The sequence below is a fragment of the Butyrivibrio sp. LB2008 genome, assembly GCF_000621565.1.
Lineage (GTDB): Bacteria > Bacillota > Clostridia > Lachnospirales > Lachnospiraceae > Butyrivibrio.
This window is the reverse complement of record NZ_KK211308.1, coordinates 1-57,671: the sequence shown is the minus strand read 5'-3', so window position 1 is coordinate 57,671 and position 57,671 is coordinate 1. Positions and strand designations below refer to the sequence as shown.

41 protein-coding genes (1 of these 41 running past the window's edge) are annotated in these 57,671 nt (G+C 41.0%); 35 read left to right on the top strand and 6 right to left on the bottom strand.

Annotated features, from left to right (window positions below):
• The 13 genes from scfB to T356_RS0116620 all read left to right on the top strand — a co-directional run.
• A protein-coding gene (gene scfB / locus T356_RS0116680) for a thioether cross-link-forming SCIFF peptide maturase (protein ID WP_026515485.1) crosses the window boundary here: on the top strand, positions 1–521 show its end. Its footprint begins 910 nt before the window's first position; only the last 521 of its 1,431 coding nucleotides appear in the window; its start codon lies off the left edge, out of view; it ends in the stop codon at positions 519–521.
• Positions 522–548: 27 nt separating this feature from the next.
• On the top strand, positions 549–2,843 hold the full coding sequence (gene secD / locus T356_RS0116675; RefSeq protein WP_026515484.1) for a protein translocase subunit SecD: 2,295 nt from the start codon (positions 549–551) through the stop codon (positions 2,841–2,843).
• A gap of 136 nt (positions 2,844–2,979) precedes the next feature.
• Complete coding sequence (recJ, locus tag T356_RS0116670; protein WP_026515483.1) at positions 2,980–4,803, top strand: single-stranded-DNA-specific exonuclease RecJ; 1,824 nt, start codon at positions 2,980–2,982, stop codon at positions 4,801–4,803.
• Between the two features lie 258 nt (positions 4,804–5,061).
• Positions 5,062–6,546 (top strand): UDP-N-acetylmuramoyl-L-alanyl-D-glutamate--2,6-diaminopimelate ligase, encoded by a 1,485-nt coding sequence (locus T356_RS0116665; protein WP_026515482.1) that lies wholly within the window; start codon positions 5,062–5,064, stop codon positions 6,544–6,546.
• 75 nt (positions 6,547–6,621) lie between these two features.
• Positions 6,622–8,880, top strand: a complete 2,259-nt coding sequence (gene priA / locus T356_RS0116660; protein ID WP_242846633.1) for a replication restart helicase PriA — start codon at positions 6,622–6,624, stop codon at positions 8,878–8,880.
• Between the two features lie 915 nt (positions 8,881–9,795).
• Positions 9,796–10,593 (top strand): hypothetical protein, encoded by a 798-nt coding sequence (locus T356_RS20650; protein WP_051563519.1) that lies wholly within the window; start codon positions 9,796–9,798, stop codon positions 10,591–10,593.
• 209 nt (positions 10,594–10,802) lie between these two features.
• Positions 10,803–11,297, top strand: a complete 495-nt coding sequence (gene def / locus T356_RS0116650) for a peptide deformylase (protein ID WP_026515480.1) — start codon at positions 10,803–10,805, stop codon at positions 11,295–11,297.
• Positions 11,298–11,299: 2 nt separating this feature from the next.
• Positions 11,300–12,265, top strand: a complete 966-nt coding sequence (gene fmt, locus T356_RS0116645) for a methionyl-tRNA formyltransferase (RefSeq protein ID WP_026515479.1) — start codon at positions 11,300–11,302, stop codon at positions 12,263–12,265.
• A gap of 87 nt (positions 12,266–12,352) precedes the next feature.
• Positions 12,353–13,066, top strand: coding sequence for a zinc metallopeptidase (locus T356_RS0116640; protein ID WP_026515478.1), 714 nt, complete (start codon positions 12,353–12,355; stop codon positions 13,064–13,066).
• 131 nt (positions 13,067–13,197) lie between these two features.
• A complete protein-coding gene (locus tag T356_RS0116635; protein WP_026515477.1) occupies positions 13,198–13,452 on the top strand; it encodes a TIGR04076 family protein in 255 nt (84 codons plus the stop codon).
• Positions 13,453–13,609: 157 nt separating this feature from the next.
• Positions 13,610–14,383, top strand: coding sequence for an EFR1 family ferrodoxin (locus tag T356_RS0116630; RefSeq protein WP_026515476.1), 774 nt, complete (start codon positions 13,610–13,612; stop codon positions 14,381–14,383).
• A 147-nt stretch (positions 14,384–14,530) separates the two neighbouring features.
• Positions 14,531–15,340: a helix-turn-helix domain-containing protein gene (locus T356_RS0116625; protein ID WP_026515475.1), complete on the top strand. Its 810-nt coding sequence runs from the start codon at positions 14,531–14,533 to the stop codon at positions 15,338–15,340.
• A 19-nt stretch (positions 15,341–15,359) separates the two neighbouring features.
• Positions 15,360–16,274 carry a tetratricopeptide repeat protein gene (locus tag T356_RS0116620; protein WP_026515474.1) on the top strand — a complete coding sequence of 305 codons (915 nt, stop codon included), beginning with the start codon at positions 15,360–15,362 and terminating at the stop codon, positions 16,272–16,274.
• A gap of 105 nt (positions 16,275–16,379) precedes the next feature.
• On the opposite strand, the gene T356_RS21665 is transcribed toward T356_RS0116620, so the two are convergent.
• On the bottom strand, positions 16,380–16,511 hold the full coding sequence (locus T356_RS21665) for a hypothetical protein (protein WP_255346985.1): 132 nt from the start codon (positions 16,509–16,511) through the stop codon (positions 16,380–16,382).
• A 192-nt stretch (positions 16,512–16,703) separates the two neighbouring features.
• Between T356_RS21665 and accA the strand changes: the two genes are divergently transcribed.
• From accA to T356_RS0116530, 17 genes are all read left to right on the top strand, one after another.
• On the top strand, positions 16,704–18,320 hold the full coding sequence (gene accA, locus T356_RS19875) for an acetyl-CoA carboxylase carboxyl transferase subunit alpha (RefSeq protein WP_081777899.1): 1,617 nt from the start codon (positions 16,704–16,706) through the stop codon (positions 18,318–18,320).
• Between the two features lie 41 nt (positions 18,321–18,361).
• Positions 18,362–19,096 (top strand): thioesterase II family protein, encoded by a 735-nt coding sequence (locus tag T356_RS0116605; RefSeq protein WP_197020936.1) that lies wholly within the window; start codon positions 18,362–18,364, stop codon positions 19,094–19,096.
• A 52-nt stretch (positions 19,097–19,148) separates the two neighbouring features.
• Positions 19,149–19,379 (top strand): acyl carrier protein, encoded by a 231-nt coding sequence (locus T356_RS0116600; protein WP_026515472.1) that lies wholly within the window; start codon positions 19,149–19,151, stop codon positions 19,377–19,379.
• A 185-nt stretch (positions 19,380–19,564) separates the two neighbouring features.
• A complete protein-coding gene (locus T356_RS0116595; protein ID WP_026515471.1) occupies positions 19,565–22,795 on the top strand; it encodes a non-ribosomal peptide synthetase in 3,231 nt (1,076 codons plus the stop codon).
• A gap of 14 nt (positions 22,796–22,809) precedes the next feature.
• A complete protein-coding gene (locus tag T356_RS0116590; RefSeq protein WP_026515470.1) occupies positions 22,810–25,770 on the top strand; it encodes a type I polyketide synthase in 2,961 nt (986 codons plus the stop codon).
• A gap of 16 nt (positions 25,771–25,786) precedes the next feature.
• Positions 25,787–32,245: a non-ribosomal peptide synthetase gene (locus T356_RS0116585; RefSeq protein ID WP_197020935.1), complete on the top strand. Its 6,459-nt coding sequence runs from the start codon at positions 25,787–25,789 to the stop codon at positions 32,243–32,245.
• 12 nt (positions 32,246–32,257) lie between these two features.
• Positions 32,258–34,384, top strand: a complete 2,127-nt coding sequence (locus T356_RS0116580; protein ID WP_026515468.1) for a type I polyketide synthase — start codon at positions 32,258–32,260, stop codon at positions 34,382–34,384.
• Positions 34,374–40,061, top strand: coding sequence for a non-ribosomal peptide synthetase (locus tag T356_RS0116575; protein WP_026515467.1), 5,688 nt, complete (start codon positions 34,374–34,376; stop codon positions 40,059–40,061). Before T356_RS0116580 ends, T356_RS0116575 begins: the two co-directional genes overlap by 11 nt.
• Positions 40,061–41,371, top strand: coding sequence for an MFS transporter (locus T356_RS0116570; RefSeq protein ID WP_026515466.1), 1,311 nt, complete (start codon positions 40,061–40,063; stop codon positions 41,369–41,371). Before T356_RS0116575 ends, T356_RS0116570 begins: the two co-directional genes overlap by 1 nt.
• A gap of 1 nt (position 41,372) precedes the next feature.
• Positions 41,373–42,110 carry a 3-oxoacyl-ACP reductase FabG gene (gene fabG / locus T356_RS0116565; protein ID WP_026515465.1) on the top strand — a complete coding sequence of 246 codons (738 nt, stop codon included), beginning with the start codon at positions 41,373–41,375 and terminating at the stop codon, positions 42,108–42,110.
• Positions 42,111–42,128: 18 nt separating this feature from the next.
• On the top strand, positions 42,129–43,352 hold the full coding sequence (locus tag T356_RS0116560) for a beta-ketoacyl-[acyl-carrier-protein] synthase family protein (protein WP_026515464.1): 1,224 nt from the start codon (positions 42,129–42,131) through the stop codon (positions 43,350–43,352).
• Between the two features lies 1 nt (position 43,353).
• Positions 43,354–44,361, top strand: a complete 1,008-nt coding sequence (locus T356_RS0116555) for a beta-ketoacyl synthase N-terminal-like domain-containing protein (protein ID WP_026515463.1) — start codon at positions 43,354–43,356, stop codon at positions 44,359–44,361.
• A 12-nt stretch (positions 44,362–44,373) separates the two neighbouring features.
• Positions 44,374–44,814: a 3-hydroxyacyl-ACP dehydratase FabZ gene (gene fabZ, locus T356_RS0116550; protein WP_035781541.1), complete on the top strand. Its 441-nt coding sequence runs from the start codon at positions 44,374–44,376 to the stop codon at positions 44,812–44,814.
• A gap of 11 nt (positions 44,815–44,825) precedes the next feature.
• Positions 44,826–45,476, top strand: coding sequence for a DUF4386 family protein (locus tag T356_RS0116545; protein WP_026515461.1), 651 nt, complete (start codon positions 44,826–44,828; stop codon positions 45,474–45,476).
• A gap of 175 nt (positions 45,477–45,651) precedes the next feature.
• Complete coding sequence (locus tag T356_RS0116540) at positions 45,652–46,374, top strand: ABC transporter ATP-binding protein (RefSeq protein ID WP_026515460.1); 723 nt, start codon at positions 45,652–45,654, stop codon at positions 46,372–46,374.
• A 61-nt stretch (positions 46,375–46,435) separates the two neighbouring features.
• Complete coding sequence (locus tag T356_RS0116535) at positions 46,436–48,148, top strand: FtsX-like permease family protein (RefSeq protein ID WP_026515459.1); 1,713 nt, start codon at positions 46,436–46,438, stop codon at positions 48,146–48,148.
• Between the two features lie 6 nt (positions 48,149–48,154).
• A complete protein-coding gene (locus tag T356_RS0116530) occupies positions 48,155–48,856 on the top strand; it encodes a 4'-phosphopantetheinyl transferase family protein (RefSeq protein WP_051563517.1) in 702 nt (233 codons plus the stop codon).
• 49 nt (positions 48,857–48,905) lie between these two features.
• On the opposite strand, the gene T356_RS0116525 is transcribed toward T356_RS0116530, so the two are convergent.
• The 3 genes from T356_RS0116525 to T356_RS0116515 are packed head-to-tail and all read right to left on the bottom strand — an operon-like array spanning position 48,906 to position 51,224.
• The gene (locus T356_RS0116525) at positions 48,906–50,516 is read right to left on the bottom strand and encodes a DUF4153 domain-containing protein (protein ID WP_026515457.1); all 1,611 of its coding nucleotides are present in this window, start codon (positions 50,514–50,516) and stop codon (positions 48,906–48,908) included.
• Between the two features lie 2 nt (positions 50,517–50,518).
• Positions 50,519–50,731 (bottom strand): helix-turn-helix domain-containing protein, encoded by a 213-nt coding sequence (locus tag T356_RS0116520; RefSeq protein WP_026515456.1) that lies wholly within the window; start codon positions 50,729–50,731, stop codon positions 50,519–50,521.
• 16 nt (positions 50,732–50,747) lie between these two features.
• Positions 50,748–51,224, bottom strand: coding sequence for a DUF2975 domain-containing protein (locus tag T356_RS0116515; RefSeq protein ID WP_026515455.1), 477 nt, complete (start codon positions 51,222–51,224; stop codon positions 50,748–50,750).
• Positions 51,225–51,463: 239 nt separating this feature from the next.
• Here T356_RS0116515 and T356_RS0116510 point away from each other — a divergent pair, with 239 nt between their 5' ends.
• The 5 genes from T356_RS0116510 (at position 51,464) to rlmN (ending at position 56,264) form a co-directional block, all read left to right on the top strand.
• Positions 51,464–52,246, top strand: a complete 783-nt coding sequence (locus T356_RS0116510) for a histidine phosphatase family protein (RefSeq protein WP_026515454.1) — start codon at positions 51,464–51,466, stop codon at positions 52,244–52,246.
• A gap of 3 nt (positions 52,247–52,249) precedes the next feature.
• Positions 52,250–53,665: a 16S rRNA (cytosine(967)-C(5))-methyltransferase RsmB gene (rsmB, locus tag T356_RS0116505; RefSeq protein ID WP_026515453.1), complete on the top strand. Its 1,416-nt coding sequence runs from the start codon at positions 52,250–52,252 to the stop codon at positions 53,663–53,665.
• 10 nt (positions 53,666–53,675) lie between these two features.
• A complete protein-coding gene (locus T356_RS21865; protein ID WP_081777898.1) occupies positions 53,676–53,825 on the top strand; it encodes a hypothetical protein in 150 nt (49 codons plus the stop codon).
• 28 nt (positions 53,826–53,853) lie between these two features.
• Entirely contained in the window at positions 53,854–54,669 is an 816-nt protein-coding gene (locus T356_RS0116495) for a CPBP family intramembrane glutamic endopeptidase (RefSeq protein ID WP_026515452.1), read from the top strand.
• Positions 54,670–55,175: 506 nt separating this feature from the next.
• The gene (gene rlmN, locus T356_RS0116490; protein ID WP_035781538.1) at positions 55,176–56,264 is read left to right on the top strand and encodes a 23S rRNA (adenine(2503)-C(2))-methyltransferase RlmN; all 1,089 of its coding nucleotides are present in this window, start codon (positions 55,176–55,178) and stop codon (positions 56,262–56,264) included.
• A gap of 15 nt (positions 56,265–56,279) precedes the next feature.
• Here the strand turns inward: rlmN and T356_RS0116485 are convergent, their stop codons facing one another.
• Entirely contained in the window at positions 56,280–57,155 is an 876-nt protein-coding gene (locus T356_RS0116485; RefSeq protein ID WP_051563515.1) for a DUF6033 family protein, read from the bottom strand.
• A 238-nt stretch (positions 57,156–57,393) separates the two neighbouring features.
• On the bottom strand, positions 57,394–57,671 hold a 278-nt coding region (tnpA, locus tag T356_RS19870), incomplete at its 5' end, for an IS200/IS605 family transposase (RefSeq protein ID WP_051563514.1).

Here is a 57,671-nt window from a genome sequence, read left to right as displayed (position 1 = left end):
CCGTAGAGCCTGTAGTTGCTTCACCTGAAGACTGGTATGCATTTAAGGATGAGGATATTCCGATCATCTGCGAAGAGTATGACAAGCTTGCCAAGTATTACATCGAGAAGCATAAGGAAGGAAAAGGATTCAATTTCTTCCATTTCAATATTGACCTTGAAGGCGGTCCATGTGTTGCCAAGAGGCTTTCAGGTTGCGGATCGGGATGTGAATATCTTGGTGTAACGCCTTGGGGGGACCTTTATCCTTGCCATCAGTTCGTTGGAAACGAAGACTTTATTATGGGTAATGTCTTCGATGGAATAACCAGAAATGACATAAGGGATATGTTCAAAAAGAGTAATGTTTACTCCAGACCCGAATGTGAGAAGTGTTTTGCAAGATATTATTGCAGCGGTGGTTGTGCTGCTAATGCATATAATTTCAACGGAGATATCAATGCGACATATAAGCATGGTTGCGAGCTCCAGAGAAAACGTATTGAATGTGCAATCATGATCAAAGCGGCGTTGGCCGAATAAGAAAAATTTCATGGGAGGAACTGTATAATGAAAAAGTTAAAGTGGATTCCTGCTCTGATTCTTATGCTTGCTCTTTTGGTTGGAATTGGTTACTCAGCAGCATTTGGATTGGGCGAAGACAACTCCGGATCATTATCAAGTGTTGATCTTGGACTTGATCTGGCCGGTGGTGTGAGCATCACCTATGAAGTCGTTGGCGATGAGAATCCCAGCAAGGAAGATATGAACGACACAATCTTCAAGCTTCAGCAACGTGTTGAGCAGTATAGCACAGAGGCACAGGTTTATCAGGAGGGAAGTAACAGAATCAATATTGAGATTCCCGGAGCTTCCGATGCGAACAAGATTCTTGAGGAACTTGGTCAGCCCGGTAACCTTTATTTCATCAGTCATCTTGATAAGGATGGAAATGAGAACTACACATATCACAGTGGTTTCACTACCGATGCTGACGGAAATGTAACTATGGAAGAGGACGGCGTTATCGGATGGCAGCTCAACAAATCTATTGAAGAGCTTCTTGCAGACGGATCGATCGTTCTTTCAGGTGATCAGGTTGCATCTTCTCAGGTTGTAGGTCAGGCTGATGAGTATGGCAAGCAGGAGCCTGTAGTATCACTTGAGTTTACTAAAGAAGGCGGAGAAGCTTTCGCAGAAGCAACAAAGAAAGCTTTTAACAATAACCAGGACACTATCGCAATCTACTATGACGGAAGATTCATAAGTGTTCCTTCTGTTAAGGCTGAAATTCTTGATGGAAAGAGTGTTATCAGCGGTGGATTTACATTTGAAGAGGCTGACAGAGTTGCTACAAATATCAGAGTCGGATCTCTTAAACTTCAGCTCCAGGAACTTCGTTCCAACGTTGTAGGAGCACAGCTTGGTTCAAATGCCATCAAGACAAGTTTGATCGCAGCTGCTGTTGGATTTGCACTTATTGCACTCTTTATGATCGTAATTTTCAGAGTGCTTGGTGTTTCAGCGACACTTGCTCTCGGATTCTATTGCGGACTTATTGTATTCCTGCTTTCAGCATTCGAGATGACACTTACACTTCCCGGAATTGCAGGTATCATTCTTTCAATCGGTATGGCGGTTGATGCGAACGTGCTTGTATTTGCGAGAATCAGAGAAGAGATTGCTGCGGGTAAAGCTGTTGATGAGGCAAGAAAGAGTGGTTATAACAAGGCTCTTTCATCAATCCTTGACGGAAATATCACAACACTTATTATTGCAATAGTTTTGAGAGTAGGCGGAACAGGATCTATCAAGGGATTCGCTGAGACACTTATTCTTGGTATCATTCTTTCAATGTTTACAGCACTTGTAGTAACAAGAGCGATTACTTCAATTTTCTACGGACTTGGAATTCAGAATCCTGTATTCTATGGAAAGGCTAAGACTGTTTCAACAAAGCCTTTCGTGCAGAAGAGAAAGATATTCTATTCTATATCTGCTGCCGTTGTTGCGGTTGGTATTGTATTTATGGCTGTCAATGCTTCACAGGGAAAGGGAGCATTCAACTACAGTCTTGATTTCGTAGGTGGTACATCTACAACAGTTACTTTTGACAAGGCTTATGACTTTGCTACCGTTGAATCAGAGATGATTCCTCAGATCAAAGAAGCTACTGGCGCCAAGGAAGTTCTTCCTCAGGCTGTAGAGGGAACAAATCAGATCATCTTCAAGACAGGAACACTTACTGTTCAGGAGAGAGAAGCATTTGATAAGTTGATGGAAGAAAAGTACGGCGTAACCAATGACAATATTGCTGCCGAGACGATCAGCTCGACCATCAGTGGTGAGATGAGAATAGATGCGGTTAAGTCACTTGTAGTTGCACTTGTACTTATGCTTATCTATATCTGGATCAGATTTAAGGATATCAAGTTCGGCGCTGCAGCTATTATCGCGCTTGCACATGACGCACTTGTAGTAGTTGTTGCTTATGCGATTTCAAGATATGCTGTCGGAACAACATTCATTGCTGTAATCCTTACGATCATCGGTTACTCTATCAACGATACAATCGTTACATTTGACCGTATTCGTGAGAATCAGCACAATGCAACCAATAAGAAAGAGTTTAGCGAACTTGTAAATAAGAGTGTATCTCAGACAATAACACGAAGCTTGTTTACATCAGCTACAACATTCTTCACTGTATTGGCACTTTATATCTTCGGTGTTGCCGATATCAAGGCATTTGCACTTCCTCTTATGGTTGGTGTAATCTGCGGTACATATTCTTCAATATGCATTGCATCACCTGTATGGTATGATCTGAAGATGAACATAAAAAAGTCAGAAAAAACTAATTGATGTTGTATTATAATAAATAAGGGCGCCGTCTTTGGTGTAGTTCTATACACCCAAGACGGCGCTTTTGCGTAGAGCAAGGTATAGCATTTATTACTAACTCATAAGCCTTTTTTAATATATATATACGGAGTTTGATATGGCAAAATGGATGATAGCAAATAAGAAGGCGGATTTTGACGGTTTGGCCCGAGAATTTCGCATAAAAAACATAACCGCAAGACTTATAGCCAACAGGCTTATTACGGACAGGACAAAAGAGAATATACAGTGCAATGAAGAAACTGTTAAGTCCTACATAAGCGGCGATATTTCAATCTTACATAATCCTTTTAAAATGCAGGACATGGAGAAGGGAGCGAGAATAATTCTTGATAAGATCGCTGACAATAAGAGTATAAGAGTTATCGGAGACTATGATGTTGACGGAATATGCTCTTCATACATATTGGTTTCGGGCTTAAAGCTCTTTGGAGCAAATGTTGACTGTGTTCTTCCGGATAGAGTTAAAGATGGCTACGGTCTGAGTGTTAAGCTGGTTGATGAGGCTTTTGACGCAGGAATTGATACAATAATAACCTGTGATAACGGAATTGCAGCGGCGGAGCAGATAGCACATGCCGAGGAAAAAGGGATGACGGTTGTTGTTACAGATCACCATGAAGTTCCTTTTGAACTGGGTGAAGATGAAACTAAAACTGAGATACTTCCTCCGGCTGATGCCGTTATAGATCCAAAGAGATCTGAAGGAGAGTATCCGTTTAAGGAAATCTGCGGCGCGGTGGTGGCATATAAGTTTCTTGAGGCTATGTCAGAGCTTAGTAAAGACAGCGGCCCGTCTGAAGAAGAGAGAGAAGAGTTTTTTTACCAGAAACTTATATTTGCCGGTATAGCCACTGTATGCGACGTAATGGAGCTGAAAGATGAAAACAGAGTTATTGTAAGAGAATCTCTGAAACGTATCCCTAAAACGGATAATAAGGGGCTTAAAGCACTCGTTGATGTAAACGGACTTGATGCTTATCATATGACCGGATATCATTACGGATTTGTCATAGGTCCTTGCCTTAATGCAACGGGAAGACTTGATCTGGCTACAAGGGCACTTTCTCTTTTTCTTGAAGAGGATGCCGCTGAGGCTGCCAAGATTGCAGGAGATCTAAAGAGCCTTAATGACAGCAGAAAGGATATGACTAAGAACGGAGTTGATGAAGCGGTGGCTTTTGTTGAGCAGGAGATTGAAAAGGACGGAATGCCCAAAGTGATCGTTTTGTATCTTCCTGAAGTTCACGAGTCGATTGCGGGAATTATTGCGGGAAAGATCAAAGAGAAGTATTACAGACCCACGATAGTTCTTACCAAGGCAGCAGACGGAGGAGCCAAGGGATCGGGACGTTCGATAGAGAGCTATGATATGTATGAGGAATTATCACGTTGCAAGGAGCTCTTTAGTAAATTCGGAGGCCACAAGATGGCAGCCGGACTTTCACTTCCCGAAGAGAATATAGAGATCCTCAGAACAAAGCTCAATGAGAACTGCGACCTTACCGAGGAGGACTTTGTTCCTGTATTACACCTTGATATGGTTATGCCTCTTAAATACATCGATATGGATCTTGTAAAAGAGTTTTCCATATTGGAGCCGTTCGGAACCGGAAATACGAAGCCTTTATTTGCACAAAGAGACGTATCTCTTCTATCGGGACGTATAATGGGCAAGAATAAAAATTGCGGAAAATACAGAGTCACCGATGAAGGCGGTAAGTTATATGATATGTTGTTCTTTGGTGATATGGATAGATGGCACAACTTCCTCAAAGATAAATATGGTGAGAATAATGTGGAAAATCTGTACAGCGGTACGACAGACGGGAATATGAAAGTCAGTATTGCGTATCAGCCTGATATAAATACTTATCAGGGAAGGGAAAGTATTCAGATAATTATGAGTGACTTTACTTAAAGTCTTGAAGTTCCGCATATGGGATATTTTCCGCTTAAACCACAAAAACACACGCGAAGCGTGTGTTTGCGGTTTCTTATGAGGGGGAGATAGTGAGTTGTGTTGCAACTCACTTCTATGTTATTAATCATATACTAAAATTATGAACAAATTGTGTCGAAAATATAAAAAATTAGAATTAATCTTTTTAGGTTAAAAACAATAATTAAACTTTCTTTTAATGAAGATAATTTTAGTAAAACAAACGGAGGATTGAATATGCGTTTAAGTGAGTTATTAGAGGGCTTATCATTTACTGTAACAGCCGGGAATACAGACAATACCGTTAATCCCGCAGATGTGGAGATCAAAGATGTTGTAAATGACAACAGAAAGATTGAGGAAGGATCGCTGTTTTTGTGCATTCAGGGAGCAAATTTCGACGGACATTCATGTGCTTTTGAAGCTTCTGAAAAGAAGGCAGGGGCAATAGTTGTTTGTCATGATGTTGAACTTCCCGACAATTGTGAGATGCCTGTAGTTCGTGTAGAGGATACAAGATATGCGATGGCATTTATTTCAGCGGCTTACTTCGGACATCCCGCAGAGAAGCTCAAAACTATAGGTATAACAGGAACAAAGGGAAAGACAACGACAACATATCTTATAAGAGATATGCTTCAGAATGCAGGTCATAAAGTAGGTCTTATAGGAACGATTGAAGTAATAATAGGTGATGAGCATATTCATGCCGAGAATACAACCCCCGAGTCATACATGCTTCAGTATTATATGTCAAAGATGGTGGAAGCAGGCTGTGACAGCGTTGTAATGGAAGTTTCATCACAGGGACTTATGCTTCACAGAAGTCAGGGATTTGTCTTTGATATGGGTATCTTCACAAATATAGAACCCGATCATATCGGACCTAATGAGCATAAAGATTTTGAAGACTATATGCATTGCAAAGGTCTTTTGTTCAAGCAGTGTAAGGTAGGTATCTGCAATGCAGATGACGCACATACCGATGATATTCTTGAAGGTCACACTTGTGAAGTTGAGACCTATGGATTTTCTGAAGGTGCTGATATAAGAGCAATAAATCTTGCATATATCCATAAGCCCGGACAGCTTGGCGTTTTCTTTGATACGGAAGGTCTTATAAACATGCATGCAGAGATCAGAACCCCCGGTAAATTCAGCGTTTATAACGCACTTTGTGCAATTGCTGTCGCAAGACATTTTGATTGTACTCCCGAGGAAATCGCACCTGCGCTCAGAGATGCCAAGGTAAAGGGCAGAATTGAGATGGTAAAAGTTTCTGATGACTTTACGCTCATGATCGACTATGCTCACAATGCAATGGCACTCAAGAGTCTTTTGACAACTCTTAAGGATTATCATCCCAACAGACTTGTATGTCTCTTTGGATGCGGAGGAAACAGAAGCAGATACAGACGTTTCGAAATGGGAGAAGTAAGCGGCAAGTACGCTGACTTTACTGTTATCACTTCGGATAATCCGAGATTTGAAGAGCCTGAAGCTATCATTGATGATATCGAGACAGGTATGAAGAAGACTGACGGCAAATATATCAAGATAATCGACAGAAAAGAAGCAATACGCTATGTCATCGAGAACGGAGAAAAGGGTGACATCATTGTTCTTGCCGGAAAAGGTCATGAAGATTATCAGGAAATAAAAGGCGTAAAATATCACATGGATGAAAGAGAATTAATTCAGGAGATATTGGACGAGAAATAATATTAGTTTAATCCGCTAAATTAAAATTACGCTCCGATACGGATGCGACCGATAAATTGCGAGAAAGGAGGGGCTGTGGCTGATTTTATATACGCTAATGTAATAGTAGACATATCACATGAGAAGGTTGACAGGCCCTTTCAGTATCGCATTCCTGACAGGCTGATCGGCAGAGTGGATGTCGGAAGCCCCGTTAATATCCCTTTCGGGAGGGGCAACAATGTCAGAAAAGGCTACGTTGTTGAACTTACGGATGAGCCTCAGTGGGAAGTAAGCAAGATAAAAGAGATTCTTGATGTGGCTGAAGATACAGTCTCAGTTGAAGATCTTTCCATGAAGCTTGCTGCATGGATGAAAAGACACTACGGTTCAACCATGAACGCGGCTCTTCGAACCGTTATTCCGTCGGGAAAGAAGCAGAACAGACAGGTTCATAAGTATGTCTCACTAAGGATTTCCGAGCGCGATGCAACCGAATATTATTATGAATGCATTAGAAAGAAGCAGACGGCAAGAGAGAGGATACTGAAAGAACTCCTCGATAATCCAAATGACAGGATTCCTTATGAACTTGTGACAAGTAAGCTCAATGTCACTTCGACAACACTTAAGAGTCTTTCGGATAAGGGAATAATCAGGATAGACAGCGAAGAATACTATAGAAACCCTGTTGCGGCAGAGACCACAAGGTATGGTCAAAAGACTCTTAGCGACGAACAGCAGAATATTGTCGACAGTGTTATAAAAGATTACGACGAAGGCAAACGCGAGACTTATCTGATCCATGGCATAACAGGAAGCGGAAAGACTGAAGTTTATATCGCACTCATAGATGAGATTGTAAAAAAGGGAAAACAGGCTATAGTCCTTATCCCTGAGATTGCGCTTACATATCAGACACTTATGCGATTTTACAGGCACTTTGGAGACAGAGTATCCGTGGTCAATTCGTCAATGTCTCCGGGTGAAAAATATGATCAGATGGAGAGAGCAAGGACAGGGGATATAGATATAATCATCGGCCCCAGATCGGCTCTTTTTACACCATTTCCAAATACGGGAATAATCATAATCGACGAGGAACATGAGACTACATATAAGAGTGAGACGATGCCTAAGTATCATGCAAGAGAGACTGCGATAGAGCTTGCAAAGCTTGTTCCGGACGGCGCATGTGTGGTTCTTGGAAGTGCAACGCCTTCACTTGAAGCATATTACAAAGCAAGAAGCGGAGAATACAAGCTTTTTGAACTTACGAAGAGACTTACGGGAGGAACGCTTCCTACCGTTGAGATAGCAGATCTTAGGGAAGAGCTGAGAAAAGGTAACAGATCTATTTTTTCCTTGAGATTACAGGAACTTCTGGATGACAGAATAAAAAAGGGAGAGCAGGCAATGCTCTTTATCAACAGGCGTGGGCTTGCGGGATTTGTTTCCTGCAGGTCTTGTGGTCATGTGTTTAAATGCCCTCACTGCGATGTTTCTTTGTCAGAGCACAGGGGCGGAAGGCTGGTGTGTCACTACTGCGGATATGAGGAACCTGTTAAGAAGATATGTCCCAAGTGCGGTTCTAAGTTTGTATCTTCATTCAGAGCAGGAACACAGCAGATCGAGGATGAGGTCAAAAAGTTCTGGCCTGATGCGAGAGTCCTTAGAATGGACGCGGACACAACGAGAACGAAAGGTAGCTATGAGAAAATCCTGTCTGCCTTTGCCAATAAGGAAGCGGATGTTCTTGTCGGAACGCAGATGATCGTTAAGGGGCATGATTTCCCGGATGTTACGCTTGTCGGCGTGCTTGCCGCAGATATGTCTCTCTATGCTTCGGATTACAGAGCAAGTGAGAGGACTTTCCAGCTTCTTACGCAGGCAGCGGGAAGAGCAGGACGTGGAGAGAGAGCAGGTAATGTTATTATTCAGAGCTATCAGCCTGAACATTACAGCATTCAGACTGCGGCAAAGCAGGACTACGATGCCTTTTATACGGAAGAAATCGCATATAGGGATATTCTGAGATATCCACCCATCTCTCATATGATGTCAGTCCAGATCCTGAGCAGGGATGAAGAAGAGGGAATGGCATTTGCAAACAGGCTCCGTGCCCTGATGGAACAGCAGCAGATTCAAAACGCTGTATTTATCGGCCCTGCGCTTGCTACAATCGGAAAGATCAATGACGTTTACAGATTCGCGGTCTATGTTAAACTTGATGACTACGACGGACTGATATTTCTTAAGGATATCCTTGAGAAGTATATTAAAGATCTGCAGGATTCCGGCAAGCTAAAGACTGTTTCGGTTCAGTTTGATTTTGATCCTGTGCATGGGTATTGAGGCTTGCGCGCAAAGCGTTTCAAGAGTAGTAAAGAGTTTCAGGCACTTAAAGAGTGGTAAGGATTAGCGGAGATATGCGAGGGGCGGGGATTTGCTAAGAGTTGTGAATAAATGCGAAGGATTGCGGGGATTTTCTAAGAGCTGCAAAGATATGCGAAGCAACTCTTTTTCTTGCAATTATTTTGGTGATGGATTAAAATGCACTTTGCATGATGTTCTTGATTGTGTCATGATATTTATCGTTGACCGAAATATAGTATTATCTTGCTATTTATTCAGAAAAATGTCTGATAATGTGAATCATCATTTCAAGTGATGATTTTCAGAGAAATTCTAATAGCGTAGGTCTTTTATTGGAAGAGGCTAAAAGCGTAATGACTAAGGTATATTGACGCTCTGAATGCAGGGGGCGGCTATATGGGCTTGGTATCGGTAGTATGAGTGCATGAATAGTGCTCATCAGTCTTAGTAGTAATTTCACTTTATGTTATTGATTTGGATCAAGCGGGGAGGAAATCCTTCTTTGTGGAAGAACTGAATTGAGTTAAAACGGCGGTTTTCAGGGAAGATTGACTAAGAGCAAGGAAAAGAGTAGATTTAGTCAACGCAGCGAGGAAAAACGCTATCAAAGAAGCTGAGAAATCAGCTTGAGATTGACTAAGAGGGAGAAAAAGAGCGGATTTAGTCAACGCAGCGAGGGGATGCGCTTTCAAAGAAGCTGAGAAATCAGTTAGAGATTGACTAAGAGGGAGGAAAAGAGCAGATTTAGTCAATGCCGCGATGAAATTCGCATTCAAAGAAGCTGAGGAATCAGTTAGAGATTGACTAAGAGCAAGAAAAATCGCAGATTTAGACAATTATGACGGAATAATCGATTACATGAGCAAATAAAAAAGAAAGACGAGGAAAAACAAATTGTATAATGTAGCAGAGGTTTTGAATGCACGTATTGAGTGTATAAAGCGGGCAATAAAACTTGCAGAGAAAGAGGAAGGACGTTTCCCTGAGGGAAGACTACGAACAAGTAAGAGCAGCGGAAGAGTTCGATATTATGAAGTTCAAGAAAAGAATGATACAAACGGTGAGTATCTTCATAAAACGAAACAACTTCATCTTATCAAGAGCCTTGCGCAGAAGGACTACAATGAGAAATTTCTGATAAAAGCAAGGGAAGAACAAAAACTACTGGAAAAATTACTATTAAAATACAGAAAATCATATTGTGAATCTGTGTATGAAAACTTGTCAGAAGGTAGACAGAATCTAATAAGACCATACATTTTATCTGATGATCAATTTGCCCATGAATGGCAGTCTAGAACATTCAAAACAAATCCATATCGAATAGAAAACAAAATATATGACACAAGAAAAGGTGAAAAAGTACGATCTAAATCCGAAGCGATTATTGCAGATATGCTTTTTGAGATGGGAATTCCGTATCACTATGAATATCCCTTGAGATTAAAAGATGGAAATGTGAGATTTCCTGATTTTACAATATTAAAAGTGAGTACGAGAGAAGAGATATATCTTGAGCATTTTGGTCTGTTAGATGATGAGGAGTATAGAAAAGAAAACATGTATAAGCTTGATATTTACAGAGCTAATGGGATATATATCGGAAAAAATCTAATATTTACTTATGAGACCGCTGATAATCCGCTTGATATAAATGGAATAAGACGAATGTTAAAAGATATATTATTATAATGCCATCGCGTAATATAAAATGATTTGATAATAGCGAGGTAGCGTTTTATAATAAGCAAGAATGTAATAAACATATGAAAAGAATTTCTATGTATACTACATACTTGCGATGATGTGTATTGGTATAGGATAAAAGGTTGCTATAGCAATTACTTCTCGCTATACACTATGCAATTGTTCAGAAAACAGTCAAATTAAAGGAGACCGGAATGGCACTTAGAACTATAAGAGAATACGGCGATAATGTACTTGCGAGCCGTTGTAAAGAAGTAAAAGAAATCACACCCAGGATAAAAGAACTTGTACAGGACATGATCGATACAATGTATGAAGCAAACGGTGTCGGACTTGCCGCACCGCAGGTTGGAATACTTAAAAGAGTATTTGTTATAGATGTATCTCCCGAAGGGGATTCACCTATAGTATTTATCAATCCTGAGATACTTGAGACAAGCGGAGAGCAGACAGGGTATGAGGGATGCCTTTCACTTCCCGGAAAATCAGGAATTGTCACAAGACCTAATTATGTAAAGGCTAAAGCTATTAATCTTGATGGTGAAGAGTTTATTATAGAAGGCGAAGAACTCATGGCAAGAGCAATCCTTCATGAGAACGATCACCTTGACGGACATATGTATGTTGAAAAAGTTGAGGGTGAGCTTGTAGATAACGAAGAACTTATGGCTGAAAATGAGGACGCGTAATTATGAAAATAATTTTTATGGGTACGCCTGATTTTGCGGCGAGCGCTCTGGAAAAAATAGTTGAAGCCGGGCATGAGATCACTTTGGTGGTTACACAGCCCGATAAGCCGAAGGGCAGAAGCGGAGAACTTCAGGTTTCAGATGTTAAGGCATGTGCTTTAAAGCATGGCTTTCCTGTTTTTCAGCCTGAAAGGATAAAGCTTCCCGAGAATGTAGCTTATTTAAAAAACTATGAGGCTGATATATACGTTGTTGCGGCGTTTGGTCAGATCCTTTCACAGGAAATCCTTGATATTCCCAAGTTCGGATGCGTCAATATTCATGCATCACTCCTTCCTAAATACAGAGGAGCGGCGCCCATCCAGCAGGCGATTATCGATGGAGAGAAGACAACAGGCGTTACAATAATGCAGATGGCTGCAGGCATGGATACCGGAGATATTATCTTTCAGAGGGAAATACCTATTGACGACAATGAAACGGGCGGCGGTCTGTTTGATAAGTTGTCGGAACTTGGCGCAGAGCTTATAGTAGAGACACTTCCCAAGATAGAGAGGGGCGAATTGACTCCCATTCCGCAGGATGAAAAACTCGCGACAAAGTGTGGAAAACTTTCCAAGAACATGGGAAAAATAGACTTTAATAAGAACGCTGTGGATATAAGGAATCTTGTAAGAGGGCTTAATCCCTGGCCGAGTGCGTTTACCCGTCATGAAGGCAAGATGCTCAAGATCTGGGTAGCTGATGCCTTGGATGATAAGCAGGTAAAAGAAATTTCGGGAAATGCGGAAGTATTAAAGAATGCTGTTCCCGGAACAGTTTCTTTTGTAACAAAAGAAGCTATCGGCGTTGCAACGGGAAAAGGAACTTTGGTATTAAAAGAAGTTCAGCTTGAAGGCAAAAAGAGAATGCTTGTTAAAGATTTTTTACTTGGAAACAAGATAGAGATCGGAACCAAGCTGGGATAATCAAAGCTGCGTTTTGTACGCAGACATATAACTATGATTTCAGAGAAGACAATAGATTAAGTTATACAGGAATCGGAGGTGAGCAGTATGGGTTACGGTTATGGAAGAATGATGTATGGATACGGATTTGATCCTATGTATATAGTTGTCCTCATCATGGGAATTCTGTGCATGATCGCAAGTTACAGAGTATCTTCCGTGTACAAGAAATATGAGAGAATCCGCAGTATGTGCGGAATGACAGGAGCGCAGGTTGCTGCAGAGATTCTTAGAAGAAACGGGATCACCGATGTTATGATCCAGCATGTGAGCGGTAATCTTACAGATCACTATGATCCAAAGGCAAAAGTTATCCGTCTTTCGGATGCAACATACAATTCGAGCAGTGTTGCGGCGATAGGAGTTGCAGCGCACGAGTGCGGACATGTTTGCCAGCACTATTATGGCTATGTACCGCTTAAGATCAGGACGGCTATAGTTCCTGCTGCCAATATCGGATCAAAAGCAGGTGTTCCGCTTATTTTAATCGGCATGTTGGTAAGCTTTTCGCCACTTATTACTTTGGGAATTTGGATCTTTTCACTTGCTGTTTTGTTCCAGCTTGTGACACTTCCCGTAGAGTTTGATGCTTCTCACAGAGCTCTTTCAATGCTTGAAGAGTACGGAATCCTTGGCTACGAAGAAGTTAGGGATTCAAGAAAAGTTCTTTCGGCAGCTGCAATGACATATGTTGCAAGTGCAGCGGCAGCAGTAGCACAGCTCCTCAGACTTATTCTCTTGAACGGCAGAAGGAGAGACTGATAAAGGAGCGCTCCGCGGAGGATGCGCAGCTCGCGAAATTCTTTTTATTAGTACCATGGCAGATCGGTATAAAGCAGATTTGCCATGGTGATTTTTACATATTATCTAAATATTAACCGGGAGGAACAGACATGAATTATACAGATAATAAAGTGAAAGTTACCGTGATCGAGAGCCATTGCCCAAAGTATAAAGTTGGGGACGTAATTTGTTTCGAGGGAAGTTTGCTTGATAAAGAGAAAAGCGATAATGTTTGCATGGTTGCGATGAATGCGATTTATCCATTTGTCTATGCTTTTAGAAGAGGCGGGAATCTCAGACCCGGACCGTACCAGTGCACAGACTGCGGTGAGACAGTCAAATTTATGATAGAGAGTGTTGAGTAAAATCTTTGAAGAGTGGTATCTTGGCATGAGATATCACTCTTTTATAATATAAAAGCTCCGCGAACGACTCTTTATTAAAAAATATAAAGAGTTGCAATTCACTACGTTACCCTGCTAAAATATACTTTGTGTTGTTTTAACAGGGAGGTAGGGGGAAATGATCGGCATATATCTTAGCGGAACAGGCAATTCTAAGCACTGTGTGGAAAAGTTTGTGCAGTTACTTGATGAAAACGGCAGGACTTTTCCAATTGAAAATCCACAAGTTATAGAAGAAATAAAGAAAGAGACGGATATAGTTGTAGGTTATCCTACGCAGTTTTCAAATGCACCTTTAATGGTGCGTGATTTTATCAGGAACAACGAAGCTATATGGAGGGGCAAAAGAATCTTTTGCATAAATACCATGGGAGCTTTTAGCGGTGACGGTACAGGTTGCACAGCAAGACTCTTTAAGAAGTACGGAGCTACGGTGACGGGCGGATTGCAGATCAAGATGCCTGATTCCGTATGCGATAGTAAGCTTTTGAAAAAGACGGCGGAAGCAAATAAAAAGATAATCAGGCAGGCTGATGAGAAGATTGAGTCCTGGGCAGGGAAGATCAAGAACGGAAATTACCCAAAAGAGGGGCTTTATTTCTATGATCATATCGCCGGATTGTTTGGCCAAAGGTTGTGGTTTTGCCGGGAGACTTTAAAATACTCAAACAAGTTGAAAATAAGTGACGCATGCGTAGGATGCGGACTTTGTGTCAACGAGTGCCCTATGGACAATCTTGTGCAGCAATCGGACGGGAAACCAATGCCGCAAGGTAAATGTACGATGTGCTACAGATGCATCAGTCATTGTCCCGCGCAGGCAATCACGCTTCTTGGAAAAGAGGTTATTGAGCAGACAACATTTGATAAGTTCAACGCCGGATCGAATTAAATTCACGTTTTATCATATTAGCAGGATGAAGTGTTGCAAATGAACAATTTATCCTGCTAAAATTATAATTAGACAGTTTGATCAGGGGGGACTGTTGAGCAGAATTGTTACTATTTAGCATGATTTGCGTAGGGGGGATGCTGAGAAATGAATGATAGTAATGTAATAGGAGCTATATTGGGGATGGAGCGAACCAATCTTTCGCTTACGATCAGTAAAGTATGCGACGGATTATGTAGTGCATCCACATATAACCGATATGAAAGCGGGAAAATGTTGCCGGATAAGTTTATGCTATCCGCACTTCTTGAGAGGATGGGAAAGAATCCGAACAGAATCGTATATACGGTGACGGATGAAGAACATAAACTCCTGGATATCAAGAAGAAGCTTAAGGAATCAATACTTGATAATGATTATGAAAGAACAAAGGAATATTTTGATGAATATTCTGATATTCCCAAAACCAGATGTAAGAATATACATAAGCAGTTGGAATTTGAAATAGAAGGCGAACTGTGCAGGATGAAAGGAGATACCGAAGAAACTCTTTCTTTATATAGGAAAGCTCTTGAGCAGACATTTAAAAAGAAAAGTCTTGATAACATAAACGAGTCATTATATACAGTAAGAGAGTTTAAACTACTATATAAAATCGGTGAGATAAATGATTTTGATCTTCTTTTTAAGCTTGGGTATTTTTTAAAGAAGTTAGCAAATAATCATTATTTAAAAATTGTATTTTACGGAGATCTTATAGCCGATCTTGTAGCTGCCTCCAAAGACAGATGGATGAAGCAGATGCAACTGGAATACTTGGAAGATGCCTTACAATATAAAAGACAGATTAAGCAAAGCAGGGGCTTGTCCAGACTTTTGAAGATGAAAAAAGATATTCTGGGTAAATTGGACAGGGAAGAAGAGATATTGTTAGGTATGGAAACGTTGATGGGATAAGAGTATAAGGAAAAATACAATGAGCGTATATAAGAAATCGGAATTATTAAAAAATCACCGGGTAGAAAAGGGGTTTTCAAGAGAAAAGCTGTCAGAGGGAATATGTGACAGCACTACATTAAAACGATACGAAAATGAGGGGATGATCCCAAGTGATGATAATTACAGAATGCTTCAGGAGAAGATGGGAGGCAGACCCGAACAGATAATAATGTCATACGATCTCGGACTGTTCGTTGATGAGGACAGATATCAGGAGTATGAAGTGCTCATAACAGACCATAAGTATGATGAGCTGCAAATGAAGATGCAGATACTTAAGGAAGGGCTTAAAAAGACAGAATCCATAGAAAAAGAACAATTTTTGGGAAGGCTTGAATTTATATTAAATGAGGATTATTCCGAGGAATCTTTGAAAAAAAGAGAGGAATTGTTAAAGAAGTCTGTTCCCGATTATGATCGCGGTGAATTTTCCATAACCCGTCTATATAATGATACGGAGTTGTATCTGCTGAATGATATAGCGGTAACTTATGATAAGATGGGTGATTCTGAGAAGGCTATAGAGGTATTTAGAAAGCTATATACATATATCGATCAGGCGGAAGACAATAAAGACAGTTTGGTTGTGGTAAAGATACTGTTTAATTTTGCAAATGTTCTCGGAGTAAATGAGAGATATGAAGAGTCCATAGAGATTTGCAGAAAGAGCATATCGCTTATAAAAAAGAATTCCTGCCAGGAGATGATGTATACTTTTGTATTTAATATAGGCTGGTTATATTCTCAGATGTGGAAAAGCAGTAAGAATAATGAATATAAAGAAAAAGCAGAAGAATATGTTGAACTGTCACTTGAGCTTGCCAGATACTTTAATGAATCGGCACAGAACATATCTTTGATAGAGGCATATCGTAAGGAACAGTTTTCATAGTTTTTTCTGTAACCCTCAAGGGCGTATTATTGCAAGTCATTGCAATAATACGCCCTTTAACTATCTCCCCTCAATACATTCTATATCAGCTATTCTTAAGTGCTTTTAGTGAGCAGGCTTAAGAATACAGCAAATGCCGATCTTTGTATTGTTGGTAGCTGAAGGTGCTTTTGTTCCTGTAAAAACACCTGCTGCAAGAATAGCGATGGTTACAGTTAAAACTAACATTTTTTTCATATTATGTGCTCCTTTCAACTAGCAATTATTTATCAACTGTCTTCATTATACCGTTAAGAAATATATTCAAAAGGGCGTATTATGCAATGAATAATTTGCGACATACGCTCTTTTTGTATGCGAAATATGATGATAGTTTTTGTTGTAAGACGCGTGATTTTTTGTCTTTTTATATGAAAGGGATGATGAGATATGAGTGAAAGAAAGTGTAGTTGTTGTAAGGCTGAAATCTCAAGAACTATATTGGATAACAATTATTCCATATGCCCGAAATGCGGAAATTATATGAGATTTCATGCGCGTAAGAGAATTGCTTCTTTAGTTGATACCGGATCGTTTAAAGAATGGGATGAGAATCTTCTGGGTGATAACCCTTTAAAGGATGAAGGATATGCAGAGAAGCTTGTTCAAACAGCCGGAAAGCACAATTTGAACGAGGCCATTATAACAGGTGAGGCAAAAATCGAAGGAATCCGTATTGCCATAGGTGTCATGGATACAAGGTTCATGATGGCCAGTATGGGACAGGCCGTAGGCGAGAAAGTAACACGTTTGTTTGAAACTTCAAGGAAAAAGAAACTCCCTGTGCTTTTGTTCTGTTGTTCGGGCGGAGCAAGGATGCAGGAAGGAATTGTTTCTCTGATGCAGATGGAGAAGACTGCCGCAGCTGTAAAAAGACATTCGGAAGCGGGACTTCTTTATATATCTGTTCTCACAAATCCTACTATGGGAGGTGTGACGGCAAGTTATGCAATGTCTGCGGATATTATCCTTGCAGAGAAAGGTGCGATGATCGGTTTTGCCGGAAGGAGAGTTATAGAGCAGAACATAGGCGAAAAACTTCCCGATGATTTCCAGACTGCTGAGTTTCAGCTCGCAAAGGGCTTTGTCGATGATGTTGTCGAGAGGCCAACAATGAGGGAATACATCGGAAAAATCCTGAAGATGCATTCAAAGAAAAAAACAAAGCTTAAACCCAAGGCTAGCGTCGTTGAATTCATGCCTGTTAAGCCCGGCGAAAATAAGAATACTCCATGGCAGAAGGTTAGAATCGCGAGAGCTCACGAGAGACCTACAACACTTGATTATGTAGTTAAGATGTTTGATGACTTCGTTGAGTTTCACGGAGACAGAAGTTATGAGGACGATCATGCGATCGTTGGAGGAATAGCTTCTTTGAACGGTTTTCCTGTAACGGTTGTAGGGCAGCAGAAGGGAAAAAAAGATCTTTCCGATGCCGTATACCGCAACTGGGGAATGGCTTCGCAGAGCGGATATCGTAAAGCACTCAGATTAATGAAACAGGCTGAGAAGTTTAAAAGACCGATAATCTGCTTTGTTGATACGATTGGTGCCGCATGCGGAAGGGACGCCGAAGAAAGAGGACAGGGATCTGTGATTGCGGAACTCTTACGAGATGTTTCGATAATCGAGGTTCCGATCCTTTCGATAATAATCGGAGAAGGCGGAAGCGGAGGGGCGCTTGCACTTGCTGTTGGAAATGAAGTATGGATGCTGCAGAACTCTGTGTATTCAATCCTGACTCCGGAAGGTTATGCAAGTATTCTCTGGAAGGACAATTCCAGAGCAGAAGAAGCAGCTGAAGTAATGAAGATGACGGCGGACGATCTTTATGAACTCGGAATTGTGGAGAAGGTCATCAAAGAACCCGAGAATCTCAATAAAGAGAATATGAAAGATATGTGCAATCAGATCAAGGGTGAGATGATCAGATTCCTTCTCAAATATGGAAGAAAAAATGGAAGTTTTATTGCAAAAGACAGATATAAGAGATTTAGAAAATATTGATCTTATCCTGAAACTTCCCGGTATGAAATATGGAGGATGTTGTGGAAAAGACAGCAAACGTAAAGTTAAAGAAGTGGTTTATTGAAAAGAAATCGGAAGCGGACGAAGAAAGACTTTTTGTATTCCATCATGCAGGAGGCGGTGCGACATATTACATGCCGCTCTTAAAAGAACTCGCCGGAAGATACAGTGTGTATTTTGTGCAGCTTCCCGGAAGGGAATTCAGGATAAATGAACCTGCTTATGAAAGCTGGGATAAGCTGCTTGATGACCTGACAGAAGCGTTGCTTCCGTATCTGGATAAGCCATTTACTTTTTTCGGACATAGTATGGGCGCAATCATTTCATATGAGCTTGCGCACAGGCTGAAGAAAAGAAATATCGCTCCAAAGCATCTTTATCTATCGGCTTTGGCAGCACCGAATATTCCGCGAAATGACTATTCGATGTTACCGGATGAAGAGCTTCTTGATAAAGTGTTCGATCTTGGAGGGACAGATTCCGATGCTTCATTAAACAACAAACTAATGGCAATGATATTGCCTACGCTCAGAAGCGATCTTCGTTTGTGTGACACATATAAAAGCGTGGAATGCGAAAAACTGGATATTCCCGTCACGGTGCTTGGCGGAGATGATGATAACGTTGTCGGAATAGGTGACCTGCTTGAATGGGAAAAGTATTTTGGGGGATTTTTTGAAGTTCGCCTTTTCAAAGGCAATCACTTCTATTTCAGAGATCAATTTGCCAATCTGGCAAAGGTAATCGCAGGCTGAAACTTCTGATGAAGTATAGCATAAAAAAAGAAATGATAAGGAGAGTAAAAAAATGGAGAACAACGCAAAGATCAGAGAAATCGTAGAAGAAATCGTAGAGATGAAGGGATTTGAAGATGATGCAAAATTCATTGAGCTTTTTGAGTTTGACTCAATGCTCATTCTTGAACTTGTAAGTCAGCTTGAGAAAACATTCGGAATTGTGATCAATGAAGAAGATTATCCCAAGATGCAGAGTTTGAGCGATGTATATGAGATTGTAAACAAAGAACTTGCAGCCTGATAGTTGGCCACCATACCGGAGTGTGTGGTGGCTAATTCTTTGCCGGATAAGGGCATATCATGCAAAAAAAGCTTTTCGATATACGCTCTTTTGATGCACGAAATATAGTGATAACTTGTATGCAAGGGCTTGAGCGGAAGAAAAGGTAGTTCATTTGAACCGACTATGAAAGGGAATGGCACAAAATGAAAAAGTATGAATTAAGTTACGGACAGAAATCATTATTCTTTTTACAGAAATTTGATCCAAGCAGTACAGCATATAATGTCGGAATCGCATTTAAATCATATGACAAAGTTGATATGACAAGGCTCTACACGGCTATGGATAAACTTCTTAACAGACATGAGATATTGAGAACAGGATTTGTTAATGAAGACGGTAAAGTTTATCAGTATATTGATGAAAAATCCAGATATGACTGCTTTGTTACAGATATTTCGGGTATGGAAGAAGATGAGATCAGGCAGAAAGTTAATCATGATTTTCACAGACCTTTCGATCTTCTCAATGATAACTTGTTTAGAATATATCTATACAAAAACGAATCTTATGACCTTATAAGCATGGTCATTCATCATATAATAGTTGATTTCTACAGTGTTGAGATTATACTAAACGACTTTATCAGTATTTATCAGGGACAAGAGGATGCGATGACTGCCAGGGGTGAACAGGCGGTGTCATATGACATCTTCGTAGACGAAGAAAAAGAGTTCGTATCGTCCCCAAAATTTCAAGAGAAAATTGAATTCTGGAAAAAGAATCTTGCAGATCTTGATGAAGGCCTTGAGTATGAAGCACTTTCCGGTAAAACAGGCGAATCAAAGATCAAAGGTGCGAAGGAACTTTTTTACTTAAGTGAAGAGAAGACTGAAAAGATAAGGAAAATATGTGAAAAAAAACATATTTCTCCTTTCATATTCTTCCTTACGGTATATAAGCTTTTTCTTTTCCAGGTATACGGAAAACGTGACGTGGTGGTGGGAGTTCCGGTCAACTTAAGACGTGCCGCAAAGTATAAGAGCGTGGTAGGCGATTTTGTCAATGTTCTTCCCATAAGGATGAGAACCGCCGGCGGAAGTTTTGAGCAGAATGCAAAAGAGGTAAATAAGATTTTTGTCGATGCAATGCTCAATAAAAAAGTACCGTATTCGCTTATTGTTGAGAGCGTTTCGCCGGGTAAAGGCAGCAGCAATCCTCTTTTTCGAACAGCATTCAATTTCTTGGAAGAGAGAATTAAGGATAACGGCCTTAACATGAATCAGAGCAGCAAAGATGTGAGTGAATTCCTCGGATATAGATATCACGGTTATGACGTGGATCAGCAGCTCGATCAGGAAGATATGTCGCTTGAGATAGTTCAGGACGCCGGAGGATATACAGGGGCATTTAAGTACAGCAGGGACTTTTTTACAAAGGAAAAGATAGAAGAATTTGCAGGAAGATATCAAAAGCTCATAGCAAGGATCATTGATTCGGAAGACATCGATGTTGAAGAACTTAAGTATTTCGATGAGAAAGAGAAGCATGATCTTATCTATATCTCGGGCCGGAACAGCAAAGAATTTAAGAAGTATGACAATGTCGTTCAGATGATCGAAGAAAAGATGGATATCTATCCTGACAGATGCGCTGTAAGAGATGAAAGAACCTTACTTACATATAGAGAATTAAGAGAAAAAGTAGCGGTGCTTTCAAGTTATCTAAGGAAAAAAGGTGTAAAGAAAGGAAGCCCCGTAATTGCCTACATGAATAAGAATGTTGATGTCATAGTCGCATTCCTTTCAATCATGAAGGCAGGCGGAATCTATATTCCGATAGATGTTTCTTTTCCCAGAAACAGGATCGAATACATTCTCGAGTGTACAGATTCTTCATATATGATCAGCAACAGAGAGCTTATCGAGAAAGAAGAATTCTTAAAAGATGCGTTCTGCGTAGAGGATATTCTGGAAAGCGGTAGTGAAGCAGATGCTTATGAAGAAGTTGAAAGAATTACAGCGTCCGACAGTGCTTATATCATCTTTACTTCAGGTTCCACAGGAAAGCCGAAAGGAGTGGAGATAGGGCACGGAGCGCTTGTAAATTTCCTCCAGTCAATGGAAGAAGTACTTGAACTTAAGGGAAAAGAAAATGTGAATATCGGAGGCGTTACCAGTATAGCTTTTGATATCTCCATTTTGGAATTTCTCCTTCCGCTTACATTGGGAGGACAGTCATCTCTTTTGACCAAGAAACTTGTGACAGATGCAGATAAGTTTGACAGATGCGTTCGCGAAATGGGAATAAATGTTTTTCAGGCTACGGCAACGACCTGGACAATGCTTCTTAAGCTTGGATGGAAAGGATATAAAAATATCGGAGTACTTGTAGGCGGAGAAATGGTTTCAAAAGAACTGGCACACAGCCTTACAAGCGCTTTTGACAATGTCTGGAACGTATACGGACCTACGGAAGCAACGATATGGGCTACGGCAAAAAAACTGTCGGTAACCGATGAAGTGGTTACGATAGGACCGCCGCTTCACAATTATGAGGCTTATATCCTGGATGACGATCATGAGATTGTTCAAAAGAACGTTGTCGGAAAGCTTTTTCTTGCAGGTGAAGGCCTGGCAAAGGGGTATTACAAGAGAGAAGAGCTTACAAGAGAGCGCTTTATAAATGCAAGTATAGACGGCACAGAAAAGCGCATTTATGACACGGGAGATCTTGCCAGATATCTTTCAAACGGAGAGATAGAGGTTATAGGAAGGGCGGACGATCAGGTTAAACTAAGCGGTTACAGGATTGAGCTTGGTGAAATCCAGAGTGTTATAGATAAGTTCGAGGGAATTAAGAACAACGCCGTTGTCATAAAGGACCGGAAGCTTACCGCATATATCGTTTATGAAGGCGATGAGGACAATCTTTTAAAGAGACTTCGCGAATTCTGCAAGAAAGAGCTCACACCTTACATGATTCCTTCGGAATTCATAATTGTTCCTTCAATCCCGCTTACACCGAATCAGAAGACAGACAAGAAGACTCTCATGAGTATGAAGGGAAGAAAACTTTCTGAGAATAAGATTACTGCAAATGAGGGCAACGGAGCTTATGATTCAATGATCCTCGTATGGAAGGATGTTATCGGTGATTTCGAATTCGGGCTTGATGATAATTTCTTTGATGTGGGCGGAACATCGCTTCTTGCGATGGCTCTTCAGGAAAAAATAAACAGCAGCCTCGGAGAAAAAGTTGAGCTCCCTGACATTTTTGCATATACAACGGTCAGAAGTATGGGAGACTTTATCATGAGCAGGAAAAAGGTGAGCGAAGAAAGCTCCGCGCCTCTTACGGAAAAGAAGCGAACAAGAAACAGACTCGGAGATATGAGAAAACAAAGAGCGGCAGCAGGAAGAACCCGTGTATAAGGAGAAAAGTATAGATGGAAAATGAGAATTTGATCGCGATAATAGGCATGTCCGGAAGGTTTCCCAAGGCGGATTCCATAGATGAATTGTGGAAAAACCTTCTTGATAACAAGGAATGTCTTGAAAGATTCAGCGACGAAGAACTTAAGAAATCAGGAGTTTCCGAAGAAGACATTGAATCCGGAGACTATGTGGGAGTTAAAGGAGTTATTGATTCTCCGACAAAATTTGATTCTGAATTTTTTGGATATACAGCAAGAGAATCAATGATCATAGATCCTCAGGCCAGAGTGCTTCTTGAAGAGACATGGAAAGCAATTGAGGATTCGGGAAATCTTGTATCTGATTTTGAAGGAAGAGTCGGAGTCTATGCGGGAGCAGGAATGAACACGTACATTCTCAGAGCGATAATGAAAGGCGTTGCCGGACAGTATGATGATTTTGACATTATGCTTGGAAGCGACAAGGATCTTCTTGCTACGAGAGTCGCATACAAACTGAATCTGACGGGCCCCAGTCTGACGGTGCAGTCAACCTGTTCATCATCACTTGTTGCAGTTCATCTTGCTTGTCAGGGACTTCTTAGCGGAGACTGCGATATGGCTGTAGCCGGTGGTGTTTCACTGGCTTTCCCGACAGAGCAGGGATACAAATACAGAAAAGGAATGATCTTTTCAAAATCCGGACACTGCAGACCTTTCGAAGAACATTCGGACGGAACGATTTTTAGTGACGGAGTGGGAGTGATCGTACTAAAGCGTCTTGAAGATGCAATTGAAGATAAGGATGACATATACGGAGTTATCAGGGCTACAGCTGTTAACAATGACGGAAACAGCAAAGTCGGATTTACGGCGCCAAGTCCTGTAGGACAGGCACAGGTTATACGTGACTGTATGGAACTTGCGGATGTGTCGGCCGATGAGATCAGATATGTTGAGACTCACGGAACTGCGACTGAGATTGGCGATCTTCTGGAAGTTAAGGCAATCTCAAATGTTTATGAAGATTATACGGACAAAAAAGGCTTTTGCGCACTCGGAAGTGTTAAGTCCAACATCGGACATTTGAATACGGCTTCGGGAATATCGGGACTTATTAAAGCGCTGCTTGTACTTAAGAACGGAGTCATTCCCGCGATGCCTGATTTTGGGAAAGAAAACGAGGCATTAAAGCTTGATATGACACCTTTTTATATCAATAAGAAAAACGAAAAGATCGAAAAAGACGGAAATACAAAAGTAGCGGTTAGTTCCTTCGGAATAGGCGGAACAAATGCTCATGTGATAATGCAGGAGCCTCCGAAGAGAGAAGAAGCCGCCGGTAAAAAAGATGAAAAGTATATCTTTCCGTTATCTGCAAAGAGCAGCAATTCTTTGTTTGAAGGAATGGAGAATATTGCAGACTGGCTTGAAAACAGTGATGTGACAAATATCGGAAAGGTAGCGGCCACTCTTCAGAGAGGAAGAGAAAACTTCGGAATGAGAAGTGCTTTGGTTGCGGGAAGCAAAGAGGAATTGATCGCAGGACTCAGAGCATCCGCAGAAGGTAAAAGATTTGTAAAGGCTTCTTCAAAACCCGTATATTTCCTGATCACAGGGCAGGGAAGCCAGTACATTGACATGGCAAAGGACCTGTATGAAAACGTCGATCATATAAGGAATATCATCGATGAAGGAATCGGTTATATACGCGATAACTACGGCGAAGATCTGCATAAGATCTTATATCCGTCGGAAGAAGAAAAAGAAAGTGCAAAAGAGATCATTAACAATACAGAATTTGCACAGCCTCTTATTTTCATGGTTGCCTATGCACTTGGAAGCTATCTTATGTCTTGCGGAGTTGAGCCTGACAAGATCATAGGTCACAGCCTCGGAGAATATGTGGGAGCCTGCCTGGCGGGAGTGATGTCTTTTGAAGACGGAATCGACATTGTATATCACAGGGGCAAGATTTTGCAGAGTGCTCAGAGAAGCAGAATGCTCGCGGTAAAGCTTGGACTTGATGAAGTAAGGAAACTCGGACTTGAGGGAGTATATGTATCAACCGTTAATGCACCCGAAGCGGTCGTACTTGGTGGAACATTTGAGAATATCGACAGGGCAAAAGAGATTCTTGATTCAAAGAAGATCATGTCTCAGGTGCTGAGTACATCACATGCATTCCATACACCGATAATGGCAGAGGCAGCAGAGAAATTCAAAGAATATCTTGAAAAGTTTGAATTAAAAGATCCCGAGATTGAGATCATATCAAATACTACGGGAGAGCCTGCGCAAAGCGGACAGTTAAGTAAAGCAGAGTACTGGAGAGAGCATATTGTAAATCCTGTTCTTTTTGCAAAAGGAATAAGACATCTGCTTGATGGAAAAGATGCAATATTCGTTGAACTCGGCTGCGGAAAAACTTTGATCAATCTGACAAAGCAGCAGAACGATGGCAGAGATCATATTTATGTAGATCTTCTTCCGGGTAAATATCACAAGCAATCACATTATGATTATTTTCTGGAAAAAGCAGCTCTTTTATGGGAGTGCGGAGCTGTAAGTAAGTGCGAATTTGACAACAGCATGATATTTAACAAGATTCACATGCCGACTTACAGATTTGACAGAAAAAATTACTCACTGCTCGATCTTGCGGGAGAAGCGGTAAGAGCGGATTCTTCAAAGGCTGTGAAGATAGAGACCGGTATAAACAGAGAGAGCGTGGAAGCACAGCTTGTTGAGCCAAGAGATGAAGTGGAAGAACTTCTTTTAAATCTGCTTAAAGAAAATACCGGAGTCGGAAACATTGGCGTTCTTGATAACTTCTATGAGATAGGACTTAGTTCTCTTTCGGCCAGTCAGTATGCAATGATGATCAAAGATGCGATTCAGCTTGATGTGGAGATAAGAGAGATTATCGAAGCAGGAAATATAGCGGCTCTTTCTGAGATTGTTACAGGAAAGTTATTGGAGGATGCGGGTTAAGCATTACGGAAAACGGGTGAAAAACAAGATGACATCGACGGTAATAGAAAAAAACAAAGATGTAAATAAAGAAAAGTTGCATTCCATCCTGGCGGCACGTCTTGAAAAAAGTAAGCTGCGAGAGAATGTTATAAGCAAAACAGATCTTACTGAGTATGTTGTTTCGTCTATGCAAAGATCGATGCTTGAGAGAGAGGAATTAAGCAAGGAGAGCGGAGCATACAATCTTGCTTCAAGAGTTGATGTTGAGGGCGCAATAGATATCATTTCGCTTCAGAAAGCGATTGACGCACTTATTGCATCAAGCAGCTCACTCAGAACAGGTTTCGTAAAGTCGGAAAGAGGATATCTTCAGGTAATAGATAAAGATGCTTTTTCAAAGATCGAGTACATTGATATCTGTAATGGAGAAGCGGGACTTGACGGGATAATAGAGGAAAGAGCAGTAAGAAAATTTGAGTTTGATAAGCCTTCGCTTTTTAAGGTGACTGTTATTAAGACTGCACCTCAGAGATATGTGATACTTTTGGTTTCACATCATGCGGTGACGGATGGCTGGTCATTCGGAGTGATCGTTTCCAAACTGCAGGATTATTATAACGCATATAAGAATTCCGGCTTTATATCTTTGGAGCAGGAGAAAGTAAGCTATATCGATTTTACCGCATGGAAGCAGAATAAGAAAAACAAGGAAAAAGAGTTTTGGAAAAATGAACTTAACGGTTCTTCAATACTAAGACTTGAGACCGACGCCGAGAGAAGCATAAAGGCAATTTATCCGGGAAGAAGACTTTATTTTAATCTGGACAGAAAACTTTCGGAGGATATCAGACTTTTTGCAAAAGACAAAAAGCTTACCATGTTCAGCACTATCATGGGAGCTTATCAGATATTACTCGGAAGATATACAGGTCAAAAAGATTTTGTTGTGGGAATGGCAGAGTCAGGCAGAGATAATCTTGCGACAACAAAGATGATCGGATGTTTTATTAATAGCCTTGGAATGAGAGCCAATATCGATATCGATTCCACGGCAGATGAGTTTCTGGGTAAAGTCAGGGAGCACTACTATGACGTCATGGCACATAAAGAAATTGATATATATGAATGTGTCGAAGATATAGATATTGAGCAGGATTACAGATATCCCGTCCTGTTTCAGACAATGTTTAATTATGAGAATACTCCTAAGACGCGATTTGATTTTGACGGACTTTCCATGAATCAAAAGGGTGTAGATGTATGCAATGCATTGTTTGATATCACATTGTCTTTGTTTGATGACGGAGAAGAATTAGGCGGCTTCATCGAGTACAAATCGGAAATATTCAGCCCGCAGCGAATTGAAAGAATGCGCGATGACCTCATAGGTCTTATCGGAAATATCATTGCGGATCCGGGCCAAAAAATATGTGAGATACCGCTTATATCACCTAAGCAGGAAGAAGAGCTTATTGCTTACAATCACATAACCGATTATGATCCGGAAACATTTATCGAAAGATTCGGGAAAATTGCTTCAAAGTACGGCGAAAATACAGCACTTTGCTATGAAGATAAATCTATTTCTTACAGAGAACTTGATGAGAAATCCGATGCTGTGGCAAGAGTTCTGAGAGGTAGAGGAACATCCGGATCCATGATCGGACTGTTCATGGATAAGAGCATAGAAGCGGTTGTCACTCTTGTCGGAATACTTAAAGCAGGTATGGCCTATGTGCCAATTGATACAGGTTATCCGGATGAAAGAATTACATATATAGCGCAGGATGCCGGTATAGAAGTGATCATAACAGGAACTTTGGGTGCTGAACGGATAAGAGAATGTGTTCCCGAAATAAAAGATGTTATCGCGATAGACAGCATTATGAGCGGGGATTATTCCGATGAATGCACTAAGAACGATGATGAAATTAAGATTTCCTGCGAAGATACCGCATATGTCATCTATACGTCGGGATCTACCGGAAAGCCAAAGGGCGTGCAGGTTCCGCACAGAGGTATCTGCAATGTGATAGATGAAGAGAAAAAACTCTTTGATGTAAAAAGTGACTCTAAGATATTGCAGTTTGCTTCTTTCTGCTTTGACGCTTCGGTATTTGAGATCGTAATGGCACTTGGAAACGGAGCGGCACTGTACATTGTCGATAAGCAGAAAGTAATCGGAAATGCACTGTCTTCATATATCAAGAATAAAGGTATAACCCATATCTGTGTTACTCCTTCAGTGCTCGCTCTTACTTCTCCCAAAGGACTTGATGAGCTTGAGACTGTGATAGTTGCAGGAGAAGCGTGTCCTGAAGAATTGATAGAAATATGGGGCAGAGATCACAAATTCTTTAATGCATACGGACCTACCGAGGCGACAATCTGGACAACTACCAAAAGATGTCTTCCCGGAGAAAAAGTCACCATAGGAAAGCCTGTTACGAATACAGAAGTATACGTGCTTGATGAGTGGATGAATCCTGTGGGTAAAGGACGTGAGGGTGAATTATATATCGGAGGTATCGGACTTAGCAAGGGATATCTTAACAGAGAAGATCTAAATAAGGAAAAGTTCGTCACCAAGAGATTTTCAAACGGTTATGAAACCAAATTATATGCATCGGGAGATGTTGTATGTCTCAATGCATGCGGTGAACTTGAATTCAAAGGAAGAAAAGACAGTCAGGTCAAACTTCGCGGATTTAGGATAGAGACCGATGAGATCAGAAACGTGGCAATGGAATACGAAGGAATCGCGGATGCGGTTGTCGGAGTCACGCAAAAGAGTGAGACAAAAACACTGTATCTCGTGGTTAAGGTAGAAAGAGACCTCGTTGATACAAACGGGTTAAAAGAGCATCTGAAAAATAAGCTTCCTTACTACATGGTTCCTGCAGTCATAAATGTTATAGATAATATTCCTCTTACATGGAACGGCAAAGCAGATCTTAAGGCAATTGAAAATAATCTCATTTTTAAAGCTGAGAGAAGAGAAGTACAGCTACCGGAAAATGAAGTTCAGGAAAAGCTCGCAGGACTTTGGAAGGAAGTTCTCGAGACGGAAGATGTCGGAATAGACGATAACTTCTTTGAACTGGGCGGACATTCATTGACGGCGACGAAACTTTCGAATGTCATAAGTGAAAGCTTCGGAAAAGATTTCACGACTGCTATGGTGTTTGGCTATCCGACCATACGTGAAATGGAACAACTATTCCGCGAAGAGGGAACGGAGCGCAGCGAAAGTGTTTTAAGAGCGGAGAGGGGAGAAAAGATCAATCTTTCACCCCAGCAAAGACAGATGTGGTTTGCCGAGCAAATGGGAGATTCAAACGGAAGTTACAACATTGTCATGCCGATAAAGCTAAGCGGTGAGCTGAATGTCGAGAGGCTTGAAGAGAGCTTCAGGCATGTTATCCGTAACAATGAAAATTTAAGGACATCCTTCAAAAACGAGAATGGAATCCCTTATCAGACAATCAGAAGTGATTTCGAGTTTAGTTTAAGGCGTTATTACCTGATGAATTTTGAAGGCAAGGATACAGATAAGCCCATTAATTCAATAATAAGTGCCGTTTCGAAACAGAGTTTCAATCTTGAAAAGGATCTTCTGATCAGAGGATATCTGGTTTATAAGGACAAAGACGAATATGTTCTGATAGTCGTTGTGCATCACATTATCTCGGACGGATGGTCGATGGAACTTATAACCCGTGAGATAGCAAGTGATTATAACAATGGCGGAAAAGGAAATATATCGGAAGAAAAGCTGAGTTATATAGATTATATCTATTGGCTTGATGAGAGAAAGAAAACAACAAATAAGCAGAAGGAGTTTTGGAAAAAGACTCTTTCACCCGACATGGAGGTTGTTTCGCTTCCTACAGATTACATCAGACCTGATGTTCAGACACATAACGGATATACGGTGACATCGGAACTTGATAAAAATCTTACTTCGAAGATAAAAGCATTTTGCAAAGACAACAAGATTACAACATTCATGTTCATGCTTACAGTTTTCTCGGTATTACTGCATAAGCTTACCGGTAACACGGATATTCCGATAGGAGTTCCGATTGCGGGAAGAGGCAAAAAAGAAACCGAGGATATGATCGGATTCTTTGTAAATACTCTTGTTATGAGATGCTCTGTGGACGACGAAGACAGCATACAAAAGTGTCTTGAAAATGCCAGAGATGTGAGCCTTAAAGCTTACGAGAATCAGGATGTTTCATTTGAAGAACTTGTCCGTATGCTTGTGGGAAAAAGAGATCTCAGCAGATTGCCGCTTGTTCAGGTGATGTTAAACGTTCAGAATCCGGACGGCATAAATTTTGACCTGAAAGGACTTGAAGCTGAGCCGTATCCGATTATTCAGGAAAATACCAAATACGATCTGACACTGTATGTTGAAGAGTATTTTGGAAAAATGAATCTGAGAGCGGTTTATAACAGCGATCTTTTCAAACAGGAGAGAATGCAGGAATTCATGAGACAGTTTGCGACAGTTACACAAACCGTCCTTGAAAAAAAGAATGTAAAGATTGAGGATATATCACTTATTGGAGATGAGTTCATAAATGTCCTGGAAGAAAAAAACAAAAGGAAAAAAGAAAGAAATATTACGGCGACCGAGACACTTTACGAGATGGTTGAAGAAAGTATAAGTAAATATCCTGACAGAGTAGCGATTTCTTTTGAAGACGAAGATGTTACCTATAAAGAACTTGATAAAAAGGTTTCAGAGCTTTCGGGTGCTCTGCGTGAGCGTGGAATAAAAAGCGGTGATAAATGTATCATCTACGGATTTAGAAGTACAAAACTGATAATTGCTATGCTTGCGGTTTTAAAGGCCGGCGGAGTGTTTAGTATATTCGATCCCGAATATCCTGAAGAACGGCTTAAAAATCAGTTTGATGCAGTAAAAGCCAAGGGAGTCATCCTTCTTGACGGCGAAATCCCAAAGGTATTTGATGGTGCCGCAAAAGAGGCATGTTTGTTTGAAACATATGCTGATCTTATGGAGCTGAAACAAGGTGACAGCGGAAAGGAAAAAATTAGAAGACAAGCCGGTGACGAAGCTTATGTTCTCTTTACATCGGGAACAACGGGCACTCCCAATCTCATATGTACACCACATGAACCGGTCGTTCATTTTATCAAGTGGTTCATACATCACTACAGGCTTAGCAGAGACTGCACATTTGCAATGTTTGCCGGATTAACACACGATCCTCTGATGAGAGAAGTGTTTACTCCTTTGGCACTTGGCGGAAGGCTTGCAATACGTAAGAGAGCTTCAAGATACGACCTTGATGGAAGTGCAAAGTGGATGGCGGAACAGGGTGTTACGGACGTCAATATCACACCTTCGCTCTTCATGATGATAGCGGGAGAGAAAAACGTATACCTGCCTGATGTAAGACATTATTACTTTGGAGGTGAGAAGCTCGGAGCGGCTCAGGTTGAGAAAGTAAGAAAAATAAGTCCGAAAGCAATGTGCTCAAACTTCTACGGAGCTACAGAGACTCCGCAGGTTATGGGATATTATGACATCCCTGATGACTACAATCCCAAAAAAGACGTTCTTCCGATATCAGGAGGAATTCACGAAGTGGATATTTATCCGGCTACGAAGAGCGGGAACAGAGCAGGACTGGGCGAACTTGGAGAAATCTATATTGAGACAAGGCATCTGAGTAAAGGCTATCTGAATAATGAAAAGCTCAATAAAGAGAAGTTCATTACAAGTGATAAAGATCCGTCAGTGAAGATATACAAGACAGGAGATGTGGGCAGATATTTGACCGATGGCTCCATACTGATCGAAGGAAGAGCGGATGATCAGATAAATGTCAGAGGATACAGAATTGAGAGCGGTGAAATAGAACTTGCGCTTCTTAAAAACGATAATGTCAGGAACGCACATGTAAGCGTCGTAAATTCAGGTGGCAGAGATATGATCGTTGCTTATCTTGTTTTAAAAGACGGATCGGATTTTAAGAGCAGCGAAATGAGAAATTTCTTGTGCGAGTACCTTCCTGTTAACGTACTTCCCGAGCATTACGAGATATTGGATAATATTCCGCTTACACCAAACGGAAAGGTTGATTATAGAAAACTTCCGAAAGATTTTAAAGAAACAAAACACGGAATCGTAAAGCCAAGCAACGAGACGGAAGAAAAGGTACTGAAGATCTGGAGCGAGATCCTCGGAAGAGATGATTTCGGAACAGAAGATAATTTCTTTGATGTCGGAGGGCATTCGCTTATTCTTTCTCAACTCAAGGTAAGGCTTGAACAGGAATTTGAAACGGAAGTAAAACTGGTGGATCTGTTTGGATATCCGACCGTTTCGATGATAAGTGAGCATATACAGACATCTTCTGCGGGTGAAAGAGTTACCGCGGTAAAACATTCTGAAGCATCCGGCGACAGAGCAAAGAAAAGAAATCAGTCATTAAGTAAATTTAAAAAGAGATGAAGGGGGATATAGATGAGCACGGAGGTATCAAACGGTATAGCTATTATAGGCATGGCGTGCAGATTTCCCGGAGCGGAAAACATCGGGCAATACTGGAAAAACATAAGAGAAGGAAAGGAGTGTATGGAGACGCTTTCGCCTGAAGATTCGGTGAAGGCCGGAATGGACAGAAATACTGTGGATAATCCGAATTTTGTCAACAGATTTTCGGGAATAAAAGATATTGATAAATTCGACGCAGACTTTTTTAAGATCAATCCAAAAGAAGCTACATTTATGGATCCTCAGCAGCGGCTTCTCATGGAAAAAGCCTGGGAAGCGGTAGAGGATGCAGGCTACAATGCAGACGATATCGGAGGAAAAGTTGCGGTGTTCGCAAGCACCGGAGCAAGCAGTTATTTCCTTCAAAGTATGGTCAACAATCCGAATTTTATTGAAGAGGCAGGAGGAATGAAGGCGGTCCTTCACAGTCTGGATAAAGATCATATAGCAACAAAGATTGCTTACAGGATGAACTTCACGGGCCCCGCAGTTACAGTTCAGTCGGCATGTTCAAGCTCGATGGTGGGAACTGTCATGGCATGTCAGAGCCTTCTTACATATCAGAGTGATGCGGCTCTTGTGGGAGGAGTAATGATCAATGTCCCCCAGAAGGTCGGATATATGTATGAAAAGGGCAATGTAATGTCAAAGGATGGCTATTGCAGACCTTTCGACAATGATGCCGACGGTACTGTTTTCGGAAGCGGAGTGGGATGCATTGTTCTTAAGCGTCTTGAGGATGCAATTGAAGACAATGACAGGATATATGCGGTGATACGAGGAAGTGCCGTTGGAAACGACGGAAACGATAAAGTGGGTTACACAGCTCCCGGAGTACGCGGACAGATGGAAGTTATCAGTGATGCATTGGAATTTGCCGAGATCGATCCTGCAACAATTTCTTATGTTGAAGCACACGGGACCGGAACCATTATGGGAGATCCCATTGAGGTTGAAGCGATCTCCAAAGTATATGAGGAGTACACAGATAAAACTCAGTACTGTGCTTTGGGATCTGTTAAAGCGAACATAGGACATCTCAATTCGGCATCGGGAATAGCGGGAATCATCAAGAGTGCGCTTATGGTTTATAACAAAGAGATTCCTCCGCTTACAAATTTTAAAAAAGAAAATGACAAGATCGATTTTAAGCATTCGCCTTTTTACATAAATACGGAGCTTAAAAAATACGAGTCGGATATACCGTTCAGGGCAGCAGTCAGTTCCTTTGGAATAGGTGGGACCAACGGACATGTGATCATGGAAGAATTTAAAGCGGATGAAGCTAAGCGCGCAAACAGATCATGTTATCTGATCCCTGTCTCGGCAAGAGATGAACAGGACCTGCGCAGTTCATGTGAAAATCTTGCAGAGTATCTTTCAGAGCACAGAGAAACGGATATCGCTGATATAGAAAAGACTCTCCAATGCGGAAGAAAAGCGTTTGAAAAGCGCATTGCGTTTGTTGTTAAAGATACGGATGAGCTTATCAAAAAACTCAGAGGATTTCTAGATAACGGAAGTACCGGAGATATTTCGGGAAGCGCAGATGAGCATATCGAGCAGATAGTAAGTCATTGGGAAAACGGAGATGAGATCGGATGGAAGGAAGAATTTGATACAAAGACAGCCAAAACGGTATCACTTCCGACATATCCGTTCAAGCGTAATTCTTATTGGAGTTACAGCATAAACAAAGAGGATAAGGTTGAAGAGAAAGAAAGTCCGGAGAATAAAATAAAACAATTTAAGGTCGAACTTCATGAAAGACCCGATCTTGGTAATGAATATGTTGCACCGGAAGGAGAAGTTCAGGAGAGACTTTCAGATATCTGGAGTGAACTTCTTGGAATAAAGAATATAGGTGCTACGGATGATTTCTTTGAACTTGGCGGACATTCGCTTATGGCAACCTCACTGATATCCTCTGTGAAAAACGAATTCATGGTAGAGCTTGAGATCTTTGAGTTATTTGATTGCCCTACAATCGAAAGTCTTGCGGAACTGATAACCGATAAGTTGACGGAACTCATTGAATCTATGAATGAGGATGAAGTTGAAGCTTACTTAAACATGGAGAAAAACTATGGTACTTGAAAGAGATAGCAAAAAGCAGGAACTGTTAAACAGTATTTTGAAGGGAAAGATCAAGAAAGATAGCGAAAAAAGCGCAGATGCTTTTGTTCATTTGAATCAAAAAGAAGCACCTTTATCATATGCTCAGAACAGAATGTGGTTTTTACACCAGTTTGATGACGGAGACGATTCTTACAACATGCATATCGTTCTTAAGATGGACGGTGAACTAGTCAAAGAAGCTCTTATGTACAGCATATCCAAGATTGTAGAGCGTCATGAATCCTTAAGAACAAACTTTAAGATGGACGACAGCGGCGAGCTCAAACAGCATGTCAGGGAAATCTCAGAGGTACAGATTGAGAATGTTGACGTCAGCGAAATGGAAGAAGCTGAAATATCCGAAGTGATAGAAAATGAGATCTCAAAGCCATTTGATCTTGAAAAAGATCTTCTTATCAGGGCGGCTCTTCTTACAAAATCCGATGAATGCAATTATCTTGTTGCGGTAATGCATCATATCGTCTCGGACGGCTGGTCACTCGGAATCCTTGGAAAAGAGCTTATGACATATTACGAGAGATATTTAAAAGGTGATTATTATGTCGAAAAGCCCGAGTATCAGTACATTGATTATACAATGTGGCAGAAAAATTTCCTTGAGTCGGGAAAAGTATCCCGCCAGTGTGAATATTGGAAAAAGAAAATGACTCCTTTACCCGAGTCTCTTGAGATCAAGGTGAAAGATCAAAACGGAGCAGATGATTCTTATGAAGCTTCCAAGCTGGAATTTTTCGCAGACAAAGAGCTTCTTGAGTCACTTAAAAAACTTGCGACAGATAACGGAGTTACCCTCTACATGGTTCTTTTTGCGGCTTACGCGGTTCTTTTGAACAGGTACAGCTGCAATAACGACCTCGTTATCGGAACTCCCGTGGCAAACAGAAGAAGGAAAGAAGTAGAAGACCTGATCGGATTCTTTGTAAATACACTGCCTATAAGGATTGGCGTAGATGCAAAGAAGAGCGTAAAGGAATTCCTTGCAGAAGTAAAGAAAGAAACTGTCGGAGCTTTTTCTAATCAGGATATACCTTTTGAGTACATTGTAAAGGATGTGGTGGGGGAGAGATACGGTGAGCAGACACCTATAATCCAGACAATGTTCGTACTCCAGAATACGGAGAATGTTAGTGTAACCTTACCCGGAGTAAGTGTTGAGACAAAGATGTTTGAGAACAACACCGCAAAATTCGACATCCTGCTCAATGCTGCGGAGATTGCCGATGAGCTTAGACTTTATTTTGAATACAGAAAGAGTATTTTCGATCCCGAGATCGTGAGATCTATTGCCGATAAATATCTGCTTATTCTAAAAGAGATGGTCGGTAACACGGATGCAGTCGTTGAGAGTATTGCCTGCAATGAAAAAGTGATAGTAAATACAGATCCTCTTTTTGCAGAAGATAAGCTGTTTACTGAAAGCAGCATAGCTGAGAGATTTGCGAATATGGCAAAAGCTTATCCGGACAAGATCGCAGTAAGTTGTAACGGTGACGAGATGACTTACGACGAACTTGACAGAAAGTCAAACAAAGTAAGCAGATATATCGATCGTTTCCTTGATAATAAGCCGGGATTTGTGGGTATCTGTCTTGAGAGATCGCTTGATATGATCGTGTGCATTCTCGGTGTCATAAAGAGCAACTGTGCGTATGTTCCGCTTGATCCCGATGCTCCGAAAGACCGAATGGAATTCATCGTTAAGGATGCAGAGTTAAAGCTTCTCATAGGACATAAAGAAAAGACAGAGACTATTCCGATCCCTAAAAATGTGCCTGTGATCGATATCGAAGACAAGCGGAAGGATATAGAGGCAGAATCAGAGCTTTCAAAGGAATGTACAAGACAGAATGATGCTACCGCTTACATGATATTTACATCGGGATCTACGGGTAATCCCAAAGGGGTAATGATAAGCGATAACAATGTACTCAGGTTATTCAGTAATACCGAGAATCTTTACAGATTTTCAAGCGAGGATGTATGGACAATGTTCCATTCGGTAGCCTTTGATTTCTCTGTCTGGGAAATATGGGGAGCACTTCTTTACGGAGGAGAACTTGTAATTGTTCCGTATAAGACAAGCAGAACGGTTGATGCGTTCCTTGAGCTCCTGCTTGAAAAGAAGGTTACGGTGCTTAATCAGACTCCTTCGGCATTCAGACAACTTCTTCAGTGTGACAGATTGTACGAACCCGAAACAGTTGAGCAGATGAACCTTAAATATATTATTTTCGGAGGTGAAGCTCTTGATTTCGGAATGCTTGAGCAGTGGATGAATGCATACGGAGATACCAATCCCACACTTGTCAATATGTATGGAATCACAGAGACAACCGTACATGTAACATATGAAGTTCTTGATAAGGAGAAGATTAAAGATAAGCGCAGAAGTCTCATAGGAATGCCTATAAGAGACCTTCAGATATATGTACTTGATGACAAGATGAGAATGGTTCCGGACGGTGTTGTCGGAGAGATGTATGTGGGCGGCGCCGGGGTATCCAAGGGATACTGGAACAGAGAAGAACTTACAGCAAGCAGATTTATTCAGAATCCGTTTACCGATAAAGCGGACAGATTGTATAAGACAGGGGACCTTGCGGTCAGATATCCCGGCGGAGAGCTTGAATACATCGGAAGAAACGATGAGCAGGTCAAGGTCAAAGGCTTTAGGATCGAGCTTAACGAGATTCAGGAAAAGATAAATGAAAATGAAATAGTAAAGGACAACATAGTCGTTCTTGATAAGGTCGGCGATGAGGCAAGAATAATCTCGTACTTTACTATGGATGCGGACAGAAGAAAGAATGTCATCGGAAAACTTCTTGCAAAAGATGATTACAACGTTGAGACGGAGGAAGTGTTTAACCACAACTACAGTAAGAATAACAATGTGGAAGATTATGCTTTCAACATCGTCGGATGGAATAACTCCTATGACAATAAGCAGATGTCAGCAGCGGAGATGAGACAGTGGCTTGATTCTATCTGTGGCAAGCTTGATAAGATTCCTATGAAGTCTGTTCTGGAGATAGGCGTGGGAACAGGAATGATAATGCACAGCATCGCAGGAAGAGTGGACAGATATTTGGGAATCGATATCTCAAAAGAGGCCATAGATTATAACAACAGAGTTATAGAACAGAACAAGCTTGGTTATGACAATGTAAGCCTGTTACATGCTTCGGTTGATGAACTTGAAGACAGCACGGAATGCGGATTCGATACCGTGATCATCAATTCTGTTGCACAGTATTTCCCGGATATCAGTTATTTTGAAAACGCTCTTATCAGCGCAATCGATAAGATGGGAGATAAAGGAAATGTAATAGTCGGAGATGTAAGAAATTACAACAGGCTTGATATGTACTATCTTTCGGTTGAACTTGCTCACACGGATAAAACAGCCACTATTGCAACTTTGAAAAAGAATATTGATACAAAGAGAGAAAATGAGAAAGAACTTATTTTTTCAACAGAGTATTTCAGGGAACTTTTGGACAGAATCCCGGAAATCTCAGGTGTATCGATCACTCCGAAGAACGGGGATATCAATAATGAGCTATCGAAGTACAGATATGATGTAGTTCTTTCAATTGATAAAAAAGGAAATGACAAGGTTCAGGCATTTGAGTGTGAAAAGAAAACCTGGTCAGGTGATATTGATAATGTGATGGATTTTGAAGGAGATGCGATCCATTACAGCAATGTTCCCGATGAGCGAGTTGAGTATGAAAAGGAATTCCTTAATAAGCTTAAGGTTGCCGATGAAAACTTAAGTGTCGAGAGTTTTGAGAAGGTTATAAAAGCCGGAAAGAGAAACGGACTTTCATACAAGAGACTTGAAAAAATCGAAAAACGTGTATCGGAAGCAGGATACAGGCTCTTTGTGGGAGTTGACAATGTGCCCGGATTCCTTGATCTGGTGATCTGCAAAGAGGGAACGGACAGACGTGCGGTGGATGAATATTTGAACAGATGCTACGGATACGATGTTACTTCACTCAAAGTAACAGAACCTCTTAAGTATAAGGTTCAGTATAGTGCGGTAGAGGAGATAACACAGTTCCTTCAGGACAAGCTGCCGTATTATATGATTCCCAACGAATTTGTTCTTATCGATAAGATACCTCTTACAATAAACGGCAAGACGGATTACAGAGCACTTCCAAAGCCCAACGCGAGCGGAAGAACAATAGTAAATAAAGAAGACTGGTGCGAGGAATACATCGTACAGGAAGTGACTAAGGTATGGAAAAATCTTCTTCATATCGAGGATATCAAACCGGATGATGATTTCTTCAGACTTGGAGGACATTCACTTCTTGCGACCAATCTTATATTCTCACTCAACGATATTTTTGATGTGAGGATCCCGTTAAAGGAATTATTTGAGAATCCTACAATAATGGGAAATTGCAAATATATCCAAAACAAACTCGGCGGATCTTCACAGGCTGTTGAAAAAGAACTGAATCTTGAGAAAGATGTGGTTCTTCCTGAGATCGTAAATGAGGAGAATATAGAGAATCCCACCAATGACGTGAACAGAATTCTTGTTACGGGAGCAACGGGATTTTTCGGAGCATTCATGGTTCAGAGGCTCCTTGAAGATACCAAAGCCACAATTTATTGCCTTGTAAGAGCAAATGATGAAGAACATGCAAGAAAGAGACTTCTGGATACGCTTCGTGAGTACAGGCTGTACAAGAACGAGTATGAAGACAGACTTGTTGTAATAAAAGGTGATCTTGAAAAACCTTATCTTGGTATGGATAAGAAGAAATTCGACAGATATGCAAGGGAAGTGGATACAATCGTTCACAACGGTGCAAAAGTCAATTTCTTTGAGCCTTATGAGAATCTGAAGAAGGCAAATGTATACGGAACAAAAGAAATTATAAGGTTTGCAATGCTTCACAGAATAAAGCCGGTACATTTCATTTCGACTTTGTATGTATACGAACCTTCGCAAGATACTTCGGAAACACAGATCATCGAAGAAAACAAGCCGCTTGCGGGATACAGAGGACTGAGAATGGGATATACCCAGTCAAAATGGGTTGCTGAAAATGTGCTCAACCTGGCAAGAGACAAGGGCCTTCCGGTAAACATTTACAGATTGGGAAGAATATCCGGACATAGTAAGACGGGAGCTTGTCAGAAAAAAGACTTTATGTGGTCACTTGTAAAAGGATGCATCGAGATCGGAGTATATCCAGATCAGAATCTCGAATTTGAGTTTACACCCGTTGATTTTCTTGCCGATGCCGTTGTGAAGATCATGAAGAGCGGAGAGATGAATAAGCAGTATCATCTTTTCAATAATCATAAGACAGGACTTAAAAATATAGTAAGAGCTATGTCCGATCACTATGAGATGAAGAAGCTCAGCAGAGAAAAATGGGTGGAACGCATTTCATCCGCAAGCAATTCGGCAAGGCATCTGGCGCAGCTGTTATCTGACGGAACATTTGAAGGCGGATATATGGAGTTTAAGAATGATAACGTTGTTAAGCATGTGCCGGATTTTGAAAAAGGAATCAGTGTAGACGATGAGATGATAAGGGAACTTAGAGATTACTTCGTGGAAGAAGGATATTTCCCTGCGACCAATGAAAGGAAACATGCGTAATGGAGAGAAAAAAGCGCTTTCAAAGATTTATGGTCATAAACGGAAGTCAGGCTGTCTCTCTTATCGGATCGGGACTTACGGATTTTGCGCTGTTCTTCTACATACTGAAAAGCACCATGGAGAATAATGCCGGAATATCGCAATATACAATACTTTATTTCTTTATGTATATCCCGGGAATAATAGTGGCTCCGTTCATTGGTTCACTTATAGATCGTTCCAATAAAAAGCATGTGATCATCGGAAGTGATTCAATAGCGGCGCTGGGAAGTCTTGTGGTAATGATATTGTTTAATATCGGAATGCTAAACAGATTCATTGTTTATGCAGTGGTGCTTGTAAAAGCGGTATGTTCGGCATTCCAGGCACCTACATTCCAGGCAGGAATAAGCGTGCTGGTGGATAAACAAGATTACGGCAAGGCTGTCGGGCTTGCGAATGTAGGAGAATCGATAAACAAGATAATATCACCGCTTCTGGGAGGAATGCTGTTTTACAGCACCTCTCTCGGAACGATAATAGTGATCGACCTGATCTGTTATTTTATAGCACTTGTACTGATTCTTCCTTGTAATTTCGGCGAACAGGGCAGAAATAAGGGAGATGATAAGGCTGAATTTTTCAGAGATTGTAAGCTTGGATTTGAAGTGATCCTCAAAGATAAGATGATAGTAAGTTTGCTTATTCTCTTTATCTTTAACAATTTCTTTATCAGCTTTATCGAGATCATAGTTCAGCCTCTCGTATATATTCTCAATCAGCAAAACGGAATGGTCATATCAAATTCACTTGCTCTGGGAATGGTAATGACATGCGGCGGAGTCGGAATGATGATAAGCAGCATAATTATGGGAATTAAGGGAGTACCCGAAAACAGGATCTTGTCGATGCTGACACTGAATGCCGTCGGTGGATTGATATTAATGGTGGTGATTGCAGTGAAATCCGTTTTCATATTTGCAATCGGAACACTGGCATATTTCCTAACAATACCGATCATTTTGGGAGCAAATATCACCATATGGCAGGAGCGGATACCCATACAGCATCAGGGAAAAGTTTTTTCCATAAGGAGAGCATGTGTCCTTGGTATCACGCCGGTATCGAGTTTGCTTGCAGGATGGATAGGAGACGGCATTTCGGGAAGATATGAGAGCTCTGTTTTATTAAAAAAGCTGCTCGATTCTCCGGATGGCATATATGGACTGATGTTTACGGTAATAGGTATGATCACGATTTTGATAAGTGTGATCTTCGCATTTAACAGAAACTTGGAAGTATCAAAAATTGAGGATAGGGAGGTAGCATAAAATGGCAAAAGATCATGTTCTTGTGACGGGTGGAGCCAGAGGAATAGGAAAAGGAGTTGTGGATCAACTTGCCGAGAAAGACTACAAGGTTACATTTCTGTACAAGGGTAGCAAAGATGCAGCGCAGGAGCTTGTTACATACTGGAAATCAAAAGGAAAAGATGTAGGAGCATATTGCTGCGACGTAAAAGATTATGAAAAGGTAAAAAGTACGGTTAATACAATCCTGGAAGAGAGGGGCGACATTGACGGGCTTGTAAATAATTCAGGTATTACGAGAGACAGTTCGCTTTTCCTGATGAAGCCGGAGCAATGGAATGACGTTATTCATACCAATCTTTTCGGAGTATTTAATGTTACCAAGTCTCTGATCGCATATTTTATAAAAAGAAAAAAAGGAGCGATCGTGAGTGTGGCCTCAATAGCCGGCTTGACGGGAATTGCGGGACAGACCAATTACTGCGCATCAAAGAGCGGAATAATCGGTTTTACCAAATCACTTGCGATGGAGACGGCGAAGTACGGAGTCAGAGTTAACGCGGTTGCTCCGGGTTATATAAAAACGGATATGACTGCTGCGATAAATGAAAAAGCCAAGGAGAAGATGTACAGCCTTATTCCTATGGGAAGAGAGGGAACGGTTGAAGAAGTTGCCTCGGTTGTGGAAGTTCTTTTATCCGATGCGGCTTCATATATCACAGGTCAGGTTATTTCAATAGATGGCGGAATCACAGCATAAAAATGAGGGAGAAAAAATATGGAGAAAAAGAATACGGAAAGAGTTGTAGTTACCGGAATGGGAATACTCACACCAATTGCCAATAATGTTGAAGAGTTCGCGAAAGGAATATTTGAAGGAAAGAACGGTATCGGCCCTATAACCGCTTTTGACGCTTCGAAGCATGAGCATAAGCACGGCGGAGAAGTAAAGGGATTTGATCCGAAAAAGTACTTCCGTAAACTTAGCAGCAAAGATTATGACCGCAGCACACAGTTTGCTGTTGCGACATCAAGAATGGCTTATGAGATGGCGGGACTTGATGAAAATGCATACGATCCCAGAAAAGTCGGATGTATTTTCGGAACTACAATGGGAAATCAGAGTGTTGTTGAGAAGCTTGACAATATGCTGTTAAACGGTGAGATAAAGGAAAAACGTAAGAAGATCATCAGTTTTCAGCCGAATCTTATCTCCGGAGCGGTTGCATCAGAGCTTGGAATAAAGGGAGTCAATATGGTTATTCCAACAGCCTGTGCGGCAGGTAATTATGCCATCGGATATGCTACCGATCTGATCAAGAGAGGAAAAGCAGATTGTGTGATCTGCGGTGGAAGTGATGCGATGTCCAGAGTTTGCTATACGATGTTCTCAAGACTTGGAGCAATGTCACCCGACCTGTGCAGACCGTTTGATGAAAACAGACACGGAATGATCGTTTCAGAAGGCGCTGCGGCGCTGGTGCTTGAAAGCTACGAGAGTGCCAAGAAGAGAAATGCCAAGATCTATGCCGAGATTCTGGGATACGGAAACAGCTGCGATGCATATCATGTCACAGCACCGCATCCTGAGGGAAGAGGAATAATGCTCGCACTCAGAAAAGCATTCGAGCATAGCGGAGTCGACAAGAAGGATATCGATTATATCAGTGCTCACGGAACCGGAACAAAGGCAAACGATTCATCTGAGTCTTTTGCACTTGGAAAGTTCTTTGGAGAAGATGCGAAGCGAATTCCCATCAGCTCAATCAAATCCATGATGGGACATACTATGGGAGCGGCAGCAGCGATAGAGGCGGTTGCATCGGTGCTTGTTCTTAACAATGACAAGCTTCCGGTAAATCTCAATCTTAATAATCAGGATCCTAAGATTGAATTGAATGTTGTAAGCAAACCCACAGATTCCGAAGGTAAGTGCATCTTGAGTAATGCATTTGCATTTGGCGGAAACATAAGCTGTATAGTTCTTAAAAAGGAGGCATGATATGAGAGATGTTGTAATAACAGGGGGAGCATTGATCTCAGAAGAAGTCGGAAAAAACGCTACTGATTTTGTGTTTCCCGTAATAAGACTAAGTGATGTTGATTACGATGAGATGATCGGGGGAAGAGGTCTCAGATATCTCACAGATGCCACAAAAATGGCGCTTATAACTGCAAATAAAGCAAAGGAGAACGCAGGAATCGAAGATATTGATTCGGAGAGATCGGGAATAGTTGTTGCAACCAATTTTTCTTCAATCTCAACTATTGTTGATTTTGATAAAACAACGATCACCGAAGGCCCCAGAGCGGTAGGGGCAATGCAGAGTCCGAATCTTGTTCTTAACGCTACTGCCGCAAAGCTTGGTATACATTTTGATATCACAGGCTTTAATACAACTGTTTCATCCGGAAGAGTTGGAACGTTTGATGCGATCGATTACGCATGCAACATGATCCAGAATGATGAAGTTGATATGGTAATGGTCACAGGTGTTGAAGAGATGAAGAAGCAGCTTCGCGACTGGTTCTTTGATACCAAGAACTTTACAGAGGATAAACTTAGCATGCTAAGACAGTTCTGCGGAACGATCATTCTTGAAAGCGAAGAACACGCCAAGGAAAGAAATGCCAAAATCTACGGAAAAATAAAGGGAAGTTGTTCAAGTATAAATTGCAACTATCTTGTAAACGGAGGAACGGACGAAGACGATCTGGAGGAATATGATTATCTTACCGAGAGCCTTGCAAAGGATGAGGAAGATATATGGAATATCTGCTTGTCCGATGACCGTTTTGACGGGAAAGACAAGTATGAAGCTGAATATATGAATGACAAGTTCCCCAAGGCAAAAGTGGTCTCCGTAAGAGAGATGTTTGGCGGAGAAAAGTTTGGTGCAACAGGCGCTGCACAGATTCTGTATTCATTAAATAGTTTTGATGAAGGAAAGGGACTTGTTTTCTGTAATGACTGGACCGGAAACTTCAGAGCACTTCTACTTGAAAAATAAGGGGGACAATCTATGAGTATGGATTTCCAACAGGTTAATTCCGTATTACCTCAAAAATTTCCGCTCATTATGGTTGATAAGGTTTTGGAGAGAGTTGCCGGGGAAAGAATAGTCTGCGTGAAAAACGTTACCGGAAACGAGATGGTTTTCCTCGGACACTTTCCCGGATATGCAATATTTCCCGGAGTATATATAACGGAAGCGCTTGCTCAGTCAGCAATTCTTTTATTCAAAGATGAGGATACACAGGATACAGACTCGCTGTATCTGCTGTACTCGACCAAGATGACTTTTAAATCTGTGGTTGTTCCGGGAGACCAGATGAGGATGGAAATTGAAACTCAAAAAGCTACTAAACTTGGGATCATTGTAGATGCAAAGGCATATGTCGATGACAAGGTCGTTGCAAAGGGAGAATTGATATTCTCAGTAAAAAAATCAGAAGACATATAAGGAGACATGGTATGCAAAAGACAGGAGGAGTTTTTTCAATCTTGGCCGGATTGAGCTATCTGGCAATAGGTATTTTGGTATGTGTTCAGCCCGTACTTTTTCAGGATGCGAATGTTGATCTGTTTCTTAGTACTTTGGCGGTAAAGCCTACATGCTTTGTGCTTTATTATCTTGCGATCGCGCTTAGTGCGACATTCGGAATAGGAGCGATCGCCGCAGTGACAAATTACTTTGGAGTTGCGGAAAATGAAGTGGTTAAGTGGGCGATGAAACTTGCATATGTGGGATTTGCTATTTTAGCAATGTCTTATTACAGGGTGTTTACCGTTAAGCCTTACATGGCAAATTTCTATACTAACGCACCGCAAAATGCAAAGGATATTATCCTTATAATGGATCCTTACATTTCATTTGCACCAAACGGACTTGTTACGTACGGACTTGTGGGAATTTGGCTTGTGCTTATCAGTGTACTTGCATTTAAAAAGAAAAGTTCATCTGCAATATATACTATTTTAGGAACAGTACTCGGCGTGTTGTTTATTGCAGTGACTATTCAGAATGTAGGTGCTCTGACAACGGCTATCCTTAATACCGCAAAAGGCATTGTATCATTTATATGGTTTGCCATTGTAGGTGTTAAGATGGTCAAGACTGCGTGATGATCTATATCTATTAAATAAGATGGAGAGAGATGTCTGATGAGAAGATCAGGATGTCTCTCTCTAAATTTTTTTCATGATACGCCCTTTTGTGTACCATAGGGTGATGCTATAGTTTATCTTGGTAAGACACATAGAGTTCAGAGTAATGACATCATGAAAAAGGGGATTTATTATGAGTAATACCATTCTTGAAGCAAAATCTATAACAAAAAAATTTGATGAGAGAAATGTCCTTAACGAAGTTAGCCTTTCTGTTGAAAAAGGGCATTTTATAGCAATACTGGGGCACAGCGGATCGGGAAAATCGACGCTTCTTAATGTGCTGTCAACGTTACTTGCTCCTACAAAGGGAGAAGTTCTTTATAACGGAAAAAACATTACGCGTTATTCAAAAAGCGAGATCGCGAACTTAAGAAGAGACAAGATAGGCTTTGTTTTCCAGCACTATATGCTTCTTCCGAATCTCACTGTCAGGGAGAATATTTTCATTGGCGCTGAGAAAAGAGATGTTTATGAAAAAGATAAGACTGACATGAAGGAACTTGAGAATCTGTGCGCACTTCTTGGAATAGATAAGTATCTCGACGAGTATCCTTTTAAGCTCTCAGGCGGCGAGCAGCAGAGAGTCTGCATCGCGAGAGCGGTCGCAAAAAATCCTGAGATCTTGTTTTGCGATGAAGCAACGGGAGCGCTTGATAAGGACAACAGTATCAATATCGTTAAGCTCCTTCATGAGATAAAAAAGAAATTCGGAACCACGATCTTTTTTACAACACATAACAGAGAGATCGCAAAGACAGCCGACAGGGTACTTGTACTCGAAGACGGCAATATCATAAATGATTATATGAACGATAATATCATCGATCCCGATGCGATGGCATGGGGAATCTGATGCGTGGCAATTACGTATATGAAGCAGATATTTATGACACTAAATTCGGGAGAATGCCGCAATGAAATTATTATATAAACATATTAAAAAAGATTTTTTGGCAAAAAAAACAATGATGGCGATTTTGTCGCTGTTTCTTATGGGTACGTCTTTTCTGTATTATTTTGTTCATTTCTCTGTGGATAAAAATCTTTCGAAATACAGAAATGTGGATAGTGCTACTCTCGCAGCGAACGAACTTAAATATCTAACGGCACTTGAAAACAATCTGGTGCTTATCCGCTATATGACAACGGCGATGATCGCGGTCTTTCTTTTGATATTCTTTCTTTTTATAACAAATACCATAAAGAAGAATCAGGCAAAGATCGGATTATTGCAGTCGCTTGGATTTACAACATATAGCATTGCCGAGAAAACCGGTAATTTTATGATGATAATGTCCGTAATCTCGACTCTTGTAGGCTTTGTTGCAGGATTTTTCGGATCAAGCATACTTATTTCAGCAAATGAAAAGACCTACATGATGGAGTCACTTGCAAGGGGAATCAGATTTTCGACATTTCTTTTGCCGATTTCTTTATGGGCACTGCTTATATTTATCGTGACATTAATGGCATATGCATTTTCCGCCAACAAGGAAGTTGCACTTCTTATGAAGAGAAATGACAGCTCAGCGGGTAAACCCGGGATCATCGAGAAAATTATCGGCTTTTTCAAGATGAAGGGCGGATATAAATACAAGCTTACTTTGAAGAATATAAGCGAGTTACTTCTGATTGTCACAGCGATCGTTACTTTCGGTATCATGTTCGTTCTGAGTGTATCTCTTCTTCTTAGCAGCAGGGAAATCCTGAAAGCACAGCGGGAAGGAAGGGAGTATGATTATGTGACATATTATGATGAGATTAGAGACAGCGCTGAAGATACGGCGGATGCTGCAGATTATCTTAAGTTTGACGCGGTAATAGATAATGCCGGCGAAAAGATATCCTATAACATCATAGGTATTGACAGTGATAACGGCTTCTTTTCACTATATGACAAAAAGCATACGGTAATAGACATTTCAAATGAGGAAGGAATCATACTTAATCCTGAGCTTTCCGAGAACTACGGAATAAAGGTCGGAGACAGATTAAGTGTTGAGATCAACGGAAGGGCAGTAGAGCTCGAAGCAACAAATATCGCTAGAAATGCGGGCATAAAGAGCATGTACATTTCTAAAGAAAAACTTGCCGCTATTATGGAAATTGAAAGCACTGCATATAATGCGGCTCTTTCAGATAAAGCATTGGATGAGGGCGCAAGTTTGGCTTATGAAGACAAGATGGAGGTGCTTTCAAATGATCAGACTTCCAACAAAGCAAGCGCGATAATCAATCAGAGCATCGGTGTTGCAACGGGATGTCTTCTCATTTTCCTTGCTGTATTTATCGGACTTTCGGGAAATACGGAGAGCATTCTGATATTTGATCTTTTGGGCTATGATAACAAGAAGATAAACAGGATACTGCTCGATCCGTATATTATTGTTTCGAATATTATCTTTTTTGTTTCGATTCCGATATGCATATTTGCAGCAAAGAGAATACAGATATCGACGTCGCTTGCAACGGGAGATTATATGCCGTTCCAGGTTTCGGGTTTTACGATTGTCTATATGTTTGTTATATTAAACATAATCTGTGTACTTGTAAGAGCAGCTTTTACAGGTAAGATCAAAAAGATAATTGAGGGAGAAAAGCAAGCGGAGTACTTGTCGGAATGGTGATCGTCTATGCAGGTTTATGTTATAAATGCGCTAAGAGAATTAAGCGATGAGGAATTTGAAAAAGCGCTTAAAAGCATCGATCCTGAGGAAAAAAACAGGATAATGAGATTTCATTTTGTTGAGGACAGAAAGAGAGCTCTTGCGGGAATTCTTTTGTCCGAATATGCGATCTGTAAGGAGTTTGGAATTCCTAAGGATGAGATGAAGTTTGAAAAAAATAAGTACGGAAAGCCGCATGTAGTTGGCAAAAGCGGAGTTCATTTCAATATTTCCCATTCAGGTGACTATGTTGCCTGTGCGGTCGGAGACACTGCTGTGGGAATTGATGTTCAGGAGCATAAGAGCGGCGGACTTGATATAGCCGAGAGATTTTTTTCACAGGAAGAAAAAGATGCGCTTTGTAAAGCTGTGGATTCTGATTCGAATTCGGACTCGGATAATGTAAAGCGAAAGCTCTTTTACGACATGTGGAGTCTTAAAGAGGCTTATATAAAGTGTATCGGGATGGGATTGTCAAAGCCGCTTGATGAGTTCGGGATCGTAGATAGAGCGGGAGAGTACAGGCTATATGAGAATGGCGGGGAATCCTGCGAATATCATTTTATGAAATATGAATTTGATGAAAATTACAGTCTTTGCGTGTGCTCGAAGGGTGCTGATATTCCGGGAAGCTATACGCAAGTGATGTATAAAGAGATGGTGGGGTAAAATATATAAGAAGAAGGCGAACACTTTTATCGTGCCCGCCTTTTTCTTGTTATTTAAGATAGTTTTGCGCTATATGATATGAGAAATTGAATCTTCTAAAGCCTGTATATTCTTTTGAGGCATCGTTTAGGTCATCTTCCCGTCCGTCTTTGTATTCGTTTATGAGCATTTCATTTTCCGCAAGTGCCGGAACGGCGTCATAGGAAAGATTCCATTTAATATACTCGGTATCGGAAGAGTGCACGGTTAACTCAGAACCTGCAGCAGCTATGTCATACTTGGCAATCCTGTATTCGGGATTACTGTATATAAATACTAAAAATGCAATTGTTATCGCAACCATTCCTGCTTTGAATACAGGGAACTTTTTTATAAACATTCCGATGATGAGGAATGCGAGCCAGAAGCAGAGCACGGCAAGGAACCAAAGCACAAAGAGTCTTAAGAATGTAAGGTGATACACTCCGATGTAGAGAATCATTCTCATTGCCGATGATGCGATCATTATATATGTGCAGGCAGCGATGGTTGTAAGCAAAGCTTTAAGTATCTTTGACTCTTTGAAAAATGACTGGCATACCGAAACCATAACAATATTTATAATACATACCGCCAAAAGCTGGTAGAATCCTTCATGTGCATATTCGGCATAAGTATATCCCTCGGGAAGGGCTACGCTTCCGCTGAAAAGATAAAGGAGCTGAATTGCGCAGAAGATAATATAAATGAATCCGATAACGCTTGTAAAAGTGATCGCTATTACAGGATCGTTTGTGCCCTGGTTGCTCACCTTGATCTTAAGCTCTTTTGCAACCATTGATGTGATAATGATATAGATACTGAAGAAGGCTATAACTGCAGTAACGACCATCATGATCATATGATAGAAGTTTTCTGAAATACTTAAATCGATATTTGTCAGTATATTTTCAAAAACCATATCTGCTGAGCAAAGAAGCGGTACGATCACGATAAGTAAGGGAACCGCGATTGCAAGTCCGAGAAGTACGGCGTTTAAGGTTTTCTTTTTATCACTTGTATCAACTTCTTTCTTCTTCGATCTTTTGTGAGCAAAAAAGTCTTTTACCGGGCGTGAAATTTGTTCCAATGGCCTTATGATGGTCAGGAACAAGCCGTTTATCCATGCAATTATATTAAATCCCGTCGTGTCTATATAAAGGTAGATTATATAGCTGAAAAACAGAAGGAAAATTGCGGTTCTTTCCCAGAAAGCCAATGTCATGCTTGTTGTAAGGCATCTGTGAACGGAAAGAAGCATCAGGGAAACAACATAAAAGATTCCGAGGCCTTTTTTGCCGTTACAGTCGGCTATCAGTGAGAGACCGTCTTTCTTTCGTATCATTGCAAGGATTATCAGAGCGCAAAGCATAAATATCGGATAGGTTATGCTTGAGTGGTTATCGTACAGGCAGAAGCTGTATATTGAACCGAATATAAATGATAAGAGTCCGTATTTTTTGAAGTGCTCTGCATTTCCTGTTTTGGCAACAGGCCTTACAGGTACTGCGCCGCTGAATCCTGTTCCTAAAGGGGGATTAACTTGTTCTGCGGCTCCTGCAGTGACATACTGGCCTGTTTGCGAATTATATACGAATCCGTTAGTGTTGGTTTGCGGTATCTGATTATTCTGTGTTTCCATACTTATTCCTCCTGGTTGTCAACGTATTCAAGGATATCTCCCGGTTGACAGTCCAAAGCTTTACAAATTGCATCAAGGGTCTCGAGCCTGACGGCCTTCGCCTTATTGTTTTTTAGGATAGAAAGATTAGCCAGGGTGATACCGACTTTACCGGCGAGCTCGGTCAGCCCCATTTTCCTCTTTGCCATCATTACGTCTAAGTTTATTACGATCATATTCTCACCTGCCCCGTTAAATGGTTAAATCGTTTTCCTGCTTGTATCTCACGGCCTTGTCAAAGACCCTCGCCAAGACTTTACTGAACAGTCCGGCGAAAAGAAATACACCTGCAATGATCACGGCTGCCGGGGTGAAATATACGAAACATCTGAGAAGTTTGATGCCTGTTATGATAAAAGCATAAGTACCCATGCGGTAAAGGCTTTTTACATTGGCATCAACAAAACAGTTGTCGTCGGTTACTGTTTTCATCATCTTTCGAAGTTCATACAAAATGAGAAGAGCGGCAGTGCCTGCGATCATTATAGAAACAACTGCGTATCCGTAGTGATCGTTGATCGCGCTGTATTCCGTGCTTTCACCCAAAGTGTAGATTGCAAGGTTTACTGCATACTTCAGGTATAAAGGAGCTGTAGCTATTGCTACGATTCCGAAATAAAAGCAAAGATCCAAGATGGCTTTAACGAAATTATTTAATCTGCTATCCATGTTTTCCTCCAAAATGTTTCACCAAGTACTTGTATATTTTTTTTATAACACGTTCCTTTTTGATTTGCAATATTTTTTTATTGAGAAACAATAAAAGTTTTTTGAAACACGAAAAATGAAGGCTGATCTTTTAAGCGCAGGGATCTTAATAAGAATCCAATTAAGAGCCCACCGGAAGCCGATTTGGATATATAATAATTACATAGCGTGAGCTAATTTTTTTGATGAAGGAACGATAAATGAAACTGATATTTATTAGGCACGGTGATCCTGATTACGAGATTGACGGGCTTACCGAGAAGGGGCAGAGAGAGGCGCAGCTTCTTGCCGATTACATAAAGAATTACAACATCGATGAGATCTACATGTCGCCTCTTGGAAGGGCACAGCAAACTGCGGAGTATTCGCTTAAGGCACTTGGGAAAGAGGCGGTCACTTATGACTGGTTAAAAGAGTTTCCCGCTCAGTTTGATCCGAATCTTTCAAAGAGCGCAAGAGAGGCTTATAAGAATGAGCTTAAAATAGATCCGGGGACCGGCAGGTACGAGACGAGAATTTTGTGGGATATGCTTCCGTCATATTATGGCAGGCATCCTGAGCTTTTTGACAAAAATGCATGGAGAAATGCCGAACCTGTTATATACAGCGATATGTGTAAGGTGTATGATTATGTGGTTTCGTCTTTTGATGAATTTTTGCGTAAGCAGGGCTACGAGAAAGACGGACTGATATTTAAGGTAAATGAGAGTAATGACAAAGTTATAGCTTTTTTCTGCCATTATGGCATTACGTCTGTTCTTCTGTCATATCTATGGAATGTCTCACCTTTTGTTCTGTTTCAATTTATTGCACTTGCGCCGACTTCGGTTACGATCGTAGCTTCCGAAGAGCGCGAGAAGGGAATAGGAACGTTCAGAACAATAGGGATGGGAGACATTACTCATCTTAATATCGCGGGGGAAGAACCTTCTTTTTCGGCAAGGTTCTGCGAGAGATACGAAAATAAAAATGAGAGGCACTGATTGATGGTGAATATTAGGGAGATAGTACTTAACATCCTGATGGAGTACGACAAGGATGGCGGCAGGAAAACTACGCTCTTAAAGGATGCGCTTGAAAAATATGATTATCTGGAAACAAGAGACAAAGCGTTTATCAAAAGAGTGGTTGAGGGCTGCCTTGAGAGAAATATACAGATAGACTATGTTATAGATTCTTTTTCGAAGACAGAGGTAAAAAAGATGCAGCCTCTGATCAGAAGTCTTATAAGAATGGGAACGTACCAGATCATGTTTATGGACAGTATTCCCGACAGCGCCGCTTGTAACGAGGCGGTAAAACTTGCACAGAAGCATAAGTTTGCAGGTCTCAAGGGCTTTGTGAACGGCGTTCTCAGAAATATCTCAAGGAACAAAGATAATATTTCATACCCGGACAAAGCAGAGAACGGAGGAGCGGATTATCTTGCAGTGCTCTATTCGGTTCCTGTCTGGCTTTGCAAGATGTGGCTCACAGAGTACGGTTTTGACAGAACCGAAGGAATGCTCAAGTTCTTCCTCGAACCTCGCCCCACAATCATCAGGTGCACAGTGGACCATGGGGACGGGGTTAGTGGACCATCCGACATGGAAATTGCTGCGAAAAATGCTAATAAGCTCAAGAAGGAGCTTGAAGACGCAGGAGTTGTTGTAAAAGAGAACCCGATCCTGCCATATGCACTTGAACTTGAAAAGACTGATAATATCAAGTATCTTCCCGGATATGCTGAAGGAAGATTTGCTGTTCAGGACGTAAGTTCAATGCTTGTCACTGAGATTGCAGATATTTTAAAGGGGCGTACAGTAATTGATGTATGTGCCGCTCCGGGTGGAAAGAGCATGCATGCGGCGCAGAAGGTCGGCGCGGACGGAAAGGTCTTTTCCAGAGATGTATCGGTATCCAAGAAGGAGCTTATTGCAGAGAATGCAGCCAGGCTTGGGCTTGATAATATCACAATAGAGGTTGTCGATGCCAAGATCCATGATGATAACATGAAGAGAAATGCTGATTATCTTTATCTCGATGTTCCGTGTTCCGGACTTGGAATTATTGGAAGAAAGAGCGATATCAAGCATAATATCAAAAAAGACAAGCTTACCGAACTTACCAAACTTCAGTGGGATATCGTAAAATCCTGCTGGGACTATGTTAAGGTCGGCGGAACGCTTATGTATTCCACATGTACAGTAAACAAGGCAGAGAATGAGCAGATGATCACAAGAATCTGCAACGAGTTGCCGTTTGAGCCTGTGGATATCACAGATGTACTTCCTAAGTACATTCTTGAAAATGATAAATATAACATAAAAGATACCGCAAAGAAGGGCTATATACAGCTCCTTCCCGGAGAATTCGGAACAGACGGGTTCTTTATTGCAAAACTTAAGAGAGTAGTGAAATAAAAAAGATGAATTGCAGATTCTTAGGATATATAAGGAGAATCTTGAAAAAGTAATAGATGAAAAAGATCATATAAATTTCTATCTCACGGTTACTTTCGGGATAGATACATGCGAGACGTATCTCAAGTGGTGTACCAAGGCAAAGAAGTTACTGAAATGACACAATAAGGCGGAAGGCGGGTTGAATAATGAAGAAAAGAGATAAGCTTGTAATCGTTGCTTTTTCTGTTTTTACTTTGGCAGCAGGTTTTATAGGAAGAGCTATAGATATGGTACTGACAGAGCAGCCTGAAGGGCAGTCTTTGGGAATGCTGATATGGTTAATACTTCCGCTTCTTATATCTATGATCATCAGATTGACCAATAAGGGGTACTTCGAGCCTGTTGGGTTCAAAATGAACTTTGGCCGGAATGCAAAAATCTATGCTATTTCACTTCTTATTTTTCCGTTGATTTCAATTGTATGTACAAGAACAGCATATCAGTTTAATCAGACTATAGTTGGTGGATTTGACAGATCGCTTGTAGGTGTTGTTGTGGCCGGGGCTGTTCTCAAGAACCTTGTAGAAGAAATAACCTGGCGCGGCAATATGGTTCCCTTTTTTGAAAAAACAGAGTGGAACGATTATTTGATATATCTTTCAACAGGACTTATCTGGGGATGTTGGCATATCCCGTATTATCTTTACTTTGTCGGACTGGATGGCGATATGAAATTAAAAACAATACTTTCGGGAATCGTGATTATGCTTATGTGGACACCGCTGTTTGTTGAAGTAAGAAGAGCTACTAGATCATTTATTCCTGCGTATTTATTGCATATGACCGAGGAACTTTCATATTCGCTTATCTTTGTGCCTGTAGGGGAATTTAAATTAAATAAGACTTATGATATATTTATGAATCCTGTAAGCGGTATTATTCCTTTGGCGTTTATACTGGTGCTGGGATTGATACTCAGAAACCGCAGAGTTTGCAGAGGTGAGGTGTTATGCCAGGAGTAGAGAAGAATTGTTTGACGATGCTATAAGTTGATGGTAGTATAATAAAAGAAAAGGTGCTACCGGTAGACGGTTAGTCCCAAGATGAATAAACGTTGTGATAACCGCTTAGTTTCTCAGGCCAGGCGGTTATTTTTGTGTCTTGGAATCATGCTTTCCATGCATATAACCAAGACTAGAACAAAGAGTCGCTTGCGACTCTTTTCGCGCCGATGCGCGCAAGCTTTAGCTTGCATAATTCATCTGCGCATCGGTCGCATCTATAGCGTAGCGATTTATATTTGATAGGAATACTATCAAATATAAGTCGCACACAGCGCAAGCACTGCGATAAGGTCAGTGATGGTGAGCATACGCAAGTTCCTCCAACAAAGATTTCTCATGAGAGATTTCTATGATTAACGGAGGTCACAGTCCTCCGATAGAAGGACTAACCGCCTACCGTAATTACTGGTAGCACCAAAATAAGATTATATAGAACGAATGTTTGATAGTCAATGGAAAGAATTATGAACGGTTACATTTTAGGAAAAGAAAACAAAATAGACATAAAATCCCTAAACTTCGATGAACTTACAACATTCATCAAGGAGGTCGGTGAGCCAGCATTTAGGGCAAAGCAGCTCTATGACTGGATGCATGTCAAGAGAGCAAGAAACTACGACGAGATGAAGAACATCCCAAAGTCGCTTAAAGAAAAGCTCGATCAGAAGTGTAGCTATACAAGTCTTGAAGTTGTGCAGGTGCAGGAGTCGCAGATTGACGGAACCAAGAAGTTCCTCTTCGGACTCTACGACGGCAATGTTATCGAGAGCGTTTTCATGAAGTACAAGTTCGGCAACAGCGTCTGCGTATCTTCGCAGGTCGGATGCAGGATGGGATGCAGGTTCTGCGCGTCGACAATTGACGGCGTTGTGAGGAATCTTTTGCCATCGGAGATACTTGATCAGATATATGCTATAGCATGTTACACAGGGGAAAAGATATCCAGAGTCGTTGTCATGGGTAGCGGAGAGCCGCTTGATAACTATGATAATCTTCTTAAGTTCATAGAGCTTCTTTCCGATGAGCACGGAATGAACCTCGGACAGCGCAATCTTACGGTATCCACATGCGGTATCGTGCCTAAGATCTTAGAACTTGCGGAAAAGAAATTGTCTATAAATCTGGCACTTTCTCTTCACGCATCCAATAATGACAAGCGAAAAGAGCTCATGCCTATCGCAAATAAGTATGAGATTCATGAAGTGCTGAATGCTTGCAAGACCTATTTTGACAAGACCGGAAGACAGCTTACTTTTGAGTACTCGCTTGTTGCGGGAGTTAACGATTCTGATGAAGATGCAGCCGAATTGTCTAAGCTTTTGTCCGGACTTAACTGTGTTGTAAACTTGATTCCCGTGAATCCGATAAAAGAAAGAGATTTCAAACCTACAGACCGTTCTCATGCGGTGAAGTTCAAGGAAAAGCTTGAAAAGAACAGGATAAATGCGACGATTCGTAGAGAGATGGGCAGGGACATAGACGGTGCCTGCGGCCAGCTCAGAAGAAGATATGTCGGTGAAAAAAATAAGAGTCTGAGCACTGCAAAATCGTAGTGCTCAGACTCTTTGTTATCCCTTGAAATCAATCGTAGTTCCGAGGGTGCGCTCGGAAGTAGCCAAGATCTTGTTTGATGAACTGTTGTAAGCGTATGTCTGAACTTTAGATAAAAGATCTTCCATTGAATCGGCCTCAAATATTACAAATTTCTCGTCATCAGCTTCTTCGATCTCATTTTTATCAGAGCTTGGCTTATCAGACTCAGTCTTCTTGGCTTTTTTGTCTTTAGCTTTCTGAATGCGCTCTTCACGGGCTTCTTTTTCAGCTGCTTTCTTTTCTTTGGCTTTTTCCGCTTTCTTTTCGGCAGCCTTTTTCTCAAGGCGCTTTTTCTGCAGATCGAGAGAATCGCTTACTGTAGCGAAGAAACTCTCTTTTCCGTTTGAATCGACGGACATTCCGAAATTCTTTATATTTGCGCCGCTGCTGGTAAGTCCCATCTTTGCCTGCATCATTTTGGCCTGTGATGAAGCGATGATTCCTTCGTACTTAGTGCGGAAGGCTTCGTCTGTGGCCATGCGCTCAAGCTTTTCTTCATCTATGAGAACTACCATCTTGTTGGCATTGCCGTATGCCGCAGCATTCTGCTGAACCTGCGCCTTCATATCCTTGCTGACGGTGATGAATTCCATGTTGTGATATTTTGCTTTGAGCTTATCAAGATAGTCTTTGGCTTTATCCGAAAGCTCTACATTGCCGATGGTCATACCGTAATCTGTCATTGAGGGAACGAGCGAACTCTTTGTATCAATCGGACTCCATGACTTTAATTCTGTTTTGGCAGATTGAGAAGCTTTGGCCGCAGTTGCCTGATTGCTTTTATTTGCATAAGAAGTTTTGGTAATCTCTGAGTTACCGCCGGATGCGGAAATACTGCTTATTCCTGACATATTTTTATTACCTCCTTGTAAAAAGTGCGCTCTTTCCAAATGTCATCCTGTCAGTATACTTGAACTGAGAGAGCTGTGGTGTTGAAATCCTTTTCAAATACCATGAGCGAATACTTACCCATTTCTAATTTTTTTATCGACGAAAGCATTTGGAAAATGAAGAGGAAAAATATAAAATAATTATAAATATCGTGCGAGAAAACCCCTTCCGATGAAGTCGGTTGTGGGATGAATCGCACTAGCTTTTCTTTTTGTATTTCCCCGTCTTAATGTATTTGCGTTTGTGTTCCTCTGTTCGTTGATCTTCAATGTATTTCTTGACAGTATCAAGAGAAACACTTCCGGTAGTGGCACAGAAGTAACTTGCACTCCAGAAGGGTGAATCTCCCCATAGGTATTTCTCAACGTGTGTTCTATATGTATTTCTCACTTCTTTGGACAGCTGTGATTTTAACGAGTTGATGAGTTTTACAGGTGCAACATCAGGTGGCATGGAGATCAGCAGATGCATGTGAT

Coding starts and splice junctions, on each gene's coding strand:
- secD (WP_026515484.1), top strand. CDS start 549: ATGAAAAAGTTAAAGTGGATTCCTGCTCTGATTCTTATGCTTGCTCTT.
- recJ (WP_026515483.1), top strand. CDS start 2,980: ATGGCAAAATGGATGATAGCAAATAAGAAGGCGGATTTTGACGGTTTG.
- T356_RS0116665 (WP_026515482.1), top strand. CDS start 5,062: ATGCGTTTAAGTGAGTTATTAGAGGGCTTATCATTTACTGTAACAGCC.
- def (WP_026515480.1), top strand. CDS start 10,803: ATGGCACTTAGAACTATAAGAGAATACGGCGATAATGTACTTGCGAGC.
- fmt (WP_026515479.1), top strand. CDS start 11,300: ATGAAAATAATTTTTATGGGTACGCCTGATTTTGCGGCGAGCGCTCTG.
- T356_RS0116640 (WP_026515478.1), top strand. CDS start 12,353: ATGGGTTACGGTTATGGAAGAATGATGTATGGATACGGATTTGATCCT.
- T356_RS0116635 (WP_026515477.1), top strand. CDS start 13,198: ATGAATTATACAGATAATAAAGTGAAAGTTACCGTGATCGAGAGCCAT.
- T356_RS0116630 (WP_026515476.1), top strand. CDS start 13,610: ATGATCGGCATATATCTTAGCGGAACAGGCAATTCTAAGCACTGTGTG.
- T356_RS0116625 (WP_026515475.1), top strand. CDS start 14,531: ATGAATGATAGTAATGTAATAGGAGCTATATTGGGGATGGAGCGAACC.
- T356_RS0116620 (WP_026515474.1), top strand. CDS start 15,360: ATGAGCGTATATAAGAAATCGGAATTATTAAAAAATCACCGGGTAGAA.
- T356_RS21665 (WP_255346985.1), bottom strand. CDS start 16,511: ATGAAAAAAATGTTAGTTTTAACTGTAACCATCGCTATTCTTGCAGCA.
- accA (WP_081777899.1), top strand. CDS start 16,704: ATGAGTGAAAGAAAGTGTAGTTGTTGTAAGGCTGAAATCTCAAGAACT.
- T356_RS0116600 (WP_026515472.1), top strand. CDS start 19,149: ATGGAGAACAACGCAAAGATCAGAGAAATCGTAGAAGAAATCGTAGAG.
- T356_RS0116595 (WP_026515471.1), top strand. CDS start 19,565: ATGAAAAAGTATGAATTAAGTTACGGACAGAAATCATTATTCTTTTTA.
- T356_RS0116590 (WP_026515470.1), top strand. CDS start 22,810: ATGGAAAATGAGAATTTGATCGCGATAATAGGCATGTCCGGAAGGTTT.
- T356_RS0116580 (WP_026515468.1), top strand. CDS start 32,258: ATGAGCACGGAGGTATCAAACGGTATAGCTATTATAGGCATGGCGTGC.
- T356_RS0116575 (WP_026515467.1), top strand. CDS start 34,374: ATGGTACTTGAAAGAGATAGCAAAAAGCAGGAACTGTTAAACAGTATT.
- T356_RS0116570 (WP_026515466.1), top strand. CDS start 40,061: ATGGAGAGAAAAAAGCGCTTTCAAAGATTTATGGTCATAAACGGAAGT.
- fabG (WP_026515465.1), top strand. CDS start 41,373: ATGGCAAAAGATCATGTTCTTGTGACGGGTGGAGCCAGAGGAATAGGA.
- T356_RS0116560 (WP_026515464.1), top strand. CDS start 42,129: ATGGAGAAAAAGAATACGGAAAGAGTTGTAGTTACCGGAATGGGAATA.
- T356_RS0116555 (WP_026515463.1), top strand. CDS start 43,354: ATGAGAGATGTTGTAATAACAGGGGGAGCATTGATCTCAGAAGAAGTC.
- fabZ (WP_035781541.1), top strand. CDS start 44,374: ATGAGTATGGATTTCCAACAGGTTAATTCCGTATTACCTCAAAAATTT.
- T356_RS0116545 (WP_026515461.1), top strand. CDS start 44,826: ATGCAAAAGACAGGAGGAGTTTTTTCAATCTTGGCCGGATTGAGCTAT.
- T356_RS0116540 (WP_026515460.1), top strand. CDS start 45,652: ATGAGTAATACCATTCTTGAAGCAAAATCTATAACAAAAAAATTTGAT.
- T356_RS0116535 (WP_026515459.1), top strand. CDS start 46,436: ATGAAATTATTATATAAACATATTAAAAAAGATTTTTTGGCAAAAAAA.
- T356_RS0116530 (WP_051563517.1), top strand. CDS start 48,155: ATGCAGGTTTATGTTATAAATGCGCTAAGAGAATTAAGCGATGAGGAA.
- T356_RS0116525 (WP_026515457.1), bottom strand. CDS start 50,516: ATGGAAACACAGAATAATCAGATACCGCAAACCAACACTAACGGATTC.
- T356_RS0116520 (WP_026515456.1), bottom strand. CDS start 50,731: ATGATCGTAATAAACTTAGACGTAATGATGGCAAAGAGGAAAATGGGG.
- T356_RS0116515 (WP_026515455.1), bottom strand. CDS start 51,224: ATGGATAGCAGATTAAATAATTTCGTTAAAGCCATCTTGGATCTTTGC.
- T356_RS0116510 (WP_026515454.1), top strand. CDS start 51,464: ATGAAACTGATATTTATTAGGCACGGTGATCCTGATTACGAGATTGAC.
- rsmB (WP_026515453.1), top strand. CDS start 52,250: ATGGTGAATATTAGGGAGATAGTACTTAACATCCTGATGGAGTACGAC.
- T356_RS0116495 (WP_026515452.1), top strand. CDS start 53,854: ATGAAGAAAAGAGATAAGCTTGTAATCGTTGCTTTTTCTGTTTTTACT.
- rlmN (WP_035781538.1), top strand. CDS start 55,176: ATGAACGGTTACATTTTAGGAAAAGAAAACAAAATAGACATAAAATCC.
- T356_RS0116485 (WP_051563515.1), bottom strand. CDS start 57,155: ATGTCAGGAATAAGCAGTATTTCCGCATCCGGCGGTAACTCAGAGATT.